Genomic DNA, 57,139 nt, shown 5'->3' with positions numbered 1-57,139 from the left:
CCGAGGCCAAGCAATGGGTAAAGATGGGCCAGCCGTACTTCCAGGTGCGGGATGTACTACGCCGTCATGGCGTGGTCGCGTTCTCGTCCAACTACGCCTTGTACGGCGACATGAGCCAGCGGGTGATGACGGTGATCGAAGGTATGGTCCCAGCTTGCGAGGTGTACTCCATCGACGAAGCCTTCGCCGACCTCAGCGGCGTGCCAGGCGACCTTGAGCAACTGGGCCGGGACATCCGCGAGCGGGTGCTCAAGTACACCGGCATCCCGGTCGGGGTTGGCATCGCCGGCACCAAGACCCTGGCCAAGCTGGCCAATCACGCGGCCAAGCGCTGGACCGCGCAAACCGGCGGCGTCTACGACATGCGCGACCCGGTACGGCGCGACTGGGTGCTGAAAAAGTGCCAGGCCTCAGACGTCTGGGGTATCGGCCCGCGCATGGCGGCGCACCTGACCGCGCTGAACATCCGCAGCGCCTGGGACCTGGCCCAGGCCGACCCGTGGAGCCTGCGCAAGCAGTTCAGCGTGGTAGTTGAAAAAACCGCCCGCGAATTGTCCGGCACGCCCTGCCTGGAACTGCAGGCGCAGGAGCCGCCGCGCCAGGAAATCTGCTGCAGCCGCATGTTCGGCGAGCGGGTCAGCGAGTTGCAACCGATCAGGCAGGCGGTGGCGACCTACGTCATGCGCGCCACCCAGAAACTGCGCGCGCAACGCTCGCTGGCGCGCAAGCTGCGGGTGAGCATCCGCACCGGCATGTTCAACCCCGAAGAAGCCAAGTACGCCAGCGGCGTAGTGGTGCAACTGCCCTACCCCACCGACGACGTACGGCTGCTTACGCGCATGGCGCTGGAGGCCGTAGACACGATCTTTCGTCCAGGCTTTCGCTACAGTAAGGCCGAGGTGTTGTTGATGGACCTGTGCCAACCGGGAGAGTTTTCAGATGACCTGTTCGCCCCCAGACAATCGCCGACTTGTGATCGCCTGATGCAGGTGATGGATGACATAAACGGGCGCTGGGGCGCGGGCACCATGCGCGCGGCCAGTGTGCCAGCGGCACCGGATTGGGAGATGCGCCGCGAGTTGATGAGCCAGAGTTTCACCACCCAATTCAATGCACTCTGGCGTGCCCGATCTTGAACTCAAGCCTTGGGATCGTGGCTGCGCACGCTGAAGGTGACCACGCCCCAGATCGCCAGCTCGTCGCCCTCGAGGATATACCGCGGGGCAAAGCGCGGGTTGTCCGAACGCAGCACCACCTGCCGGCCGACCCTGTGCAGCCGCTTGCACAATGGCTCGCCATTGACGGCGGCGATCACCACATGGCCGTGCTGGGCTTCGATCGAGCGATCGACCAGCACCAGGTCGCCATCGAAGATGCCCGCGTCCTGCATGCTGTCGCCGTCTATTCTCACCAGGTACATATGCGGCGCGCGCAGGTTGAACAGCTCGTCCAGCGAGATCGGCTGCTCCATGTGGTCCGCCGCAGGCGAGGGAAAGCCTGCCGGCACGCTGAACAGATAGCGTGACAGCGCGCCTGCGCTGGCTGCGATGGGGCCAAGGATGGTAGTCATGGGGCACGCCTTGCAATTAAACTGTACGGATATACAGTTAATCGGGCGCCACGGCTTTGGTCAATTTCGGCGTAGGAAATTTCGACAAGTGGGAGACCTGCAATGTGCGGACGCTTTGTTCAGTCGCAAGGCCTGGCCGATTATCTGCGCGAGCTGGACGCCGAGCAGGATGTCATCAGTGGCTACGACAACGTGCCGATCGACCGCTACAACGTCGCCCCGGGCAGCCGTGTACTGATCCTGCACAACGCCGCCGAAGGCCTGCGCATCGACCCGTGTCATTGGGGCTGGGCGCCGTTCTGGGCCACCGGCAAACGCCCAGCGCCGATCAATGCACGGGTCGAGACGGTGACTACCGGCAAGTTCTTTCAACCGCTGTGGCCGCAAGGCCGGGCACTGGTGATGGCCGATGGTTGGTATGAATGGGTGGTCGACCCGGCCGACCCCAAGCGCAAGCAGCCGTATTTCATCCGTTTGAAAAGCCAGGCGCCTATTTTCATGGCAGCGTTGGCGCAGGTGCAAGCCGGGCTTGAGCCGAACGAGGGCGATGGCTTCGTGATCATCACCGCGGCCAGTGATGAGGGCATGCTCGATATCCACGACCGCCGCCCGCTGGTGCTGGCGCCGGAACAGGCACGTGCCTGGCTCGACCCGCAATTGCCCGCTGAGCAGGCTGAACGGCTGGCCCGTGAGCAGTGCTTGCCGGTGGCTGATTTCGAGTGGTTTGCGGTCAGCAAAGACGTAGGCAACATGCGCAATGAAGGTGCCCAGTTGCTGGTGCTGGAAACAGTGCAAGGAACGCTGTTCTAGGCAGAGGCAGCGGCTGGACGCCGCTGCCTGCCTCCTCTGGTCAACCCTCCGCGAGGGCCTCACGCACCAGACCGTCCACACCCTCATCGGGATGTGCCTGCATCCACTCGACGATCTGTTTGCGCATCAGCGGGGTCCAGAAGCTGTGAATATGCTGGCGTACCCCCTGCACCGCCAGCGTCCGGTTGGGCTCGCTGTCAAAGTAATGGGCGATCTGGTTGGCCATTTTGACCAGACTGTCGACACTCATCGGCGTACCTCGGCAGTTTCCTGTTGCTCGCTGTTGCGCCGCTCCTGCAGCAGGCGCCGTTGTTCGTCACTGAACGCCTGATAACGCTGCTGCCATTGCGACGGCTGCGATACACGCACCACCTCCACCGCCGTAACCTTGTACTCGGGGCAGTTGGTGGCCCAGTCGGAGTTGTCGGTGGTGATGACGTTGGCGCCCGACTCGGGGAAGTGGAAGGTGGTGTACACCACCCCCGGCGCAACCCGGGTACTGACCTGAGCACGCAGCACCGTCTGCCCGGCGCGGCTGCCAATACCGACCCAATCGCCCTCGACAATGCCGCGGCTTTCGGCATCGCTTGGGTGAATCTCAAGCCGGTCCTGGGCATGCCAGGCGACGTTTTCGGTACGCCGTGTCTGCGCGCCGACGTTGTACTGGCTGAGGATGCGGCCAGTGGTCAGCAGCAGCGGGTAACGGCTGTTGACCTTCTCGTCGGTAGGCACGTAGCCGGTCAGCATGAAGCGGCCCTTGCCGCGCACGAACTGGTCGATGTGCATGGTCGGCGTGCCGTCTGGCGCCGCTTCGTTGCACGGCCATTGCAGGCTGCCATGGCGCTCCAGTTCGCTGTAGCTGACGCGGTGGAAGCTCGGCGTCAGCCGGGCGATCTCGTCCATGATCTCTGACGGATGACGGTAGTTCATCGGGTAGCCGAGGGCATTGGCCAGGGCCATGGTGCCTTCCCAGTCGGCCTTGCCGGCCAACGGCTGCATGACCTTGCGCACCCGCGAAATACGCCGTTCGGCGTTGGTGAAGGTGCCATCTTTTTCAAGGAACGAACTGCCCGGCAGGAACACGTGAGCAAACTTGGCCGTCTCGTTGAGGAAGATATCCTGCACCACCACGCATTCCATCGCCCGCAGCGCGGCCGTCACGTGCTGGGTGTTGGGATCGCTCTGGGCGATGTCTTCGCCTTGGCAGTACAGCGCCTTGAAGCTGCCATCCAGCGCCGCCTCGAACATGTTGGGGATGCGCAGGCCTGGGTCAGGCTGCAGGGTCACACCCCAGGCCTGCTCGAACTCGGCACGCACGGTGGCATTGGAGATGTGCCGATAACCGGGCAGCTCATGCGGGAACGAGCCCATGTCACACGAGCCCTGGACGTTGTTCTGCCCACGCAGTGGGTTCACCCCTACCCCTTCACGGCCGATGTTGCCAGTGGCCATAGCCAGGTTGGCGATGCCCATCACTGCGGTGCTGCCTTGGCTGTGCTCGGTCACGCCGAGGCCGTAGTAGATGGCCGCGTTGCCAGCGCCGGCATACAGCCGGGCTGCCGCACGGATCTGCTCGGCCGGTACGCCACAGGTCGGGCCAAGGGCTTCGGGGGCGTTCTCCGGCAGGCTGACAAAGTCGCGCCAGCGAGCGAACTCCGGCCCTTCACAGCGGGCATCGATAAAGCCCTGATCAAGTAGCCCTTCGGTAACGATCACATGGGCAAGTGCGTTGAGCATGGCCACGTTGGTGCCGGGGCGCAGTTGCAGGTGCAGCTCGGCGCGGGCATGCGGCGAGTCGACCAGATCGATCCGCCGAGGGTCGATGACGATTAGTTTGGCGCCTTCACGCAGGCGGCGTTTGAGCTGCGAGCCAAACACCGGGTGCGCGTCGGTTGGGTTGGCACCGATCACCAGGATCACGTCGGCCTGCATCACCGAGTCAAAGCTCTGGGTGCCAGCGGATTCGCCCAAGGTCTGTTTGAGGCCATAACCGGTCGGCGAATGGCAGACACGTGCACAGGTGTCGACGTTGTTATTGCCGAACGCCGTGCGCACGAGTTTCTGCACCAGATAGGCTTCTTCGTTGGTGCAGCGGCTGGAGGTGATGCCGCCGATCGAGTCGCGCCCGTACTTGAGCTGAATGCGGCGCAGCTCGCTGGCTGCGTAGGTGACCGCCTCGTCCCAACTGACCTCTTGCCACGGGTCGTCAATGTGCTTGCGAATCATTGGTTTGGTGATGCGGTCCGGGTGGGTCGCGTAACCCCAGGCGAAGCGGCCTTTGACACAGGCATGGCCGTGGTTGGCGCCGCCGTTCTTGTCCGGGACCATGCGCACCAGCTGGTCGCCTTTCATCTCGGCGCGGAATGAGCAGCCCACGCCGCAATAGGCGCAAGTGGTGATCACCGCACGTTCTGGCTGGCCAAGTTCGACCAGGCTTTTTTCAGTCAGGGTTGCGGTTGGGCAGGCCTGCACGCAGGCGCCGCACGACACGCACTCGGAGGTGAGGAAGTCACTACCGCCAGCCGCCGCTACTCGCGAGTCGAAACCGCGACCGGTAATGGTCAGAGCAAAGGTGCCCTGAATGTCTTCACAGGCGCGCACACAGCGGCTGCAGACAATGCACTTGCTCGGTTCGTAATTGAAATATGGGTTGGACAGGTCCTTGGCGTCGGCAAGGTGGTTGGCGCCTTCGTAGCCATAACGCACCTCACGCAGGCCAACCTGGCCGGCCACGGTCTGCAACTCGCAGTTGCCGTTGGCCGAGCAGGTCAGGCAGTCCAGCGGGTGATCGGAGATGTACAGCTCCATCACATTGCGGCGCAGGTCGGCCAGGCGTGGCGTCTGCGTGCGCACCACCATGCCCTCGGTGACCGGTGTGGTGCACGACGCCGGGTAACCGCGCATGCCGTCGACTTCAACCATGCACATGCGGCACGAGCCAAAGGCTTCGAGGGTATCGGTGGCACACAGTTTGGGGATGTTGGTGCCGAGCAACGCGGCGGCGCGCATCACTGAGGTGCCAGCGGGCACGCTGATGGCGCGGCCGTCGATATTCAGGCTGACCTGTACCTGGCTTTCACGCGCGGGGGTGCCGAGGTCGGCATCACTGGCGGGGTCGAAATAATTGATCATTGGGCGGCCTCCGGGCTGGCCAGACCGAAGTCGGCAGGGAAGTGCTTGAGGGCGCTGGCCACGGGATATGAAGTCATCCCGCCCATGGCGCATAGCGAGCCGAATTGCATGGTGTCGCACAGGTCGTGCAGCAGGTTGGCCTGGTCGGCGCGATAGGCCGGGTCGCTGCTGGCGATCAAGCGGTCGACCACCTCCATGCCGCGGGTCGAACCGATTCGGCACGGGGTGCACTTGCCGCAGGATTCTTCAGCGCAGAACTGCAAGGCAAAGCGCGCCATGTTGGCCATGTTCAGGGTGTCATCAGCGACGACCACACCGCCGTGGCCGATCATCGCGCCAAGCGCGGCGAACGCTTCGTAGTCCAGCGGCGTATCGAACTGGCTCGGCGGCACCCAAGCGCCCAATGGCCCGCCGACCTGAGCGGCTTTCAGCGGACGCCCGCTGGCAGTGCCACCGCCGTAGCCTTCGACCAGCTCGCGCAAGGTCAAGCCAAATGCACGTTCGACCAGGCCGCCATAGCGCACATTACCCGCCAGCTGGAACGGCAAGGTGCCCAGCGAACGGCCCATGCCGAAGTCGCGATAGAACTGCGCGCCCTTGGCCATGATGATCGGCACCGAGGCCAGGGTGAGCACGTTGTGCACCAGCGTCGGCTGGCCGAACAGGCCTTCGAGCGCCGGCAGTGGCGGCTTGGCGCGGACGATGCCGCGCTTGCCTTCGAGAGATTCGAGCAGCGCGGTTTCTTCACCGCAGATATACGCGCCAGCGCCGACCCGCACCTCCAGGTCGAACGCCACACCGCTGCCGGTGGTATCCAGATAGCCCGCCTCACGGGCCAGCAACACCGCCTCGTTGAGCGCGTGGACGGCATCCGGATATTCCGAACGCACGTAGATGTAGCCCTTGCTGGCACCCACCGCCAGCCCGGCAATGATCATGCCTTCGATCAGCAGAAACGGATCACCCTCCATCAGCATGCGGTCGGCAAACGTCCCCGAGTCGCCCTCGTCGGCGTTGCATACCACGTACTTCTGCACCGCCGGAGCATCGCGTACCGTGCGCCATTTGATCCCCGCCGGAAACGCCGCGCCGCCCCGCCCGCGCAGGCCAGAATCGAGCACTGCCGCGACCACCTCTGCCTGCTCCAGCAACGCAGCTTTGGCCAGGCCTTCGAAGCCGCCGTGGTTGCGGTAATCGTCCAGCGACAGCGGCCGGGTGATGCCGGCACGGGCGAACAGTAAACGCTGCTGACTGCTCAGATACGGGATCTGCTCGACCAGGCCCAGCGCCAACGGATGCTCAGCCGGCGCCGCCGTCAATGCCTCGAACAGGCCCGCGACATCTTCGGCAGCCACCGGCCCAAAGCCTTGCCGGCCTGATGGAGTTTCCACCTCAAGCAATGGCTCCAGCCAGTACAGCCCGCGCGAGCTGGTGCGGTGAATCTGTACCTCGACCTGCCGCCGTTGCGCCTCGGCGCTGAGCGCGTCGGCCAACTGATCGGCGCCCACTGCACGCGCCACCGAGTCGCAGGGAACAAAGAGCTTCAGCATGGCTTCACCTCCTGCAGGCAGCCGCTTACCAGCGCGCTCAAGCGCTCCGGCGTCAGCCGCGCATGCACCTGGCCATCCAGTTCCAGCGCTGGCGAACAGGCGCAGGCCCCCAGGCAATACACCGGTCGCAGGCTCACTGCGCCGTCGGCACTGGTGCCGTGATCATCCAGCCCCAACTGCTCGCGCAACTGCGCCGCCAGCGTCTCGGCGCCACGGCTCTTGCAGGATTCGGCCCGGCACAGGCGCAGGATATGCCGCGCTGGCGGCGCGGTACGGAAGTCATGGTAGAAGGTGATCACCCCGCGCACCTCAGCCTGGCTGAGATTCAGTGCATGGGCGATATCCGGCACGGCGGCATCGGGGATATACCCAACGCCGGCCTGGATCGCATGCAGGATCGGCAACAGCGCGCCGGGGGTTTCACGGTGGTGATCCAGCACACGCTGGATCACGGGCAGGTCAAGCGTCTCATCAGACATACAGCGGACCTCGGCGTCGCGAGCGCAGGCAATACCTGCGCCCGACGTGTTCTGCTGCGGCGCACCGGCCACGTCACGGTTGCGTGGTCGCCGAGCACCTCCTTGCCCACGGCCGCGCATCTACGTGCACTGGCGTCGAGGGCATCCTGACAGCATGGCACTCCTGCCAGTACAGGGATGTGCGCCAGCGACCAGACGTATCCTGAAACCGACCTTATGACTGACAGCGCAACGCCAGCCCAACACGGTAGGGGTAGGAGCGGCCTCGTGTCGCGAAAGGGGCGCGTAGCGCCCCCAGGCTTTCTCCCTGACAAAAACCTTGAAAGGTTGCCCCGCAAACCGGCTTCACTCAGGCCGCTAAAAGTTTCTTGTTAATGCCCATATGCGCATCGTCCATCAGCGCTTTAGCCATTTCACCAAGAAAGTAGGAGGCCCAAATCAGTGCAGGCTCATTGTCCATAACGCCAATAAACGAGGCCCTACGAGCGCTATCCATCAACACCGATGCCTGCGCCAAGGCGTGGTCACAACAGTTACCCGCCTCTACCCGAAACAGCCGCTTGCCCATAATGGCGCCTTCCAGGCAAGTCGCTGAGCCGACGGTCAGGCCCAGCCTGCCGATGCGGTCTAGCGGTTCTTTGTCCATGTGTAATCCTCCGGCTTGGCTGATTCAGTGCAACGTCGGCTTGCTCGGCTCATCGAAGCGTTGTAGCTGCGTGAGAGCCGTATCCACCAAAGCTCAGGCGGTTTCGAGCTCATGCATGATGGTCAGCATCATGATCGAGCCGGGCGTGCGCGGCAGGAGCAAGGCAGATTGATGGGCCACCGTCAGTGCGCACAGGACGTAATCTGCGGCTTGGATCAGGGTGTCTTCGAGGGCGTTGAGGGAGTTGGGATGGGGTGGGTCGGGGACGATCTTAATCATGTCGACTTCTCCTGCGTGGGGAAAGCCAGACACCTGTCCTTTGCAGAGGATGGGTGGCGGCTACGTACAGGCTGCAAAGCCGGGGCAGAAGAAGGAAACCCGGTAGGTCCGAAAACCTCCCATACGCAGCCACCATAAAGCGCAACCGCCAGCATGAATTCATGCAGACAGCCTGGTGGTGATTCCTTCCTCTCTGGCTCGGGTTTGCAGACCCGTTCGCTGATTTCGCAGCGACAGGGCGAGACTAGGAGGTTGGAGATACCACCGCAATGGCGAAAAAGCGGTAATAGGATGATTCGGAAATGGACTACAGGGAAGAGCGAAAATCTGATTAATTCACGTAGGACGGAGGGACGATATGCAACAAACTAAGACAGGCGTTCATATCGTCGGGGCTGAGATTGAATCAGCCCGCGAGATACACAAGCTTGCGCAATTCCCCAATCACCTCAGGGTCCCGTACCTCATGAACATCCGCCCGAATCCGCGCAATCACTGATTTGAGCAGCTCGGTCTGGCTCATCTGCGTGCGTTGCAGCAATGCGAGAAAATCCTCGGCAATATGCGGATTGATCTTCATCGACAGCCGCCGCGTTGCAGCCGGTGCCGCCAGCGCCCGTTCACGCAGCTGCTCATCCAACGCAAGAACAAACGCCTCATGAGCAGACTGCAGCCCGGCGGCATCGTCAGCCTGCGCCAGCGCCTGAAAGTAGTAGCCCAGGAAGATCTTGCGCAGATTCACCCCCGCATCGCTGCTGACCTCATGCATCGCCGCATCCAGCACATCCAGGTAAAACGCAGGCAAGCGCGCCTCGATAGACTTGAGCTGCTGCTTGCGCGCTTCACGGATAGCCGGCGTGGATTGCGGCGGGATCGCCACGACCGTTTCGCATCCGCTGCAGACACCCACAAGAATGTCTCGCGCCTGACCCTGGCCGTCGCTGAATGGTACGTCGCGGCGCCTGTAAACAAACCCCACCAGAGCTTGGCAGTGCTCGCACAGCGCCCTGCCGGTGTCGCCTTCAAAATGGATCTGCATGATCTGGATACTCACTGATGAACGCTGAGGAACCAGGTGTCTGGCTCGATGAAATAAAACTTGATGTACCAACCGTGCCGCTTCAGCACATGAACCATGATCTCGGGCGCCATGTGGTGCGCGCTGCAGCTGTGGTGAGCGCCGCTGCATGAACGGATCACTTCGATGACTGTACGTGCCGACACTGCACCCATCGCCAGCAGATTCTTGATCGCGATGTCACCCCGGGCCGCATGCAGATAACTGCCTGTCTCGAGCGCCGCAATTACCGCGCGCTTTGCCGCTTTGAAACTGTTGTCCATAGTCATCCTTGACCGATACGAAAATTATCGTACATTCTTGCAGTTTGGTCCAGTCCGCCTGTAGAGCGGAGCGACCAATGGTCGTCCACCGCAAAAACAGATGCGCACACCTTGGAATGACTATGGCAGGCCCGCGTGCCAGAGCCCTTGCCGTACCGTTACCAGCCTTTACCCGAGTTTGCACAATGTGTCCGGCTACTGATCGCCACCGCCCCATTCAGGCGCACCCGGTACCCGCGTGAATCCAGCTGAACTTTCGAAACCACCCTGCCCTCCCATTTTTACGTGTCGGGCAAAAGCATCGACCGAACCATTTCCATCACCTTGATCGAGAGGACCGAGAGACCACCATGAGTAATCAACTGGCAGGTAGAAAGGTACTGTTCATCACCGCAAACACCGGCATTGAACGCGATGAGCTGGTCAAACCGCTGGAAGCGCTGAAGGCTCACGGAGCTGAAGTCACCCACGGGTCGAGCGAAGGCGGCACCACCCAGACGTTCGTTGGCGACACCGAGAAGGATCGCACCGTCGAGTCCCAGACCGCTCTGGCTGGGCTCAAGGCGGCAGACTTTGATGCGCTTGTGATTCCAGGCGGCACGGTCAATGCCGATACGCTGCGATTGGACGAGAACGCTCAGCGCCTGGTGAAGGAGTTCGCCGATGCGGGCAAGGTAATCGCTGCGATCTGCCATGGCCCTTGGGTGTTGATCAATGCCGGGGTTATTCCGGGCAAGACCCTCACCTCGTACCCCAGCGTTAGGCTTGACCTTGAAAATGCCGGGGCTGAAGGTTGGGTAGATGCTGAGGTGAAACAATGCGAGGCCAATGGCTGGACCTTGATTACCTCGCGGACGCCGAAGGACATTCCTGCCTTCAATGACGCTATCGCTGCGGCGATTGAAGGGAAATAAGGTACGCACAGATGGCAGCCCGCGCGGGTTGCCATCAATCCCTGCTCGTTTTCCCGCCATAGACGGCTGATAAAGTCATATGGCACTCGTCCGATCGGATGCATGCTCCAGCGCCCGTTGAACTGCCAAGGGCGCAAATGCCATTTTTCGTAATCACTTCACCTCTAGTCGCCTCGTTCGAGCCCTGTCAGGGTGATCGCGGGCGAAACTGCGGGCTTCTTGGTAGACTACGGCATCCTTCCAGGCTGGTAAGGGCGATGCAGCTAACCGATCCGTCAGCCTTATTATTTGCTCTCATTGTTGCCATCTCGACGGAGCCGGCGCGCCCAGCAGTGGAACCGCTCTCTCCGCTGTCATAACAAGGCGCCTACTCGTAGAAATGGTACGGACATGCGTAGACCAGAATGCCCCTAGAATCAGCCTCAAACCCACAAACCACGCGCTCTGAGCCGTCCCGCAGCTTCAGCGTTGCTCCCATGATGGACTGGACCGACCGCCACTGCCGGTACTTCCTGCGCCTGCTCTCCCAGCACACCCTGCTCTACACCGAAATGGTCACCACCGGCGCTCTGCTGCACAACGACGCCGACCGTTTCCTGCGCCATGACGTCTCCGAGCACCCGCTCGCCCTGCAACTCGGCGGCAGCAACCCCGCCGACCTGGGCGCATGCGCAAAACTCGCGCAGGCAGCAGGCTACGATGAGGTCAACCTCAACGTCGGCTGCCCAAGCGACCGGGTGCAGAACAACATGATCGGCGCCTGCCTGATGGCCCATCCGGCGTTGGTCGCCGATTGCGTCAAGGCAATGCGCGATGCGGTTTCAACGCCGATCACGGTCAAGCACCGGATCGGCATCAACGGCCGCGATAGCTACGCCGAGCTGTGCGACTTCGTTGGCCAGGTGCGTGACGCCGGCTGCCGCAGCTTTACCGTACACGCGCGGATCGCGATTCTCGAGGGCCTCTCGCCCAAGGAAAATCGCGATATCCCGCCGCTGCGCTATGACGTTGCCGCGCAGCTCAAGGCCGACTTCCCCGACCTGGAAATCATCCTCAACGGCGGCATCAAGACGCTGGATGAATGCCGCACTCATCTGCAGACGTTCGATGGCGTGATGCTCGGCCGCGAGGCCTATCACAACCCGTACTTGCTGGCCGAGGTCGACCAACAGTTGTTTGGCAGCACCGCGCCGGTAGTCACCCGCAGCGAGGCGATGGTGCGCCTGCGGCCTTACATCGTCGCGCACATCGAAAGCGGCGGTGCGATGCATCACATCACTCGGCATATCCTCGGCCTCGGCCAGGGCTTCCCAGGGGCGCGGCGGTTCCGGCAGTTGCTGTCGGCAGACATCCACAAGACCGACCAACCGCTGGCGGTGCTGGATCAGGCGGCCGAGCTGCTGCAGGGCCGTTGAGCCGTCAGGCGGGACTGGATGGAACCCTGAGCACGACTACGACTCGAATGTGCAGACTTTCTTCAGCGCTGGGGCTGCGGTTCGCCGTCGGCCCCTGAGCTAACCCGCCGCCCCTCGCGTTTGGCCCTGCCTGATCAAGGTTTCGCGCTATTTCACGAGGGGCATGCTCGGCCTGCCCTGACGCCCCTTGAGCGCTGCTCCGGGCTCGGGTAATGTCGAGCCATTGCACAGGACAGAGCACGCCATGACTTCCAAGCTGGAACAACTCAAGCAGTTCACCACCGTGGTCGCCGACACTGGCGATCTGGATGCCATCACCCGGCTGCAGCCGGAAGATGCCACCACCAACCCTTCGCTATTGCTCAAGGCTGCTGGTATTGCTGGCTATGCCGACTTGCTCAAGCAGGTGAAGGCGGATGCCAAAGGCGATGTTGGCCTTGCCTGTGACAAGTTCTCGGTGGCGGTAGGTAGCGGGATCCTTAAAGTCATCCCGGGGCGGATTTCGACCGAGGTCGACGCGCGCTTGTCGTTTGACGAAGATGCGCTGCTGGCCAAGGCGCGCCAACTGATTGCACTGTATGACGCAGCCGGTGTTGGCCGTGATCGGGTGCTGATCAAACTGGCGTCGACCTGGGAAGGTATCCGTGCTGCCGAGAAGCTGGAGAAGGAAGGCATCCAGACCAACCTGACCCTGCTGTTCTCCTTCGCTCAGGCGCAGGCCTGTGCCGACGCTGGGGTATTCCTGATTTCGCCATTCGTTGGGCGTATCTACGACTGGTACAAGAAGAGCACCGGCAAAGAATATGTCGGCGCTGACGATCCGGGCGTGCAGTCGGTAACCCGTATCTACGACTACTACAAAACCAACGGCTACAACACTGTGGTGATGGGCGCGAGCTTCCGCAATATCGGCCAAATCGAGCATCTGGCCGGCTGCGACCGGCTGACCATCAGCCCTGAGCTGCTGCAGCAGCTGAGCGAAGACCACGGCGAGCTGCCGCGCATCCTCAAGCCTGGCAATGCCGGTGAAGCCAAGCAGCAGCTGAATGAAAGCCAGTTCCGCTGGGCGATGAACGAGGACGCCATGGCCACCGAGAAGCTGGCCGAGGGTATTCGCCAGTTCGCCCGCGATCAGGAGAAGCTGGAAGCGCTGATGGCCGACAAGGCTTGATACAAATCTGCGCGTAAGCAACAGGCGGGAAATGCCGAGCATTTTCCGCCGTTTTTTTGCCTGTGAGATAATCCCCGGCTTGACCGAGCTGTTGAGTTGTCGATGACGCCCTCCCCCGAATCGTTACCCCTTGTCCTCGCTGGCCCGGTACTGCGCCGCCTGGAGCCTCAGCGCCTGGCGATCTGGCTGGTTGGATCGCAACCGCTGCAGCTGGACTTCGTCCTTGAACACCCCGGTGTCACTGCTCAAATTAATTGCCAGACCGTGCCCATCGGCAGGTCGGCTTTTATCCACCTGCTGGATATCCGTTTCGACACCGCGCTGCCGTTTGACGTGACCCTCGAATACGACTTGCTGCTCGATTCGGGCGAAGGCATTGCCAGCTGGGCGCCGCACCTGCTCTACCCCGGCGCCAGCCGACCGAGCCTGGTGCTGCGTGAGCGCATCGACCAACTGCTGCATGGCTCCTGCCGCAAGCCTCATCACCCGGCGGCCGATGGCCTGCTCTGCGCCGACCGTTTGCTGCAAGCGAACCCAAATCCGGAGCAGCGGCCTGCGGTACTGATGATGACCGGCGACCAGGTTTACGCCGACGATGTCGCCGGGCCGATGCTGCGTGCGATTCACAGTTTGATCGAGCGCTTGGGGTTGTTCGAGGAAAGCCTGGAAGGTGCGCTGGTCGCTGACAGCGCCGAGCTCTACGGCCACCCTGCCTGTTATTACCACCGCGCCGATCTGCTGCCCGCACAGGAAGGTAACGAGACCCTGCGTGAGCGCTTCTTTGGCGGCAAGCGCAAGCCGATTTTCTCCTCCAGCAACGCTGACAACCATCTGGTGACCTTCGCCGAGGTGATGGCGATGTACCTGCTGGTGTGGTCACCAACGCCTTGGAGCCTGGTGCAGATGGACATGCCGGCGGGGCTGACCGACAAGCGCCAGGCGCGCTATCAGGAAGAGCTGCCGCTGATCGAGGGCTTTGCCGCAGGGCTCGGTCAGGTCGCTCGGGTCATGGCGCACTTGCCGTGCCTGATGATTTTCGATGACCACGACATCACCGATGACTGGAACCTGTCGGCGCAGTGGGAAGAGACCGCTTATGGCCATCCGTTCTCGCGGCGGATCATCGGCAACGCCCTGCTCGGCTACCTGCTCTGCCAGGGCTGGGGCAACGACCCGGACAGTTGCACGCCACTGCTGGAACAGTACTGCAGCCTGGCCGAGCAACATCTGGCCAAGCAAGCGCAGGATGCACTGATTGGCGAGCTGCTGCGCTTTCAGGGCTGGCAGTTCAGCCTGCCGACCACCCCGCCGCTAGTGGTGCTGGACACCCGCACCCGGCGCTGGCGTAGCGAGAACAGCCTGAGCAAGCCTTCTGGCCTGCTCGACTGGGAAGCGCTGTGCGAGCTGCAGCAGGCATTGCTTGACCACCCTTCGGCGATCATCGTGTCACCGGCGCCGATCTTCGGCGTCAAGCTGATCGAGGCGGTGCAGCGGGTGTTCAGCTGGCTGGGTTATCCGCTGCTGGTCGACGCTGAAAACTGGATGGCGCACCGCGGCGCGGCGCAGGTCATCCTGAATATCTTCCGCCACTCGCGCACCCCGGGGCATTACGTGGTGCTGTCAGGCGACGTGCATTATTCGTTTGTCTATGAAGTGATGATCCGCCATCGCCAGCACAACCCGCACCTGTGGCAGGTCACCAGCAGCGGCATCAAGAACCAGTTTCCGCAGCGTTTGCTGGATGTGCTCGATCGGCTCAACCGCTGGCTGTATTCGCCGCGCTCGCCCCTGAACTGGTTTACCAAACGGCGCCTGATGGAAGTCGCACCACGCCTGCCGAGCCGCAGCAAGGCCGGCGAGCGGGTGTGGAACAGCGCGGGGCTGGGGCAGGTATTTTTCACCGCTGACGGCCAGCCGGAGCGAGTGTTCCAGCTCAATGCGGATGGCTCAGAGGCTAATGAGTTCTTGCGCGATCAGTGAGCGGCTGCGCTGATCAGTTCACCGCAGTCGAGGCTCAGGAGCGCTCGAGCGCGCTGACCAGGTCATGGAAGGCTTCACGATTGGAGTCGTTCAGGCCCATGAGGATGCGGTGTGCCTCAAGCACCTTGGAGCGTACAACCTCTTCGCTCTGGTCTTGCGACGGCAGGTCGGTCAGGCACTCTGGGCAGGGGATCGGCCGACCCACAATGTTGAACACCTGATCGAAGCCCATCGACTGCAGCAAGCGCGAGATATCCGGATTGGTGGTGACCACGGTCGGCAACAGACCCACCTTCTGCCGGGACAGAATGGACAATTTGGCCAACAGCCCAAGGGTGGTGCTGTCGATGCTTTCGGTTTCGGTCAGATCGATGACGATGGCCGAGAAATTCAGCGCAGTGAAGATTTTCTCGATCGTCGCATCCAAAGCCGAACACAAGGTCAGGCGTACTTCACCGACAAACTTCAGTACAAAGGTACCGCTTTGCTCGGCGAACTGGATTCTACCGGTACTCATTGAAGGTTCCTGCTTAACACCAATAGGGCGATATCATCCGGCATCTCCCCAAGCGTAGCCAATCCGAAACGTTGGCGCAGCCCATCCAGGCTACCCCCTGCTGCTTTGACGACCTCCGGCAACGCAGCCTCTTTATCTTTGAGCGTGTTACCGGGCAAAAGGTCCAGAATACCGTCCGACATCAGGCTGAGGCTGAACTGCGCGGGCAACTCGACCACCAGATCCTGATAGGTGGCCTCTTCGAACAACCCCACCGGCAAGCCGCGGCCTTCGAGGTAGCGCGTGTGCTCCGGGGTATACAGCACCGGCATTGGCAGGTGGCCGCCGACGGCGTAGGTCAAAAGGCCGGTGTCTTCATCGATGACGCCACCGACCATGGTCACATGCTTGCCCAGCTTGCAGTTGATCAGGCCACGGTTGATGTGACTGAGCACTTCCGAAGGCTTGAAATCGCGCATCTTGCCGCCACGCTTGAATTCGAACATCAGGCGGGTGGTCATGAATTTCAGCAGTACGGTCACGAACGCCGATGAAGCACCATGGCCGGATACATCGGCCAGGTAGAACGCGATACGCCGCTCATCCACGCGGAAGTAGTCGGCAAAGTCGCCCGACAGGTACAGCGACGGGATGATCTGGTGCTCGAAGGAGAACTCGCCGGCTACCCACGGGCTCTCGGGCAGCATGTTCATCTGCACCTGGCGCCCTGCGGTCTGGTCTTCCTGCAGCAGGTGCAGGCTGGCCTCGAGCTCGCGATTGGCGGTTTCCAGTTTGTCGCGATAGCGCTGGTTTTCGACCAGCAGGCGCGAGCGGTCAAGCGCACGGTGCACCGAGTGCTCCAGCACTGCCAGGTCCTCGAGCGGCTTTATCAGGTAATCATCGGCGCCCAGGCGCAGAGCCTCGACAGCGTCGCTCATGACACCGGCACCCGACACCACGATCACCGGCAACTGCGGGGCCACTTCGCTGATCCGACGGATCAACTCAAGGCCGCCCATCTGCGGCATGCGCAGATCGCAGATCACGAGATCGGGCTGGTGTTGTTCGAAGACCTGAAGCCCCTGCTGGCCATTGCCGGCCTGGAGGACGCTAAAGCCGCTGTCTTCGAGATACGCGGCGAGGCTCGCACGGACCACGTCGTCGTCATCGATAATCAGCAGCGTTGCACTGGTTTTCTGCATGTGGGCGAACGGCGCCGGATTAGGTTTGCGTAGGATCGTCGCAATTGCGCCTATCACTACTGGAATACTGTTTGGCTGCTCTACCTATAGAGTTGTAGGACAAGAACTCTTGTCCGGCAACAGCAGAGGTGCCCTGTCAGGCGCAGACGGTACTCCCATCCGCCGGGGGTTTCAAGCATGCGCGAGTCGGCTTGATTACACAGCGTTTGGCAAATTGCTGGTAGTTATAAGAAATGTGTTTGAGGTAACCCGATGGATGGTTGCAAGGCCCGTTGCGGGCCCAGCTTTGGGGCTGCTTTGCAGCCCCAGCTACCCGGATTCAGAAGTCGTCTTCGACTTCGCCATCCTTGACCTTGAACTCGCGGTTCTGCAGGTAGGCGTTGCGGATGAACACGTACTTGTCGCCACTGATCAGCTTTTCAGCCGAGAGCAGGCTGGCACGGGTGTCAACCAGGTCTACCCCCAGCGTAGTGTTGCGGGTCGGTACATGATCGATGTAGCGGTACGGCTTGGTGTAGCTGTCCGGGTACTTGGCCAGGCCGTCACGCACGGTGCTCGGGCCGAGCAGCGGAATGACCACGTAAGGGCCACTGGCGACGCCCCAGTAACCGAGGGTCTGACCGAAGTCTTCGTCGTTGCGCTGCAGGCCCATGCGGGTACCCACATCGAACAAGCCGCCAACACCGAAGGTGGTGTTGACGATCAAGCGGGCGGTGTCGACGCCAGCAGCGTGGGGCTTGAGCTGCAGAATGTTGTTGGCCAGGTTGGTGACATCGCCGATGTTGCGGAAGACGTTGTGAATGCCGTCTTCGACGAACTGCGGGGTGATCGCCTGGTAGCCTTGGGCCAACGGCTTGAATGCATAGGTGTCGATCGTATCGTTGAACCGGAAGATCGGCCGGTTGACCGCCTCCCAGGGATCTTCTTCGGTAGCTGCCTGCGTAGCAGCCACGGGCGCCAGCAACAGACTGGCGCAGACACAGGCCTGGGTGATTCGCTCGATCACACTGGCGCCGATCCTATGCATAGATGTTTCTCCATCAAGATTCACGGTCGCAGATGCGCGTTTGCTCTGCTGAGTTTGGGCGACAGTATAAAGCGTCGACGGCTGATAAACAGCTTTGCTGAGTATTGCTCAACATTTTGTCAGTAACTGTTGCTACGTCATCTACATGTAACAGTCGCTACTTAGTCTGACTATTTTCAGGGAAGTTGCCATGCACGACGCACCCGCCTTCACCGCTGTGCTTTTCGGGCTGCGTGGCTGCCTGGTGGAAACCGCCAATGACGTGTCTGCGCCAGCGCCTGGCGCGCTGGCCATGCTGGCTGACCTGCACAGCCACCAGGTGCCTTGCATCTGGCTGGATGAGCCCGGCACCGGCGAGTCATTGACCAGAGTGCTGCCGAGTTGGCTGCCGGGGCATTCGACCCCTTCCCTGCCCTGGCCGGCACCGAATGCCTGCTGGCAGGCGCTGATGCAGCTCAACATCGCGAAGCTCGATGGCAGCGTGCTGGTCAGCGGTGATCCGCGCTTGCTTGAATCTGCGCTCAAAGCCGGTTTGTGGACTATCGGCCTGGCGGCATGCAGCCCCCGCTGCGAGGCCTCGGCGAAGCGCTGGCAGGCGATGACCGCCCAAGCCCAGCAAGCGAATCGCGGCAAGGCCACCCTTGAGCTGTTCAAGCTCGGCGCGCATTCGGTGATCGATCATCTGGAAGCGCTACAACCGTGCCTGGCGGATATCGCCCAACGCCGCCGCAAAGGTGAAAAACCCTGATACAGGCGGCTTGACGCGGATCATGCAAAGCCGTGGCGAGTGGATTACGCTTGAGGCATGCGCGAACCTTTGCCCAATGGCCGAGGTCCATGCTTTGCCAAGTCATAGAGGGAGAACACCTGATGCCTGCCCGCGAATTGCAAGAGCAGCTCGATAGCCTGCGCGATCAACTGGATCGCAACCCGCCGCTCACGCTGGAAGAGCGCGACAACCTGCACAGCCTGATGCAACAGATCGAGGCGCAGATCAAACTGGAAGAAGCCACCCAGGACACCAACCTGGTCGACGGCGTCAACCTCGCCGTCGAGCGCTTCGAGGTGGCCCACCCCGACCTCACCGCCACGCTGCGCAACATCGCCAACAGCTTGCACAGCATGGGCATCTGAATCAGGCGGGGCCGACGCGGCACTCAGATGCCCCGTCGGCCAACTATTACTGCCGAACCAGACGCAGGTTTTGCGGGCTGATCGGCCCGTTGCTGCGGTACGGGTTGATATCCAGCCCACCGCGACGCACATACCGCGCGTACACCGTCAGGTGCTCAGGCTGCAGCAAGCGCTTGAGGTCCAGATAGATCCGCTCGACACACTGCTCATGGAAGTCAGCGTGCTGGCGGAAGCTCACCAGATACGTCAGCAAGCTGGCGTGATCCAGCGCCAGGCCCTTGTACTTGACTACCACCGTGCCCCAGTCAGGCTGGCCGGTCACCGGGCAATTGGACTTGAGCAGGTGGCTGTGCACCGTCTCTTCCACTACTTGGGTTGAATCGCACTGCAACAGTTGCGGCTGCGGTTGCTCGTAGTTGCTGATCGCGACATCGAGTTCGTCAATGCACACCCCAGGCAATGCCACTACACCTTCATCCTGCACTTCTGCCAGGCTGCGCACGCGCACCGTCACCGGCGCGCCCGCAGCGGCAGACAAGTCTTTCTCCAGGCAAGCCTGCAGCTCAGCGCTGCTGGCAAAGGCCGTCTGGTTAAGCGAGTTGAGGTACAGCTTGAACGACTTCGATTCGATGATATTCGGTGACTGTGCCGGGATGGCGAACTCACCGATGGCCACCACCGGCTTGCCGGACGGCAACAGCCAGGACAGCTCAAAGCAGTTCCAGTAGTCAACGCCCTGCCACGGCAGGGCGTCGCCACTGACACCAAGCTCGGCCCACTTGGCCAGGCGCGGAATCGGGAACAGCAGCGACGGAGTGTAGGTTGCAATATATTCGCTGGATTTACCCAGCGGAGAGTCTTCGGCAGCGGGATGCATGGTCAGGACCTGGAAAAAACGGATGCGCCCAGTTTACCGGTTTTGCAGCCCGCCTTGGGTCCGAACTCACTCGATGGTCAGCGGCCCGACCATCCCGGCCTGATAATGCCCCGGCACGTTGCAGGCAAACTCGATCGGCGCAGCGCTACGGAAGGTCCAGGTCAGCTCGCCGCGCTGGCCGGGCTGCAGCAGCACGGTGTTGCCGCTGTCGTGGCCGTGTTCACCATGGCCCATCTGGCTGTGATCCATGCCCCCGGTGAACAGTTTGCCCTGCATCGCCACCATTTGTTTCTGATGCTCTGCGTGCATGGCCTTGTCGCCCAGATTGAACTCGTGGGGCAACTGGCCCTGGTTGATCAGCACAAAACGCACGGTCTCGCCGGCCTTGACCTGCAAACTGCTGGGCTCAAAGGCGATGTCCTTGAGCACCACCTCAACCGTGCGAGTGGCCTTGGCCGCTGGCGCTGGCTCACCGAAAGCGAAGCTGGTGTGCTCGGCGTCAGCCCAGCCCGACGTGCTGAACAGCGCGAAGGCAGCAGCGATGAACAGGTGTTTCATATCTACTCCGATAATGACGGCAATGTCGTGCCACTCTGCGCTGGCGCAGCTGGCAACTGGCTGACCGCAAGATTACAACTTTGTCAGCTTGGCTTGAGAGCGGGTTCGTCACGTATCATTTCCACTACTCCCTGACCGACGCAAAAACCTGATGAAACTGCTGATCGTCGAAGACCAGGTCAAGACTGGCCAATACCTGCAACAAGGCCTCACCGAGGCCGGCTTTGCCTGCGAGCTCAGCGCCGACGGCGAAACCGGGCTGCACCTGGCGCTGACCGGCGATCATGCACTGCTGATTCTTGATGTGATGCTGCCAGGCCGCAGCGGTTGGGAGATTCTGCAGGCGGTACGCCAGGCAGGGCTCGCCACCCCAGTATTGTTCCTCACCGCCCGCGACGCCGTGGAGGACCGCGTGCATGGCCTGGAACTGGGCGCAGACGACTATCTGGTCAAGCCGTTCGCCTTCTCCGAGCTGCTGGCCCGCGTGCGCAGCTTGCTGCGCCGAGGCGCCGCCGGGGTGCAGGACACCACCCTGGCCTTGGCGGACCTGCGCCTGGACTTGATCCGCCGCCGCGCCGAGCGTGCCGGCCAACGCGTCGACCTTACCGCCAAGGAGTTCGCCCTGCTGGAATTGCTATTGCGCCGCCAGGGCGAGGTGCTGCCCAAGTCGTTGATTGCCTCGCAGGTATGGGACATGAACTTCGACAGCGACACCAACGTCATCGAAGTGGCCATCCGCAGGCTGCGGCTGAAGATCGACGACGGTCACGCCAGCAAGCTGATACACACGGTGCGTGGCATGGGTTATGTACTCGAAGAGCGCCAGGACTGATGCGCCGAATATCCCTCGGCAGCCGCCTCGCGCTGCTGTTTGCTGCCTGTACCGCGGCGGTTTCGCTTAGCGCCGGCGTGCTCTTCACCCAAGCCAGCGAGCAGCATTTCATCGAGTTGGATGAGCAACTGCTCGACACTCGCCTGACGCAGTTACGCGAGCAACTTACCGGTCTCCAGACACGGCAGCAGGTGGTCGACAGGCTCCCCGAGCTACGGAGCCAATTCAACCTCCAGACCGATGTCGCACTGCGCATCAGCAGCGGCACGGGCCAAGCCTGGTTCGAAAGCCGGCAAGGTTTGCCCGATGCCAACCAGTCTGCACAACTGAAGACACTGCAGGCCGGCGGCGTCGACTATCGCGGCTTGTCGGCGCCATTGATCGAGCATGATCCACAGTCACCGCAACTGACCGTGTTGCTCGACATCACCCATCACCAACATTTCTTGCAGAGCATGCAGCGCTTGATCTGGCTAACGGTGGGCCTGTCGGCACTGGCCACGGCATTGCTCGGCGCCTGGGCGGTACGCCGCGGCTTGCGCCCGTTGCGCCAGATCGGCGCGGTGGCGGCGAGCGTCAACGCTCGTTCGCTGACCACACGCCTGCCAGTGGCGCAGATGCCCGAGGAGTTGGCTCAGCTGGCAGAAAGCATGAATGCCATGCTGCAGCGGCTGGACGATGCGTTTCAACGGCTGTCGGCGTTCTCCGCGGACATCGCCCATGAACTGCGCACGCCGTTGTCGAACCTGCTGACCCACACTCAGGTGACGCTAACCCGCCCACGCAGCCTGGACGAATACCGCGAGGCCTTGCATGGCAACCTGGAGGAGCTGCAATGGATGGCGCAGCTGGTCAACGACATGCTCTACCTGGCCAAGGCTGAGCACGGCCTGCTGGTGCCTGAACAGCAGGTGCTGGACCTTGCCTCGGAAGTGGATGAACTGCTGGAGTATTACGCGCCACTGGCTGAGGACGCTGGAGTGACCCTGCTCCGCGAAGGTGAGCTGGTGATCGAGGGCGATCGGCAGATGTTGCGGCGGGCGTTTTCCAACTTGCTGGAAAATGCGCTGCGGTTTGCTGGAGCAGGTGGAGTGGTGAAGGTGGGTTTACAAGCTGGAGGCCAAGTTACGGTCGCCAATACCGGTGCGGCGATTGAAGCAGCGGCTGCGCAGCGCTTGTTTGATCGATTCTACCGCGGGGATTCGGCACGGGCCGAAGGAGGTGCTGAGCACGCCGGGCTGGGCCTGGCAATTACCCGTTCGATCGTCCTCGCCCATGGTGGCGGGATTCAGGTGGAGTGCGAAGCAGGATGGACGCGGTTTGTGATTGATTTCGGCAAGGGGCCGCACAGCGGCCCCAAAGATACCAGCGCCGGTCTCACTCGTAACGCAACGCCATAGCCGGCTCGATCTGCGAAGCCCGGTAAGCTGGATACACGGTCGCCAGGAAGCTCATCACCAAGCCCGCCGTACAGATCATCAGCACATCCCCCCACTGCAACTGCGAGGGCAAGCTGCTGATGAAATACACATCGGAGGTGAAGATGTGCTGGCCGCTGACCCGCTCCAGCCAGCCAACGATCTGACTCACGTTGATCGCCGCAATTACCCCCAGCACCCCGCCAATCAGCGTGCCGACCACACCGATCAAGCTGCCCTGAACCATGAACGTACCCATGATCTGCATCGGCGTGGCGCCAATGGTGCGCAGGATGGCGATATCCGCGCCCTTGTCGTTCACCACCATCACCAGGGTGGCGATGATATTGAACGCCGCCACCGCGATGATCATCATCAGCAGCAAGCCGATCATGGTCTTTTCCATCTTCATGGCGCTGAACAGGCTGCCCTGGGTGTGCGACCAGTCATCGGCGTGATAGGCATCGCCCAACTGCGCGGCGATGGCCTTGGACACCTGCGGCGCCGCGTACAAGTCCTGCAATTTGAGCCGCACGCCCTGCACGCTGCCCGGCGCCCAGCGCTGCATCTCGGCGGCGTCGGCCACGTTGATATAAGCCTGCGAGCCATCCAGCTCGGCACCCACCTTGAAGATTCCGACCACGGTCAGGCGCTGCATGCGTGGCGTGATACCACCCGGGGCCTTGCTGATTTCCGGCACGATCAAAGTCAGCTTGTCACCGGTGTTGAGCCGGAAGCGCCGCGCCGTCAGCTCGCCGATCACCACCCCGTATTCACCCGGGACCAGATCCTGCAAAGCGCCCTGGACGATATGCTGGCCGACGATCGACACCTTGCCCTCTTCGGCCGGCTCGATCCCGCTGACCTGAATCGGCTGCATCGCACCTTTGTACGAGAGCATGCCTTCCATTTCGGTGACCGGCGCGGCAGCGACCACTGCCGGGTTCTTCAGCGCTGCGTCAGCCACGCTGCGCCAGTCGCTCAGCGGCTGCACGCCAAGGATGCTCGCATGCGGCACCAGGCCAAGAATGCGTGAGCTCATTTCGCGCTGGAAGCCGTTCATCACCGACAGCACCACGATCATGGCCAGCACGCCCAGGGACAAGCCGATCATCGAAGTCATCGAGATGAACGAGATGAAGTGATTGCGGCGCTTGGCACGGGTGTAGCGAGCACCGATGAACAAGGGCAAGGGTCTGAACATGTACGAGAACACCCAATGAACAAAAGTTGCGGGGTGGATCATTCCACCCCGGGCAGTCGACTCAGATCGCCACCAGGTGGCCATCTTCCAGCTTGAGCACGCGATCCATCTGCCGCGCCAGGCTCAGGTCGTGGGTCACCACCAGGAACGCAGTGCGTGATGAGCTGGAAAGCTCTTGCATCAGTTCCTGAATGCCCTGCGCAGTGTGATGGTCGAGGTTGCCGGTCGGCTCATCGAGCATCACCAGCCCCGGCCGATTGACCAGAGCGCGGGCGATCGCCACACGCTGGCGCTCACCACCGGACAGCTCGGCCGGTTTGTGGCTCAGGCGATGGCCGAGGCCAACCCGCTTGAGCAAGGCCTCGGCACGCTCGCGCGCTTCCGGGATCGGCGTGCGCCCGATCAGCAGCGGCATGCACACGTTTTCCAGCGCCGTGAACTCGGCCAGCAGGTGGTGAAACTGATACACGAAGCCCAGCGCTCGGTTGCGCAGCAGGCCACGGGCGCGCTCGCCCAGTGCCGACAACTCTTCGCCAGCCAGCCACACGCTGCCCTGGCTCGGCGTGTCGAGGCCGCCCAGCAAGTTGAGCAAGGTACTCTTGCCGGAACCGGAGCTGCCGACAATCGCCACCCGCTCACCCGGCAGCAGTTCAAGCTGCAGATTGGCCAGCACCTGCACCGACTCCGGGCCCTCGTCGTAGGACTTGCCCAGGTTGCGGCAACTCAGAACGGCTTTATCACTCATGCGCGACTCACTCATAACGTAGCGCCTCTGCAGGCTGGGTGCGCGCCGCACGCCAGGCCGGATACAGGGTGGCGAGGAAACTCAGGATCAATGCCGCGCCGCAGACCATCCACACGTCCTGGGCGATGATCTGCGAAGGCAGGTAGTCGATGAAGTACACATCGGCGTTGAGGAACTTGTGCCCGATCAGCTTCTCGATGCCGGCAATCGCCGCGCTGACATTGAGCGCAGCGAGAATGCCGACTACCGCACCAATCAAGGTGCCGACCACGCCGATCACCGTACCCTGGACCATGAAGATGGCCATGATCTGCCCGGGCGTAGCGCCCAGGGTGCGCAGAATGGCGATGTCGCCGCGCTTGTCATTGACCACCATCACCAGGGTAGAAATGATGTTGAACGCCGCCACCGCCACGATCAGCAGCAGGAGCAGACCAATCATTGCCTTCTCCATGCGGATGGCCTGATACAGGTTGCCGTGGGTGCGGGTCCAGTCACGCGAGTAGAACTCCTGCTCGCCCAACTGCTGGGCGATGCTCCAGGCCACGCGCGGGGCTTCGAACAGGTCGTCGAATTTCAGCCGCAGGCCCTGCACCTGATCCGCTTTCCAGCGGTGCAGGCGCGACAGGTCGGCGATGTTGGTCAAGCCCAGGAAGCCGTCGATCTCGCCCGCACCGACATGAAAGGTGCCGACCACGGTGAAGCGCTTCATGCGCGGGAACATGCCCGCCGGAGTGACGCTGACCTCTGGCGCCACGAAGGTCAGTTTGTCACCGACCTTGACGCCCAGTTTGGCCGCGGCCTTGTCGCCGATCATGATGCCCCACTCGCCGGGCGCCAGCTTGTCGATGCTGCCTTCGCGGATGAAGTTGTCGATGATCGACACCTCCCGCTCACGCGCAGGATCAATACCGTTGAGCAGCACCTTGCTGACCTTGCCATCGAAGGTCAGCAGGCCCTGCATCTGGGTGAAAGGCGCGACCGCCACGACTTGTGGATTCTGCTTTACTTGTTGAGCAAGGGCAGGCCAATCATTGATCGGCTGGCCGCTCTCAAGCGTGGCGTGAGGGATCATGCCAAGCACGCGGGTACGCATCTCGTGGTCAAAGCCATTCATCACCGAGAGCACCACGATCATCACCACCACGCCCAGGGCGAGGCCGATCATCGAGGTCAGGGAAATGAACGAGACGAAATGGTTGCGGCGTTTGGCACGGGTGTAGCGAGTACCAATAAATACGAAAAGAGGTCTGAACATGTCGGGGCTTGTTCGGATGAAAGGGAACGTCCTTGTGGCGAGGCGCCTACGGCGGCTTTACACTCGGACCACCGCCGTAACCTTGGGTTCGCCATGACGACAATAGACGATGAAGATCGCCGCGAATACTACCGCATCGAAGACAGGATCGCACTGGAAATCACCCCGCTGAGCGCGGCTGAGGCCCTGGAGCCAGAACTGTTGCAGGATGATTCGCCGCTGTTCAACCTGCTCAGCGAACTGCATCTGTCCGACTTCGAATCGCAACATCTGCTGCGCCAGTTGAGCGACAAGGACCGCACCCTGGCAGCGTTTTTACGGGCCCAGAACAAACGCCTCGACCTGCTCAGCGCAGTGGTCGCGCACAGCCTGCTTGGCGAGATCGGCGCACCACATCGGGTGATCCTCTCCGAGGGCGGCATCGAGTTCAGCCAGACCAGCGCGATCGCCGCCGGCACCCGAGTCAAGGTCAAGATGGTGTTGATGCCCCGCGCCCATGGTTTGCTGCTGCGCGGCCGGGTTACCCACTGCGACGCCCGCCCCGGCGGCGACTATGAAGTCGGCACCGAATTCACCGACATGACCGACGCCCAGCGCCAGTTGTTGGCGCGGTATATCCTGCAGCGCCAGCAACAGCAACGTCGGCAGGCGCTGGAACAGAACGACCCCGCCTCCTGAGCTCCGCTCTTATTGATTTGAAGGAACGAACGTGACCCTGATCTACGGCCATCGCGGCGCCAAGGGCGAAGCACCTGAAAACACCCTGACCAGCTTCCGTCAGTGCCTGGAGCACGGCGTCAATCGCTGTGAACTGGACCTGCACCTGTCGGCCGACAACCAGCTGATGGTGATCCACGACCCAACGCTCAAGCGCACCACCGGCCGCCGCGGCAAGGTAGTCGAACACAGCGCAGCTGACCTGAACACCTATGACGCCCGTGCCGGCGGCCCCGGCCATGTACAGCCCTGCCCTATTCCACGGCTTGAAGAGCTGTTCGAGAAATGCGCATTCGAGCACTGGCAGCTTGAGGTCAAAAGCGCTTCGCGCACTCGCGCCGCCAGTACCGTGCTGGCCATCCGTGAGCTGGCGCAGCAATATGGCCTGCTCGACAAGGTCACCATCACCTCAAGCTCGCGCGAAGTGCTCAGCGCTGCGGTTGAGCTGGTGCCGGATGTGTCGCGTGGGCTGGTAGCAGAATATGCCTGGCTCGACCCACTGAAGGTCGCGCAGAACTACAACTGCCAGATGCTCGCCCTGAACTGGACGCTATGCACCCCCGAGCGCCTGATCAAGGCACAGCGCCAGGGTTTGCACGTGTCGGTATGGACGGTCAACGAGCCGGCGCTGATGCGCCGACTCGCCGACTTTGGCGCTGACAGCCTGATTACAGACTTTCCCGGTTTGGCCAAGACCACCCTTGGGTAGGATTGAAACCGAGCTCCCCGACCGGCTCAGGCCACCGGTCGGAGCCGCTCAAAAAAGCCGGTTGAGGCCGTCGTAGGCCGCTACGCGATAGGCTTCGGCCATGGTCGGGTAGTTGAAGGTGGTGTTGACGAAGTACTTCAGGGTATTGCGCTCACCCGGCTGATCCATGATCGCCTGGCCGATGTGCACGATCTCCGAAGCCTGGTAACCAAAGCAGTGTACGCCCAGGATCTGCAAGGTCTCGCGATGGAACAGGATCTTCAGCATGCCTTGCGGCTCACCGGCGATCTGCGCACGCGCCATGCTCTTGAAGAATGCCTTGCCGACTTCGTACGGCACCTTGGCCTGGGTCAGTTCCTGCTCGTTCTTGCCGATCGAGCTGATCTCGGGAATGGTGTAGATCCCGGTCGGCACGTCGTTGACGAAGCGCCAGCTGCCATTGTCGACAATGCTGCCCGCTGCCGAGCGGCCCTGGTCGTGGGCGGCACTGGCCAGGCTCGGCCAGCCGATCACGTCACCGGCGCCATAAATGTTCGGCACGGTGCTGCGGTAGGCTTCATCGACTTCGATCTGACCACGGCTGTTGACCTTGATGCCGATGTTTTCCAGGCCCAGCTTGTCGGTGTTGCCGGTACGGCCGTTGCACCAGAGCAAGGCGTCGGCCTTGATCTTCTTGCCCGACTTCAAATGCAGGATCACGCCGTTGTCGAGGCCTTCGACCCGCTCGTAGTCCTCGTTATGACGCACGGTGATGTTGTTGTTGCTGAAGTGGTAGCTCAGTGCCTGGGAGATTTCCGAATCGAGGAAGCTCAGCAGCTGCCCACGGTTGTCGACCAGCTCGACCAGTACACCCAGGCCACTGAAGATCGAGGCGTACTCGCAGCCGATCACGCCAGCGCCGTAGACAATCAGTTTGCGCGGGGTGTGGCTGAGGCTGAGGATGGTGTCGCTGTCATATACACGCGGGTGGTTGAAGTCGATATCAGCCGGGCGGTACGGGCGCGAACCGGTGGCGATGATGATGTGCTTGGCCACCAGCTTTTCGACCACGCCATTGGCGCAGACCACTTCGACCGTTTGCTCGTCGGCAAAGCTGCCGGTACCGACAAATACATCGACGCGGTTACGGGCGTAGTAGCCGGTGCGCGAAGCGACCTGCTTGGAGATCACCTTCTCGGCGCTCTTGAGCACGTCCGGGAACGAGAACCAGCGCGGCTCGCCAATGGCACGGAACATCGGGTTGGTGTTGAACTGCATGATCTGCCGCACCGAGTGACGCAGTGCCTTGGACGGGATGGTGCCCAGGTGGGTGCAGTTGCCGCCAACCTGGCGACGGCTATCGACCATCGCCACCTTGCGCCCTGCTTTGGCGGCGTTCATTGCCGCACCTTCTCCGGCCGGGCCGGAACCCAGCACCACTACGTCGTAGTTGTAGACAGCCATGCGTACTCCTTCAAAACTGGCCCGCCGGCCGGTTGGCCGCGGGGCGCGATCATGTCGCCGCGGCGCCATGGAAAAATTCGGGTGCAGTCTAATCAAGCGTCAACGCCGCGCACATTAACCCTTGGTCGCGTCGTAGGCGAATTTTGCCTTCACTACATATCGTGCAAGGCAAGCCTGCGCTAGCCGGCCATTGCCTTTCAAATGCCGATCAGTTAAGCCAATTGGGGCCGCTCTGCGGCCCTTCGCGGGTGAACCCGCTCCCACAGATAGGCCAATCCTGTGGGAGCGGGCTTGCCCGCGAAGGGCTGCAAAGCAGCCCCAAAATCAGCAATACAACGCTATCGGCGGATCAGCGCGGGAAGGCTGGCGGGTTGACCCCGGCCATGTCTTCCATCACGCGCACTACCTGGCAGCTGTAACCGAATTCGTTGTCGTACCAGACGTACAGGACAACACGGTTTTCGTTGCAGATGGTCGCTTCGGCATCAACCACACCGGCGTGGCGCGAGCCAACGAAGTCGGTCGAAACCACTTCCTGCGAGTTGACGTAGTCGATCTGCTTGTGCAGCTCGGAGTGCATGGCGACCTGGCGCAGGTACTCGTTGATCTCTTCGCGGCTGGTGCCGTTTTCGAGGTTCAGGTTGAGGATGGCCATGGACACGTTCGGCGTCGGTACGCGGATCGCGTTGCCGGTCAGTTTGCCCTTGAGCACAGGCAGCGCCTTGGCAGCAGCGGTGGCGGCACCGGTTTCGGTGATGACCATGTTCAGCGGCGCGGCGCGGCCACGACGGCTGCCCTTGTGGAAGTTGTCGATCAGGTTCTGGTCGTTGGTGAACGAGTGAACGGTTTCGACGTGACCATTGATGATGCCGAACTTGTCGTTGACTGCCTTGAGCACCGGCACGATGGCGTTGGTGGTGCAGGAAGCCGCGGAGATGATCTTGTCATCGGCGCTGATTTCACCGTGGTTGATGCCATGCACGATGTTCTTCAGCGCGCCTTTGCCAGGTGCGGTGAGGATTACGCGGGAAGCGCCTGGGCATGCCAGGTGCTGGCCGAGGCCGTCGGCGTCACGCCATACACCGGTGTTGTCGACGATCAGCGCATCTTTGATGCCGTACTGGGTGTAGTCGACTTCGCTCGGGCTCTTGGCGTAGATAACCTGGATCAGGTTGCCGTTGGCGGTGATGGTGTTGTTGGCTTCGTCGATGGTGATGGTGCCATCGAACGGGCCGTGCACCGAGTCACGACGCAGCAGGCTGGCGCGTTTGACCAGGTCGTTTTCAGCACCCTTGCGGACAACGATGGCGCGCAGACGCAGGCCGTCGCCACCACCGGTTTTCTCGATCAGGATGCGTGCCAGCAGACGGCCGATGCGACCGAAGCCGTACAGCACAACGTCGGTGCCCTTGCGCGCCGAAACGTTTTGCTGACCAACCACGTCGGCCAGTTCTTCGCGGACGAACTGCTCGGCGCTGCGGCCATTGCCTTCAAGCTTGAACTTGTTGGCCAGCTTGCCCAGGTCGACCGAAGCGGCGCCCAGTTTCAGCTCGCTCATCGCCTTGAGCAAAGGGAACGTCTCGTGGACAGACAGTTCGGTCTCGTCGGTCTGACGATGACGCGCAAAGCGGTGCGCCTTGAGGATCGAGATCACCGAACGGTTGATCAGACTACGGCCATAGATCGAGCTCACCACATTGTTGTTGCGGTAGAGCTGACCGATAAGCGGGATCATGGCTTCAGCCAAAGCTTCACGATCAATCCACTCACCAAGACACTGGTCGGGCTTCTGAGTCACGGGAACCTTCCACATGTAGGGGTAGAAAAAAGGGGCTACATTATGACGCCCCACGGCGTATCGAGCAATGAGCGCCTGTCGTTAACGCTGCACACCGCTGCTTGAGCCCTCGCGAGCCTGACAGCTGGCACCGGCGTCGGTACAATCGACCTCTTTGCCGCAACGCTTGGAGTGCATTCTCCCGTGTCAGTTCTGCGCTTACCGCAATTGTCGGCCCAGGCCGGCAAACAAACCTGGGGCAACTTGCCCGGTGCCGCCCTCAGCCTGGCCATCGCCGAGGCCGCCAGTGGCGCCCGGCGCTTCACCCTGCTGCTGACCGCCGACAGCCAGGCCGCCGACCGTCTCGAGCAGGAGCTGCGCTTCTTTGCCCCGGACCTGCCGGTGCTGCCGTTCCCCGACTGGGAAACCCTGCCATACGATCTGTTCTCGCCGCACCAGGACATCATCTCGCAGCGTATCGCCAGCCTGTACCGGCTGCCGGAACTGGACCACGGCATTCTCGTGGTGCCGATCACCACCGCCCTGCACCGCCTGGCGCCAACGCGCTTTCTGCTCGGCAGCAGCCTGGTCCTCGACATCGGCCAGACCATTGATGTCGAGCAGATGCGCAGCCGCCTCGAAGCCAGCGGCTATCGCTGCGTCGACACGGTCTACGAGCATGGCGAATTTGCCGTGCGCGGCGCGCTGATCGACCTGTTCCCGATGGGTAGCAAACTGCCGTTTCGGATCGACCTGTTCGACAACGAAATCGAGACCCTGCGCACCTTCGATCCAGAGACCCAGCGCTCGATCGACAAGGTCGAATCGGTACGCCTGCTGCCGGCACGCGAATTCCCGATGCAGAAGGAAGAAGTCACCCGCTTCAAGGCACGTTTCCGCGAGCGCTTCGACGTGGATTTTCGCCGCAGCGCGATCTTCCAGGACCTCGCCAGCGGGATCATCCCCGCCGGCATCGAGTACTACCTGCCGCTGTTCTTTGAAGAAACCGCGACGCTGTTCGACTACCTTCCGGCTGACACCCAGGTGTTCTCGATGCCCGGCGTCGAGCAGGCTGCCGAGCATTTCTGGAACGACGTGCGCGGGCGCTATGAAGACCGCCGCGGCGACCTGACCCGACCACTGCTGCCGCCGGCTGAACTATTCATGCCAGTGGAAGACTGCTTCGCCCGCCTCAAGCAGTGGCCGCGCGTGGTGGTCAGCAGTGACGACCTCGAACCCGGCGCTGGCCGGCAGAGCTTCCCGGCGCGCGAGCTGCCCAACCTGGCCATCGAAGCCAAGGCCAATCAACCGCTGGCGGCGCTGTCGACGTTTCTTGAGCAGTTCCCGGGCCGGGTGCTGTTCACTGCCGAATCTGCCGGCCGCCGCGAAGTGCTGCTGGAGCTGCTCGAGCGGCTCAAGCTGCGCCCGCAGACCGTTGACGGCTGGACCGATTTCATCACCGGCAAAGAGCGCCTGGCGATCACCATCGCGCCGCTCGACTACGGCCTGCTGCTGGACGACCCGGCACTGGCATTGATCGCCGAAAGCCCGTTGTTCGGCCAGCGCGTGATGCAGCGCCGACGCCGCGAGAAGCGCGGCGAGGCGGCCAACGATGCGGTGATCAAAAACCTCACCGAACTGCGCGAAGGCGCACCGGTGGTGCATATCGATCACGGGGTCGGCCGCTATCTGGGCCTGGCCACACTGGAAATCGACGGCCAGGCCGCCGAATTCCTCACCCTTGAGTACGCCGAGAACGCCAAGCTGTACGTGCCGGTCGCCAACCTGCACCTGATCGCCCGCTACACCGGCAGCGATGACGCCCTGGCGCCGCTGCACCGGCTCGGCTCGGAAACCTGGCAGAAGGCCAAGCGCAAGGCTGCCGAGCAGGTCCGCGACGTGGCTGCCGAACTGCTCGACATCTATGCCCGTCGTGCCGCACGCAAGGGCTATGCCTTTGCCGACCCTGCCGCCGATTACGCCACCTTCAGCGCCGGCTTCCCGTTCGAGGAAACACCCGATCAGCAGAACGCCATCGACGCGGTGCGCGAGGACATGCTCGCTGCCAAGCCGATGGACCGTCTGGTCTGCGGCGACGTCGGCTTCGGCAAGACCGAAGTGGCCATGCGCGCGGCATTCATCGCCGTGCACAGCGGCCGCCAGGTGGCCGTGCTGGTACCGACCACCCTGCTCGCCCAGCAGCACTACAACAGCTTCCGCGACCGCTTTGCCGACTGGCCGGTAACCGTCGAGGTGATGAGCCGCTTCAAGTCGGCCAAGGATATCGCCGCTGCCGCCGCCAATCTGGCCGAGGGCAAGATCGACATCCTGATCGGCACGCACAAGCTGCTGCAGGATGACGTGCGCTTCAAAGACCTCGGTCTGGTAGTGATCGACGAAGAGCACCGCTTTGGCGTGCGGCAAAAAGAGCAGCTCAAGGCCCTGCGCAGCGAAGTCGACATCCTCACCCTGACTGCCACGCCGATCCCGCGCACCCTGAACATGGCCGTGGCCGGCATGCGCGACCTGTCGATCATCGCCACCCCGCCGGCGCGCCGGTTGTCGGTACGCACCTTCGTCATGGAGCAGAACAACAGCACGGTGAAGGAAGCTCTACTGCGCGAACTGCTGCGTGGCGGCCAGGTGTATTACCTGCACAACGACGTCAAGACCATCGAGAAGTGCGCGGCCGACCTCGCCGAACTGGTACCTGAAGCGCGCATCGGCATCGGCCACGGGCAGATGCGCGAGCGCGAGCTGGAACAGGTCATGAGCGACTTCTATCACAAGCGCTTCAACGTGCTGATCGCCTCGACCATCATCGAAACCGGTATCGACGTGCCCAGTGCCAACACCATCGTCATCGAGCGCGCCGACAAGTTTGGCCTGGCCCAGTTGCACCAGCTGCGCGGCCGGGTTGGCCGTAGCCACCACCAGGCCTATGCCTACCTGCTCACCCCTGCCCGGCAGAAGGTCAGCAGCGACGCCGAAAAACGCCTGGAGGCGATTGCCAACACCCAGGACCTCGGTGCCGGCTTCGTGCTGGCCACCAACGACCTGGAAATCCGCGGCGCCGGCGAGTTGCTTGGCGACGGCCAGAGCGGCCAGATACAGGCGGTCGGCTTCACTCTGTACATGGAAATGCTCGAACGCGCAGTCAAGGCGATCCGCAAGGGCAACCAGCCAAACCTGGAACAACCACTTGGCGGCGGCCCGGAAATCAACCTGCGCCTGCCGGCGTTGATCCCCGAAGACTACCTGCCCGATGTGCATGCGCGGCTGATCCTGTACAAGCGCATCGCTTCGGCGGCCGACGAAGAAGGCCTCAAGGACCTGCAGGTCGAGATGATCGACCGCTTCGGCCTGTTGCCGGAGCCGACCAAGAACCTGATCCGCATCACCCTGCTCAAGCTGCAGGCAGAAAAACTCGGCATCAAGAAAGTCGACGGCGGCCCCAACGGCGGCAAGATCGAATTCGAAGCCGAGACCCCGGTCGACCCGCTGACCCTGATCAAGCTGATCCAGGGCCAGCCCAAACGCTACAAGTTCGAAGGCGCTACCCAGTTCCGCTTCCTGGTGCCGATGGAACGCCCGGAAGAACGCTTCAATACAGTGGAGGCGCTGTTCGAGCGCCTCACCCCACAGCCTGCTTGAAGGAAGTTACATGCGTGCCATTCGTTGCCTGACCTTGCTGTTGACGCTGTGTGCGCCGACGGCGTTTGCTGATGGCTTGTATCAGGTGGAAATGCTGCTGGTGCGGCAAAACGATGTACCGGCGGTGACCAGCCAGTTCGCCCCGGAAGACTGGCGCGCCGGCGCGCCGCGCTTGAGCAAGGAAGCCGAACGGCCACCGGTGCTGACCGACGAAGCGACCCGCCTGGAGGCTACGCCGAGCTACACCGTGCTGCTGCACAAGGCCTGGCAGCAACAGCTCGACAGCGAGCCCAGCAGCATTGCTCTGGGCGCTGGCGAGGAGCAGTTCGGTCACTTCCCGATCGAGGGCAACCTGAGCCTGGCCGACGGCCGCTTCATCGCCGTGCAGGCGAGCTTCTGGGTCAACCAGCTCGATGGCAACGGTAACGTGCTGCGCAGCGAGCACTTCCAGCAGAGCAATCGCAACATGAAAAGCGGCCAGCTGACCTTCCTCGACGGTGGCCACCTGGCACTTCTGCTCAAGGTCGCACCCGTCGGCGCGCGCAAACTGCCGGAGATGACTCCGGAGATGATGGAGCAGTGACACCGTGACCTCCGACGCAGTCGCCCTGGTGCGCAGCAACATCAGCTGGAAACGCGCCTTCTCCGCTGCGGTTTTGCAACGCGGCCAGCGCTACGCCGAAGAAGACCGGGTACAGATCCTCGACCATGACGACAGGCGGATCGAAGCCACCTGTCGCGGCAGCGGCAGCGGCATCTATACCCAGCGCATTTTCATCACTGCGGCAGCTGGCCAGTGCCATGTGCGCGGCCACTGTTCATGCCCGGTCAGAGAGAACTGCAAGCACTGTGCTGCGGTGCTGTTCGCCCTGCTCGACAGCAGCGCGCCGGCTGAAAGCGACGCCCTGCCCCATCATTTACAGCACTGGCTGCAAGGGATGCAGCAACCGGCCACAGTCAGCCTCGGCGCAGATGACAAACGCGGGCGGATGGTCTGCTATCAGCTGGTGCTCCATGAAGACCGCAGCTGCAGCCTGCGCGTGCGCAAAGGCACCGACGATGAGCGTGGCCTGCGCTTCAGCCGGGTGCAGTCGCTGTATGACTTTTTGTATGACACGCCACGCTTCGTCACAGCTGAAGACCTACGCATCCTGCGCCAGTTGAATGGACAGAACATCCCTTACGGCCAGGACCGCGGCTACGCACTCAAAGGCCAGGAAGGCGGCGAATTGCTGCAGCGCGCACTGGACACCGGCCGCGTCCTGTACAGCGACGACCGGCCACTGCTGCGCCAGGGCCCGGAGCGCGAGGCCGAGTTCCGCTGGGTGCGCCAGAGCGACGCCACCTATTGCGGCAGCTGGTTCAGCGGCGAGGAGAAGCTGTTCGTGCTGGCACTGGCGCCGCTGTTCTGGCTGGATGTACGCGCCGGTGAAATTGGCCGTGTCAGCCATTCACTCGACCCGCATATAGCCCTGCAACTGTCACTGGCACCACCGGTACCCGAGCATCTGGTAGTGCCGCTGAGTCACAAGCTCAACGCCCTCAACCATCAAGTGCCGACCCCGACCGAGGTCAAGCAGCAGCTGCTCGAAGATATCCAGCCGACCCCGCGCCTGACCCTGGGCAGTCTCGAGTTCAGCGCTTACACGCCCAAGACCGGGCGCATGCAACGGCAGATGCAACACCGCGCCGCGCTGGCGTTCGACTACGACGGCGTGCTGGCAATCGGCAACGACGACAAGCCCCTGACCCGCCTGGTTGGCGCCACCAGCCAGCGCATCCGTCGTCAGCCACAGGCCGAGCAAGCCATGCGCAAGACCCTGCGCGAACTGGGCTTCAAGCTGGCCACCCGGCAAAGCAAAGCGTTGCCCGACAGTGCCGGCGACATGCATCAGCTTGCCGACGACGAAGCGTGGCTGACATTTGCCCGAGACGGTTTGCCGCGCCTGCGTGAGGCCGGCTGGCACATCGATGTGCACCGCGACTTTGCCTTCAACTTGCAGGAGGTCGAAGACTGGTACGCCAGCGTCGACGAAGCGCCGGGGCATGAATGGTTCGACCTTGAGCTAGGCATCGTTGTCGATGGCCAACGTCACAGCCTGCTGCCGATCGTGCTGCAACTGCTGCGCAGCAATCCGGAAATGCTGCGCCCCAGCGAACTGGCCCGGCGCGGTGACGATGAGCACTTGCTGCTGGACCTCAACCGCGGCCGCCTCGATAGCCCGCCGCTGCGCGTTGCCCTGCCCTATGGCCGGATCAAGGTCATGATGGCGACGCTGGGCGAGCTGTATCTGCACGAACACGCAGGCGGCCCGGCGCTGCGCCTGGACCGCGCCGATGCCGCGCGCCTGAGCGACATGGAACACATGCCGCTGCTGTGGGAAGGCGGCGAGCACGTGCGCGGCCTCGGCCGGCGCCTGCGCGATGCACGGGATATCCAGGTCGAGCCGCCGCTCGCGCTCAACGCCACCCTGCGCCCGTATCAGCAGCAGGGCCTGAACTGGCTACAGGCGTTGCGCGAGATCGGCACGGGCGGGATTCTGGGCGACGACATGGGCCTGGGCAAGACTCTGCAGACCCTCGCCCATCTGCTGCTGGAGAAACAACATGGTCGCCTGTTGCAGCCAGCCCTGGCGGTGATGCCGACCAGCTTGATCCCCAACTGGATCGACGAAGCCCAGCGCTTTGCCCCCGACCTGTGCGTGCTGGCCCTGCATGGGCCGGCGCGCAGCAAGCACTTCGCCAGCCTTGACCAATACGACCTGGTCCTGACCACCTACGCGCTGGTGCCGCGCGATATAGAGCAGCTGCGCGGGCAGCACTGGCACACGCTGGTGCTGGATGAAGCGCAGAACATCAAGACCAGTACCAGCAAGGCCGCCGTCGCCGTCGGCGAGCTGCAGGCAGGCCAGCGCCTGTGCCTGACCGGTACGCCGATGGAAAACAACCTCGGCGAGCTGTGGTCGCTGTTTCACTTCCTCATGCCCGGCTGGCTGGGCGACAGCAAACGCTTCAATCAGGAATACCGCACCCCCATCGAGCGCCACGGCGATCAGGACCGCCTGGCCCACCTGGCTGGGCGCATTCGCCCGTTCCTGCTGCGTCGTACCAAAGAGCAGGTGGCCAAGGAGCTGCCAGCCAAGACCGAGATGGTGCACTGGGTCGAGCTCAGCGACGCCCAGCGCGACACCTACGAGGCGGTGCGGGTGGCGATGGACAAGAAGGTCCGCGACGAACTTGCCCGTAACGGCGCAGCGCGCAGCCAGATCGTGATTCTCGACGCCCTGCTGAAGCTGCGCCAGGTGTGCTGCGACCTGCGCCTGGTCAAGAGTGTCGAGAGCAAGGGTAATCAAGCCGACAAGGGCAAGCTGGGCAGCCTGCTGCAGATGCTCGAAGAGTTGCTCAGCGAAGGCCGCCGGGTCCTGTTGTTTTCCCAGTTCACCTCGATGCTGGCACTGATCGAGCAGGAGCTGATCAAGCGCGACATCCGCTACAGCCTGCTGACCGGCGACACTCGAGATCGGCGCGCACCGGTGCAGCAGTTCCAGCAGGGTGACAGCGAAGTGTTCCTGATCAGCCTCAAGGCCGGCGGCACCGGGCTCAACCTGACCGCTGCGGATACGGTGATCCACTATGACCCATGGTGGAACCCGGCAAGCGAAAACCAGGCGACCGACCGTGCCTACCGGATTGGCCAGGACAAACCAGTGTTCGTCTACAAGCTGATCACTCGCGGCACCGTCGAAGAGAAGATTCAGTTGCTGCAGCAAGAGAAGGCAGCACTCGCCGCCGGCCTGCTCGATGGCGGCCAGAGCGGCCAGTGGCGTCTGGGTGATGAAGAGATTGAAGCGCTGTTCGCGCCGCTGCCGGGCAAGCGCAGCCGTTAGGTGAGCCGGGCTGACCTGTCACCTAGGTCAGCTCGGCATTTGTTCAGTCGATCAACTGTGCTTCTTTCAAAGCGCCAAGCGCCTCCAGCCAGCGTGGCTGCTGGCGATAATCGGTGCTGGCAAAACCCTGCCCGCGCATGCCGGCAACCCGTGGCGAAGGCTTGACCTTGAGCCGCTGCGCTGCACTCAAAGCCAGCTCTGCCGCGGCGCGGTCATTACACACCAGGCCCATGTCACAGCCGGCGCTCAAAGCCGCTTCGATCCGGTTGGCGGCATCGCCGACCACATGCGCGCCAGCCATCGACAGGTCGTCACTGAAGATAACCCCGGTAAAGCCCAGCTCGCCACGCAGAATGTCCTGCAACCAGCGACGCGAAAAGCCAGCAGGCTGATTGTCGATCTGCGGGTAGATCACATGCGCGGGCATGACCGCAGCCAACTGACCGCGCAGACGGGTGAACGGCACCAGGTCAGCCTGGCGCAACTGCTCGAGGCTGCGCTCGTCGGTGGGGATGGCCACGTGCGAGTCGGCCTCGGCCCAACCATGCCCGGGGAAGTGTTTGCCGCACGCAGCCATGCCGGCTGAGTTCATGCCGCGGATGAACGCGCCGGCCAGTTGCGTGGCCCGCTCCGGATCGCCTTCGAAGGCGCGGCTGCCAACCACTGCGCTGCGCTGATGATCAAGGTCGAGCACCGGCGCAAAGCTCAGGTCCAGACCGACCGCCAGCACTTCAGTGGCCATCAACCAGCCACATTGCTCGGCCAGGTACTCGGCATTGCGGTTGTCGGCTATCGCGCGCATGGCCGGCAGGCGCACAAAGCCCTGACGCAAGCGCTGCACGCGCCCGCCCTCCTGATCGACAGCCAGAATCAGGTCAGGCCGGATCGCCCGAATCGACGCACACAACTCTCGCACCTGACGCGGGCTGTCGATATTGCGGGCGAAGATGATCAGGCCAGCTACTTCAGGCTGGCGCAGCAACTGCCGGTCCTCGGCAGTCAGCCAGGTACCGGCGATGTCGATCATCAGGGAGCCTTGCAGGCTGGCAGTCATGAAAAGTCCTTCAGGGAATGTCGTGCGGTGAATTATCTGCGAAGCCTGTGCCCGCGCGCCAGTGCCGGCTCAGGCTTTGGCAGGCGTGCCAGCAGGGCTGGTCTTGCTGCGCGGGCGCAGTTGCGCGGCAGCCATGGCCTGGTCGGTGACGCCGCTGTCGGCACGCATACCGGCTGCGAGGAACGGCACCATCAGGCGCATGACCTGCTCGATCGAGGTGTTGATACCGAAGTCGGTTTCGGCGATAGCGCGCAAGGCCTTGATCCCGGACATGCTGAACGCCGCCGCGCCAAGCATGAAGTGCACCCGCCAGAACAGCTCGATCGGCGGGATTCGCGGCGCGGCATCATTGACCAGCAGCATGTAGCGGCGGAACACCTTGCCGTACATGTCTTCAAGGTAGCGGCGCAGGTGGCCCTGGCTCTGGCTGAACGCCAGGCCGAGCAGGCGCATGAAGATCGACAGATCATTATTGCTGCGCGGCTGCACCACCAGCGCTTGCTCAACGAGCATCTCCAGCAGTTCTTCAAGGCTCGGCTTGAGTTCCGGGCGGCCCTGGCGACGCTCGAGTTCACGCTCAAGGCTTGCGCAGAACGGCCCGAGGAAGCGCGAGAAGACCGCCTGGATCAGCGCCTTTTTCGAGCCGAAGTGGTAGTTCACCGCTGCGAGGTTGACGCCAGCCTTGCTGGTGATCAGGCGCAACGAGGTTTCCGCGAACCCCCTTTCCGCGAATAGCTGCTCGGCAGCATCGAGAATGCGTTCAACGGTTTCCGATTGGGCCATGACTACTCGCTACTCCGGGGTGGGGGCCTGACAAACAGTTGTTTGAAACATACGTTTCAGGCTTCTATCTGTCAAGGTTGGCTGACTCACCGGTCGCCATTAAAACACAGCCTCGCGTACAGAGCTTCAGGCCACGCCGTGCGTCAGCCCGAGCATCTTCTGCGGCAAGATGCTTGCAGCCAGCCTTCTACTGTATATAATCCCAGTCACTGTATAAAAAGACAGAGCGATCGCCATGTTGAAACTGACGCCACGCCAAGCCGAAATCCTGGCTTTCATCAAACGCTGCCTCGACGACAACGGCTATCCGCCGACCCGCGCGGAGATCGCCCAGGAGCTGGGCTTCAAGTCGCCCAACGCCGCTGAAGAACACCTCAAGGCCCTGGCGCGCAAAGGCGCCATCGAGATGACCCCGGGCGCATCCCGCGGTATCCGCATCCCTGGCCACGAAGCCAAGGCCGAAGAGAGCGGTTTGCCGATCATTGGCCGCGTCGCTGCCGGTGCGCCGATCCTGGCTGAACAGCATATCGAGCAGTCGTGCAACATCAACCCGACTTTCTTTCACCCGCCCGCTGACTACTTGCTGCGCGTACACGGCATGAGCATGAAGGACGTCGGTATCTTCGACGGCGACCTGCTGGCCGTGCATACCTGCCGCGAAGCACGCAACGGCCAGATCGTGGTCGCGCGCATTGGCGACGAAGTCACCGTCAAGCGCTTCAAGCGTGAAGGCAACAAGGTCTGGTTGATGGCCGAGAACCCCGAATTTGCCCCGATCGAAGTCGACCTCAAGCAACAGGACTTGGTGATCGAGGGCTTGAGCGTCGGCGTCATTCGTCGCTGATCCAGGAGGCGTCATGCAGCAAGCAATCCACGTACCGCAGTCAATTCAGTTGCCATTATTCGAAGCGTTTCTGGCCGAACCGGTGTTGCCTGGCCTCAAGGCCAGCGCCCAGGCACGGCAAAAAAACAGCGACCCCGAGCGGTTCAGCGAACTGTCCCTGCGCGGTACGCCGGGACATTGCCAAAGCCTGCTGGCGCCGGTACTGCGCGACCTGAGCGAAGAAGTGGATGCGCGCTGGCTGACGCTGATCGCCCCGCCGACCAGCCTGACCCAGGCCTGGCTGCGCGATGCCGGGCTCAACCGCGAGCGCATTCTGCTGCTGCACCCCAGCAGCAACAAAAGCGCCTTGCAGCTCACCTGCGAAGCCCTGCGCATGGGCCACAGCCATACCGTAGTCAGCTGGCTGGGTAGCCTCAATGTCACCCTGCGTCAGCAGTTGATCCGCGCCGCCACGGTCGGAAACGCACAAAGCCTGAACATCCGCCTCGGCTGATGTTCAGGCTTCGCCTGTTCTCATCGTGATCGTGCAGGGGTCTGGCACTACTCAGTGCAGAACGCGCGGCCCTTCGTCACGCTCCAACTCGCCTTCCACCAGCTTGCCAGCCATCTGCACGCCGACGCTGAGCATGGCCTTGGCCACTTCGACGTGTTGACCCTGCAAAAACACCTTGGCGTCCTCGGAGAAATCCAGGGTTACCAATGAGCCTTCATCTTCGGCGCGACGCAGCTCGATCCGGCCATCAGGCAACTCTACAATTTCAAGAAAGGACGTCGACATAAAAGGCTGTTCTCCACGAAAGGCCAGCATTGTACCAGCCAAGTGCCTGCTCAGCACTCACTCAACGCATCACGAAAGCGCCTGGCCAGGTCTTTCAAATTGCTCCGCCACTGCTCGAGCTCTGCCCGCGAAAGCGCAGGCTGCTCGGGCTCGTCGAGGTTGATGGCCTGAATCAACGGCTGGGTGACGTCAGTTTTAGCAGTTTTTTTCGCGACAGGTGGTCGGAACAAATCTGCATAAGCGGTCAACATCTGCGCCAGCCAGGTTTGCCTACTGTCTGCCAGTTCGATGAGCTCGGCCAACTCCGGGATGGCCATGCCGGCCAGCACTTCGGCGTCCAGTAGCTGTTCAGCGCGAGCAGCGCCCGCCTGAGGCAGGCGGTAGAAGCCGGCGATTTCGTGACATAACCCAAGCAGCGCACCATACAGATGAAACTGCGCCGCTTCGCGCTCGGCCTGCACCAGCCCCTGGGCGTTCATGGCCTGGCTTTGCTCAGCCTTGGCCATGGACTCAAGCGCGAGGCCGGCGAAGAACAGTTTCTGGTTGGTGCGGGTATAGAGTTCCTGGGCCATGGCGGTTGGCCTCCTGAGGGCAGCGTGGCGATCAGCAAGTTTCAGCTATCGCCGGGCACTCTCGCAAGCACAAAAGCCGCAAGCGCAAAAGCAGCGCGGGGCAAGCCTGCTGCTGCGCCTCACCCTGAGGACACAACAGCGGGCTTGCCCCGCGCAGGTGCTGCGGCGGCGGATCAGCGCTTGTCTTCGACCTTCCAGGCCTTGCCGTCGTAGAACGCCTTCCAACCGGTCGGCTTGCCGTCAACTTCGGACTGCACGTACTGCTCCTTGGTCTTGCGGCTGTAGCGGATCACGGTCGGGCGGCCGTCCGGATCCTTGGCAGGCGCTTCACAGAGGAAGTGGTACTTGGGATCGATCTCATCCTTGTGCGGGATGATTTCTTTCACCAATGGCGCGCGAGTTTCGCGGTTTTTCGGGAACTGGCTGGCCGCCAGGAACAAGCCCGAGGCACCGTCACGCAGCACGTAAGTGTCGTCGACCTTCTCGCACTTGAGCTCCGGCATTTCCACCTTGTCCATCTTCGGTGGCGCTGCTTCGCCGTTCTTGAGCAGCTTGCGAGTATTTTTGCAGGCCGGGTTGGTGCAACCGAAGAACTTGCCGAAACGGCCGGTCTTGAGCTGCATCTCGCTGCCACACTTGTCACACTCAAGGCTCGGGCCTTCGTAGCCCTTGATCCGGTAGCTGCCCTGCTCGATTTCGTAGCCAACGCAATCCGGGTTGTTACCGCAGATGTGCAGCTTGTGCTTCTCGTCCAGCAGGTAGGCGTCCATCGCCGTGGCGCAGATCGGGCAACGGTGCTTGCCGAGCAGCACGCGCGATTCGGACTCCCCCTCGTCGTCGGCCGCAATTTCGTCGCCGGGGACCAGATTGACGGTCGCCTTGCAGCGCTCTTTCGGCGGCAGGGTGTAACCCGAGCAGCCGAGGAACACGCCGGTAGAGGCGGTACGAATCATCATCGGCCGGCCACATTCCTTACAGGCGATGTTGGTCATGGTCGGCTGGTTGGCGCGCATGCCGTTCTCGGCAGACTCAGCGGTTTGCAGCTTTTTGCTGAAATCGCCATAGAACTCGTCGAGTACGTTTTTCCAGTCACGTTCGCCCTGGGCGACGTCGTCGAGGTTCTCTTCCATGCCGGCGGTGAAGCCGTAGTCCATCAGGTCGGAGAAGCTCTCGGACAACCGCTCGGTAACGATGTCGCCCATCTTCTCGGAGTAGAAGCGGCGGTTGTGCAGGGTGACGTAGCCGCGGTCCTGGATGGTGGAAATGATCGCTGCATAGGTCGACGGGCGACCGATACCGCGTTTTTCCATTTCCTTGACCAGGCTGGCTTCGGTGAAGCGTGCCGGCGGTTTGGTGAAGTGCTGGCTTGGATCAAGTTTGATCAACTTGAGCACTTCGCCCTGGCTCATGTCAGGCAGCACGTCATCTTCGCCTGGCTTGCTCTGCTGCGGCAGGACGCGGGTATAACCGTCGAACTTGAGGATGCGGCCCTTGGCGCGCAGCTCGAAGTCACCGGCCTTGACCGTGACGCTGGTCGACAGGTACTGCGCGGGCGGCATCTGGCAGGCCAGGAACTGGCGCCAGATCAGCTCGTACAGGCGCTCGGCATCGCGCTCCATGCCGGTCAGCTTGCTTGGATGGGTCGCCACATCGGACGGACGAATCGCTTCGTGCGCCTCCTGTGCGCCGGCCTTGCTGCCGTAGACGATCGGCGCTTCCGGCAGGTACTGCTTGCCGAACTCGCGCTCGATGTAGCTGCGGGCCATTTCTACGGCATCGGCCGAGAGGTTGGTCGAGTCAGTACGCATGTAAGTGATGTAGCCGGCTTCGTACAGACGCTGGGCCATCATCATGGTCTTCTTCACGCCGTAGCCGAGGCGATTGCTCGCCGCTTGCTGCAGGGTCGAAGTGATGAACGGCGCCGACGGCTTGCTGCTGGTCGGCCGGTCTTCACGCTTGGCGACGGTGTAGCTCGACGACTTGAGCTGATCCAGGGCAGCCATGGCCTGGGCTTCGTTGAGCGGCTTGAAGGCTTCACCCTTCTCGCGCGCTACTTCAAAGCGGACCTTGGCATCCTTGGCGGTGCCGAGATCGGCGTGTACTTCCCAGTACTCTTCAGGGTTGAACGCACGAATCTCGCGCTCACGCTCGACCACCAGCTTGACCGCTACCGACTGCACACGGCCGGCAGACAGGCCACGGGCAATCTTCGACCACAGCAGTGGCGAGACCATATAGCCCACCACGCGGTCGAGGAAGCGCCGCGCCTGCTGGGCGTTGACCCGGTTGATGTCCAGCTCACCTGGCTGCGAGAACGCCTCCTGGATGGCCTTTTTGGTGATCTCGTTGAACACCACGCGCTTGTAGCGGGTGTCATCACCACCGATGGCTTCACGCAGGTGCCAGGCGATTGCCTCCCCTTCGCGGTCCAAGTCGGTCGCGAGATAGATGGTGTCGGCATCTTTGGCCAGGCGGCGCAGCTCTTCGATGACCTTTTCCTTGCCGGGCAAGATCTCGTACTTGGCTTTCCAGCCAGCGTCCGGATCGACACCCATGCGCGAGACCAACTGGCGGCGAGCCTTTTCTTTCGGCGTCAGTACCGGTGCCTCAGCCGCAGCTGCCTTGCCACGTTTGGCCGCCGGCTCCTTATTGGCGCTGGCCGAACCGCTGGTGGGAAGGTCACGGATGTGGCCGATACTCGACTTCACCACGTACTGGTTGCCCAGGTACTTGTTGATGGTCTTGGCCTTGGCCGGGGATTCCACAATGACCAGCGATTTGCCCATGGATCGGTGTATTCCTGAATCTGAAAATTAAAAATCGCGTCAGGTGCCGCACGCGGCACCGCTATATATAGTGGCTACAGGGTCAGGTCAAGCGCGCTCGACTAACCGCTGGCCTGTTCGGACGGGCCAAAAGGCCCCTCCTCGGCCGTGACCAGAGCAAAGCGCGGGACCTGCTCGCCGTCAACTTCGACCGATTCTACAAACATTGCCAGGGGTCGCACCCACAGCCCGTAATCACCATACAGGCATTGGTAGAACACCATCCACTCTTCGCTTTCAGAATGGCGGGCTGCGCCGAACACACGATACTCAGGCCCTTTGTAATGCCGGTACACGCCTGGCTGTATGTGCATGTTGCTGACCCTCGTGATAAATCCTGTAAAAAACAAAAACCGGGGCACATGGCCCCGGCTGCTGTCTTGCGCCGCGATCAGACGCGTTCGAAGACAGTGGTGATGCCTTGGCCCAGGCCGACACACATGGTGGCGATGCCGAGGGTACCGCCATTCTGCTTCATGACGTTGAGCAAGGTGCCGGAAATTCGCGCACCAGAGCAACCAAACGGATGACCCAGGGCAATGGCGCCGCCGTGCAGGTTAACCTTCTCATTCATCTTGTCGAGCACTTTCAAATCTTTCAGCACCGGCAGGGCCTGTGCAGCGAAGGCTTCGTTGAGCTCGATGAAGTCGATATCGGCCATGCTCAGGCCGGCACGCTTGAGCGCTTTCTGCGTCGAAGGCACCGGGCCGTAACCCATGATCGCCGGGTCGACACCGGCCACCGCCATCGAGCGAAGCACCGCCAGCGGCTGGATGCCCAGGTCCATGGCGCGCTGACCGGACATGACGATCATGCACGAAGCGCCATCGGTAATCTGCGACGAGGTACCGGCAGTGACGGTACCACCTTTGGGGTTGAACGCAGGCTTTAGTGAGGCCAGGCCTTCTAGGGTGGTTTCCGGACGAATGGTTTCATCGAAGTCAAAGACCTTGAGGAAGCCGTTCTCGTCATAGCCCTGCATCGGGATGATCTCGTCCTTGAACTTGCCCTCGACCGTGGCCTTGTGCGCCAACTGGTGCGAACGCACAGCGAAAGCATCCTGTTGTTCGCGGCTGATGCCGTGCATTTTGCCGAGCATCTCTGCAGTCAGGCCCATCATCCCGGAGGCCTTGGCAGCGTGCAAGGACATGTGCGGGTTGGGGTCGACACCGTGCATCATGCTGACGTGACCCATGTGTTCGACACCGCCGATGACAAATACGTCACCGTTGCCGGTCATGATCGCCTGGGCAGCCGTGTGCAGTGCGCTCATCGACGAGCCGCACAGGCGGCTGACGGTCTGCGCCGCCGAGGTGTGCGGAATCTGGGTCATCAGCGAGGCCATGCGGGCAATGTTCCAGCCCTGCTCCAGGGTCTGGTTGACGCAGCCCCAGATCACGTCCTCGACTTCTTTCGGGTCGACCTTGTCGTTGCGCTCGAGCAACTTGCTGATCAGGTGCGCCGACATGTCTTCGGCGCGGGTGTTGCGGTGCATGCCACCCTTGGAACGACCCATCGGGGTCCGACCGAAGTCGACAATCACCACGTCTCTTGGATTCAGGCTCATATCAATACTCTCGCTCTAACTCGTTGGGCGCTCAGTTGAAGAAACGCTGGCCGGTCTTGGCCATTTCGCGCAGCTTCGCGGTGGGGTGGTACAGCGGCCCCAGGTCGGCGTACTGGTCAGCCAGGGCGACGAACTCGGCAACCCCGATCGAGTCGATGTAGCGCAATGCACCACCGCGGAAGGGAGGGAAGCCGATGCCGTAGACCAGGCCCATGTCGGCCTCGGCTGCGGTTTCGACAATGCCGTCTTCCAGGCAGCGGACGGTTTCCAGGCACAGCGGGATCATCATCCAGTTGATGATGTCCTCGTCACTGACTTCACGCTGTTCGAAGACAATCGGCTTGAGCACTTCGAGCACGCTCTCGTCGGCAACCTTTTTCGGCTTGCCGCGCTTGTCGGTCTCGTACGCATAGAAACCCTTGCCGTTCTTCTGGCCCAGGCGCTTGGCCTCGTACAAGGCGTCGATGGCGGTGCGGCGATCGTCCTTCATGCGGTCCGGGAAGCCTTCAGCCATGACGTCGCGGCCGTGGTGGCCGGTGTCGATGCCGACCACGTCCATCAGGTAGGCAGGACCCATCGGCCAGCCGAATTTCTCCATCACCTTGTCGATGCGCACGAAGTCGACACCGGCGCTGACCAGGCGAGCAAAGCCGCCGAAATACGGGAACAGTACGCGGTTGACCAAGAAGCCTGGGCAGTCATTGACCACGATCGGGTTCTTGCCCATTTTCTTGGCATAGGCAACGGTGGTGGCCACGGCCACTTCGCTGGACTTCTCGCCACGGATCACTTCCACCAGCGGCATCATGTGCACCGGGTTGAAGAAGTGCATGCCGACGAAGTTCTCCGGACGCTTGAGGGCCTTGGCCAACAAGTTGATGGAGATGGTCGAGGTATTGGAGGCGAGAATCGCGTCCTCTTTGACCTGGCCTTCGACTTCGGCCAGAACGGCTTGCTTGACCTTGGGGTTCTCGACTACAGCTTCGACCACGATGTCGACATTGGCGAAGTCGCCGTAGGACAAGGTCGGGCGAATCGCATTGAGCGCCTCGGCCATTTTCGCCGGGGTCAGACGACCCTTCTCGACACGATTGCCGAGCAGCTTGGAAGCTTCGTTCAGGCCCAGCTGGATGGCATCCTCGCGGATATCCTTCATCAGGATCGGGGTGCCTTTGACCGCCGACTGGTAGGCGATACCACCGCCCATGATGCCAGCGCCGAGTACGGCAGCCTGCTTCACGTCATTGGCGATCTGGTCGTGCGCCTTGGCCTTGCGCTTGAGCTCCTGGTCATTCAGGAACAAGCCGATCAGGCTGGCAGCGACGGGCGTCTTGGCCAGTTTGGCAAAGCCTGCAGCTTCCACTTCCAGCGCTTTGTCACGACCGAAGTTGGCGGCTTTCTGGATGGTCTTGATCGCTTCGACCGGCGCCGGGTAGTTCGGCCCGGCCTGCCCGGCAACAAAACCTTTGGCGGTTTCGAAGGCCATCATCTGCTCGATGGCGTTGAGCTTGAGTTTTTCCAACTTGGGCTGGCGCTTGGCCTTGTAGTCCAGTTCACCGCTGATGGCGCGCTTGATCAGGTCCAGCGCTGCAGCCTGCAGCAGCTCTGGGGTGACCACGGCATCAACGACGCCAACCTTGAGGGCGTCTTCGGCGCGGTTTTCCTTGCCCGAGGCAATCCACTCGATGGCATTGTCCGAGCCGATCAGGCGCGGCAGGCGCACGGTACCGCCAAAGCCTGGGTAGATGCCCAGTTTGACTTCCGGCAGGCCGATCTTGGCGGTGTTGGACATCACCCGGTAATCAGCTGCCAGGCACATTTCCAGGCCGCCACCCAGCGCGATGCCGTTGATCGCGGCAACAGTAGGTACGCCGAGGTCTTCGAAATCACTGAAGATGCGGTTGGCCTCCAGGTTGCCAGCGACCAGCTCGGCCTCGGGCAACTTGAAGTTGTCGACAAACTCGGTGATGTCGGCGCCGACGATGAACACATCCTTGCCACTGCTGACGATGACGCCCTTGACCGAGGCGTCGCTCTTGATGGCGGCCACGGCCTGACGCAGATCGTCCAGGGTCAGGCGGTTGAACTTGTTGACGGACTCACCCTTGAGGTCGAACTTCAGTTCGACGATGCCGCTTTCAAGAGCCTTAACCGTGATGGCTTTACCTTCGTAAATCATCAACTGATCTCCACGATATGGAAGCTAAACTGTACACGCCGGACGCTGGCTAAACCCTGTCACAACAGCGGCTTGGTCAGGCACACCCGTCAGCGCGATAGTCGGGATTGGCATGAACGGCGCAACATACAAACGCTCAATTCATACGCCCGTTTGATTTGGGTACGCACACATTCTCCGAAAAGGTCGGCGTTGTCAAATCCTCCCTGAAGAGGTGAAAACGCGACTTTCCGGTCATTTTGTAGTGACTAGGTATCAACCTTGATGACAGTGATCGCCAGCCATTCATGCCAGCGATAAACCCTTGGCGGGCAACAGAAGCTACGGCAGGCACCCGGCAAAAACTACGCAGCAGGCTATAGTCAGTCTCTCAAGCAAAGTATCCCGGCCTGCCTGGCCTTTCTGCGGCAGCAGAACGCATCGCGGGGCAGACCTGCCGATCCGCCACCTGAGCATGGGTGGCGGATCGGCAGGTGTGCCCCGCGATGTCGTTATGAAGGGTTAAGCGAGGTCTTCGAGGGTTTGCGCAATGTTCTGCAACACAGATTCATCACCGCGCTCGCCCCAGTACAAGGCAACCATTTGCGTGGTGGCTTCAATCATGTAGACATTGCCAGGCAACGCCGCCAAGGCCTTGGCCAGACACGGATCTTCGCAAGGTTCACGCCACTTGTTCCACCACACCCCAGGGCTGACCTGCCAATACGCCCAGCAGTCATCCCGGCCCTTGCGCCGCGGCCGGTGGTACTGCGGGCACGGGCTTGGCGGCTGCTGCTCGAGCCAGTGCGGCCACTGCTGTGGCGCCAGCTGCATGGCCAGACCAATGCGCCTGCCGGCCAGGCGCAGGCTCATCTGCTCGCTCTGTTTACGTGATGGACGCAGCCAGGCAAGTGGGCTGAGAATCAGCGCAAGGATTGACACCACCAGCCATACCGTCATATCTGTAGATCCCATAAAGCGTTGCAAATGAGCTGGTTAGCCAGGTTTCACGGTAAACCGCCACAAAGCAACCATACTTCTACTATCGCGATTGTCAGGAGCACCTCCAATGTCCTACGAACATCTTCTGGTTGCTGTCGACCTCACCGAAGAATGCGATCCGGTGATCAAACGCGCCAAGGCAATCGCTTCGGCGAGCGGCGCCAAGGTATCGCTGGTGCATATCGTCGAACCGATGGCCATGGCCTTTGGCGGCGACGTACCGATGGACCTGTCGCAGCTGCAGCAGCAGCAGTTCGACCAGGCCAAGGAACGCATGGATCGCCTGTTCAACAAGTACCCGGATATCAACCGCGGTGACTCGCACCTGGTCTACGGCCAGCCGCGCCAGGAAATCCACCAGTTGGCCAAGGATCAGAAGTGCGACCTGATCGTGGTCGGCAGCCACGGACGCCACGGCCTGGCACTGCTGCTAGGCTCCACCGCCAACGATGTGCTGCACGGCGCGCCGTGTGATGTGCTGGCAGTACGCCTGCTGAAGAAAGACTGAAAAATGCACTGACGCCATCGCGGGCAACCCCGCGATGGCTGATGGCCGCTTAGCCTTCCAGCTCTGCCCAGCGCTCGACCAGAACATCCAGCTCGCCCTGTAGCTTCTCGAGCTTGGCCAGCACCTCGGACGTCTCGCCGATCGGGCGCTGGTAGAAGTTCGCCGAAGCCACTTCTTCCTGAAGCTTGGCCATGGCTTTCTCGATCACGTCGATCTGCCCTGGCAACGCCTCCAGCTCACGCTGCAGCTTGTAGCTGAGCTTCTTCTTGCTCGTCTCTACCGGTGCAGCAGCAACTGGCGCGGCCACATCGGCAGCCTTTTCGACCACGGCGCTGTTGAGCTCGGACTTGCCACCCTTGCTTTCGGTGACGCCCAGCAGCTTCGGCGAGCCGCCCTGACGGATCCAGTCTTCGTAGCCGCCGACGTATTCCTGAACCTTGCCGCCGCCTTCGAACACCAGGGTACTGGTCACCACGTTATCGAGGAAGGCCCGGTCATGGCTGACCATCAGCACGGTGCCCTTGTAGTTGCACAGGACTTCTTCGAGCAGCTCGAGGGTTTCCACATCGAGGTCGTTGGTCGGTTCGTCCAACACCAGCAGGTTGGCTGGCTTGCTGAACAGCTTGGCCAGCAGCAAACGCGCACGCTCACCTCCGGACAAGGCCTTGACCGGCGTCCGGGCACGCTGCGGGCTGAACAGGAAGTCGCCCAGGTAGCTCAGCACGTGACGGTTCTGGCCGTCGATTTCGATGAAGTCGCGCCCCTCGGCGAGGTTCTCGATCACAGTCTTTTCCAGGTCGAGCTGGTGGCGCATCTGGTCAAAATAGGCCACTTCCAGCTTGGTGCCGCTCTCGACCTTGCCCGACGTCGGCTGCAAGTCACCCAGCATCAGTTTGAGCAGGGTGGTCTTGCCGGTACCGTTGGCGCCGAGCAGGCCAATCCGATCCTGACGCTGCAGGACCATGGAGAAGTCCTTGACCAGCATCGGCCCGTTCGGGTGCGAGAAGCTGACGTTCTCCAGCAGCATCACTTGCTTGCCGGATTTTTCCGCGGTGTCGATCTGGATGTTGGCCTTGCCCTGACGCTCACGGCGCTCACCACGCTCGACGCGCAGCTCCTTGAGCGCACGGACGCGGCCTTCGTTACGGGTGCGGCGGGCCTTGATGCCCTGGCGAATCCACACTTCTTCCTGGGCCAGGCGCTTGTCGAACAGCGCGTTGGCGGTCTCTTCGGCCGACAGCGCGGCCTCCTTGTGCACCAGGAAGCTGGCGTAGTCGCCGTTCCAGTCGATCAGCCCACCGCGGTCCAGTTCAAGGATGCGGTTGGCCAGGTTTTGCAGGAAGGAGCGGTCGTGGGTGATGAACAGCACCGCGCCGCCAAAGCCGCTCAAGGCCTCTTCCAGCCAGGCAATCGCACCGATGTCCAGGTGGTTGGTTGGCTCATCGAGCAGCAGCAGGTCAGGCTCGGAAACCAGCGCCTGGGCCAACAGCACACGGCGACGCCAGCCACCGGAGAGCTCGGCCAGGGTCTTATCGGCAGGTAGTTGCAAGCGGCTCAGGGTGCTGTCGACCACTTGCTGCAAACGCCAGCCATCGCGCGCTTCGAGCTCGTGCTGGACGTGCATGAGCTTGTCCAGATCTTCGTCGTTATGGATGTTCTGGCTCAGGTGGTGATACTGCGCGAGCAGCTCGCCTACGCCGTCCAGGCCAGCCGCGACCACGTCGAACACGGTCCGCTCGTCGGCCACCGGCAGTTCCTGCGGCAGCTCGCCGATTTTCAGCGCGGGTGCGCGCCAGACCGAGCCGTCATCAGGCTTTTGCTCGCCCTTGATCAGGCGCAGCATGCTCGACTTGCCGGTACCGTTGCGGCCGATGATGCACACCCGCTCACCTCGGGCGATCTGCCAGGAAACCTTGTCCAGCAGCGGCATCGCGCCGAATGCAAGGGACACATCGCTTAATTTGAGCAGGGTCATGATCATCTCCAAAAACTGGGCGCGTATTCTACCTGACTTGACCCTCGCCAGCACTACGTCAGCGTGTGTATCAAGGCTTTGCGATATCCGGTCGCCGATAACACCCCGATACAACCGCAGTGCTTTCGCCGGTAGCCGGCAACCGGCTAAGCTAACGCCATACAACAGTGCTGGCACCGCCGTCACTTTCCCATGGTTCAACTGCCCGGACGTATCATGCGCAGCCGCCTGTTACAGATTGCTTCATGCCTGCTGCTGACTGCCGCCACCGCGAGTGCGGCACAGGCCATCGACCTTAGCCAGCAGCGTCAGTACTACGACGAAGCCAAACGCGCCCTGGCCAAGGGCGACAAAGGTCCCTACCTGCGCTACTCGCAGGCCCTCAGTGACTATCCGCTGACCCCGTATCTGGCGTACGACGAACTCACAGCTCGCCTGAAGAGCGCCAGCAACGAAGAGATCGAGGGCTTTCTGGCCCAGCACGGCGACCTGCCGCAAGCCAACTGGATGAAACTGCGCTGGTTGCGCTGGTTGTCCGAGCGCGGCGAGTGGGCCACCTTCGCCAAGTACTACGACCCCAAGCTCAACTTCACCGAGCTGGACTGCATCAACGGCCAATACCAGCTCAGCACCGGCAAACGCGCCGAAGGCTTTGCCAGCGCTGCGAAGCTGTGGAACGTGGGCAAGTCGCAACCTGCTGCGTGTGACACGCTGTTTGCGATGTGGGCGGCCGAAGGTCAGCTCACCGAAGCCAGACGCTGGGAGCGAGCCAAACTGGCAGCACAGGCGCGCAACTACCCATTGGCGAACAATCTGGTCAAGACCCTGACCACCCTCGCCCCCCAGGGCCAATTGCTGATCGATGTGGCGCAGAAGCCCGAGCTGCTCAACCAGCCGTCGCGTTTCACCCCGGTCAACGAGGCAATGTCCGACGTAGTCAGCCTAGGCCTGCGCCGGCTGGCACGCCAGGACCCAGAGCGGGCCATGGCGCTGCTCGATGACTATGCCCAGCGCATGCATTTCTCGCGCGACGAAAAGGTTGCCATCGCCCGCGAGATCGGCCTGACCCTGGCTCGCCGTTACGACCCGCGCGCGCTCGACCTGATGACCCGTTACGATCCGGAGCTGCGGGACAACACCGTCAGCGAATGGCGCCTGCGCCTGCTGCTGCGCCTGGGCCGCTGGGAAGATGCCTACGAGCTGACCAAGCGCCTGCCGCAGGAGTTGGCCGCCAGCAGCCGCTGGCGCTATTGGCAGGCGCGCAGCCTGGAACTGGCGCAGCCGAACAACGCGCAGATCCCGTTGCTGTACAAAGCGGTCGCGCGTGAACGTGACTTCTATGGCTTCCTGGCCGCAGACCGGGTGCAGACGCCCTACCAGCTGAACAACAAACCGCTGATGCTCAGCCCGCAGCTGGTCAACAAGGTGCGCAACACCCCGGGCGTGCGCCGCGCACTGGAATTCCATGCCCGCGGCCAGATCGTCGAGGGCCGCCGCGAGTGGTACCACGTCAGCCGCCACTTCAACCGCGACGAAATGGTCGCCCAGGCCCGGCTGGCCTACGACCTGCGCTGGTACTTCCCGGCGATTCGCACCATCAGCCAGGCGCAGTACTGGGACGACCTGGATATTCGCTTCCCGATGGCGCACCGCGACACCTTGGTGCGCGAAGCCAAGATCCGCGGCCTCCACTCCAGCTGGGTGTTTGCCATCACCCGCCAGGAAAGCGCCTTCATGGAAGACGCCCGCTCGCCGGTGGGCGCCAGCGGCCTGATGCAACTGATGCCAGCCACCGCCAAGGAGACTGCACGCAAGTTCAGCATCCCGTTGGCGTCACCGGCTCAGGTACTCAACCCGGACAAGAACATCCAGCTCGGCGCCGCCTATCTGAGCCAGGTACATGGTCAATTCAACGGCAATCGGGTGCTGGCATCGGCCGCCTACAATGCCGGGCCAGGGCGCGTGAGGCAGTGGCTCAAAGGCGCCAAGCACTTGAGCTTTGATGTCTGGGTCGAGTCGATCCCGTTCGATGAAACCCGCCAGTATGTGCAGAACGTGCTGTCGTACTCGGTGATCTACGGGCAAAAGCTCAATTCACCGCAGCCGCTGGTGGACTGGCACGAGCGTTACTTCGACGACATGTAATCGAGCCACCCAAGCTCAAGCCCGCCGCCATCGGCTGCAGCGGGCTTGAGCTGGCGGCTTACTCCAGCACTTCTACCGGCATGCCCACGGCAATCTCACCCGCCCCATCCACCGCCAGATTCTGCCCGAACAGCACATCGCCATCACGCTCACGAAACGTCTTCAGGGTGACCAGCGGTTCGCGGTCAGCACTGCGCTCGCCCGTGTGCGGGTCAAGGGTAGTGAATATGCAACGAACGCTCGGTTTGAGGATGCGATAAGTCAGCGCACCGATGCGGATCCGCTTCCAGCCGTCTTCGGCAAACGCTGCGCTGCCCTGCACCACCAGATTGGGTCTAAACCGCAGCATCTCCATCGGCCGGCCAACCCGCCGGCTCAGCTCATCCAGTGAACCCTGGCCGATCAGCAGCAATGGAAAGCCATCCGGAAACGCCGCACGGTCGCTGTTCAAGCCATAGCCGCTGGGCAGGTAACGCGCGCGCGGCTCGGGGCAATACACCAGTCGCACCGGCTTGCCGAGCAGTTGGCTCAACCACTGCGCAGCAGCGTCGCCTGCGTCTGGCACGCGCAAGGTGTCGCGCCAGATGGTCACACCGCGCAAGTCTTCGTCGTCCGCTGGCACGGCGACCAGCAGCGGCGCCTGCCCTGGCGTCTCCAGCAGCAGATCGCCACTGGCAGCGACCGTGGCACTGAGCTGACTCAGCAGTGGCCAGGCGCGCTGGGTCAGGAAGCGTCCGTTGTCCTCCTCTACCACCAGCCAGCGGCGGTCGCCTTCCAGGCCGAGCAGACCTACCGGCGAGGCCTGCAGGCTTTGCGCCCGACCCGACTTCACCGGATACCGATACAACTCACTTACAAACATCCCTGCCCGCCTCATGCCAGTGCAAAAACGCCTAGCTTATACCCGGCAGGACGCGCGCAGGTATCAGGCCGGCGCGTGATCAAGCATCAGGCGCTGCCGCACCACCTCTACCAGACGGTCTGGCTGGAATTTGGACAGGAAGTTGTCACAGCCGACTTTTTTCACCATCGACTCGTTGAAGCTACCCGACAACGAGGTATGCAACACTACGTACAGGCCACGCAGACGCGGATCGCTACGGATCTCGGTGGTCAGGCGGTAGCCGTCCATTTCCGGCATTTCAGCGTCGGTGAAAATCATCAGCAGTTTTTCACAGAGGTCTTCACCGGCATCTGCCCAGGCCTTGAGCATGCGCAAGGCCTTCAGGCCATCGCTGGCCACATGCAGTTTGACGCCCAGTTGCGACAAGGTATCGCGCAACTGCGCCAGGGCCACGGTGGAATCGTCCACCAGCAATATTTCGCGGCCACGCGCCTTGGCCAGTACCGGATCGGCAAGCTTGTCGCCGGATACCTTGGCGTTGTATGGCACGATTTCGGCCAGCACCTTCTCGACGTCGATGATCTCGACCAACTGTTCTTCGACCTTGGTGATCGCCGTCAGATAATGCTGGCGACCGGCACTGGTCGGCGGCGGCATGATGGCTTCCCAGTTCATGTTGACGATGCGATCGACACCTCCAACCAGAAACGCCTGCACCGAGCGATTGTACTCGGTGACGATGATGGTGCTGTCCGGACCTGGCTGCAGTGGGCGCATACCAATCGCCTGGGACAGGTCGATCACCGGCAAGGTCTGCCCGCGCAGGTTGACCACCCCACACACATAAGCGTGACGCTGCGGCATCAAGGTCAACTTGGGCAGCTGCAGCACTTCCTGCACCTTGAACACGTTGATGGCGAACAACTGACGGCCCGCCAGACGGAACATCAGGATTTCCAGGCGGTTCTCACCTACCAGTTGCGTACGTTGGTCTACAGTGTCGAGAATGCCAGCCATTGGAAGCCCCCAGGCGCGTATCGGGAAAATGTAATCATCTGCTCTGTATCGGCGGGTCAACCGGCAGCTTGACCCTCGTCAGCAAATCCAGATCAGGCGATTGATATCATTTTACCATCATGCTTTACTGCTTCGACACTTTCAGCAACACCTGTTACGGCGGCGTAACTAGCAACACCCCTCAGGGTTTCCCCTATGCCGCAATCAGGCCTAACCTGATGTTCGCGATATCCATTAGCCATTAATGTGACGCCATTCTCATTGCATGAATGGAGTCAGGCTTTTGCTAGCAATCGTTTCGGTGTTGCCCAGCCCGCTCCAGCCCACCGTGCTGGAGGCTCAGGATGGATAGCTGCGTGCCGCCCGGCGCCGAGCTGCCAGAATTCCTGCGGGATGCACAGCGCTTGTTGAGCCAGGCGCAGGAGTGCCTGCTACACCTGCAACTGATCGACAATGATCCAGATGCCTGCCGGTGCCTCAACGACACCCTTACCAGGCTGGCCAAGCGCGCCGAGCAACTGGGCCTTGACGAGGTCGCCCATTACAGCTCCGCGCTGCACCATCTGCTCGCACCTGCCTGCGGCCAGCGACACCTGCACAGCACAGCACTGCCGGCAGTCGAAGCCTGCCTGAACCTGCTGGACTGGCAACTGGAGCTGATCGATGCCCAAACCGGACAACTGAACCTGGACCGCAGCGAGCAGGCAGTGCTTCTGGATGATCTGGCCAGCGCCCTGAAAGGGTCAGCCAGGTCGCCATCGGAATCACCGCCAAACGTACAGTAAGTTCGGCATTCGTCTGCAACTAACTCAATCACGCTGCATTTATCAGCCAGACACTTG

50 protein-coding genes and 1 pseudogene (1 of these 51 cut by a window edge) are annotated in these 57,139 nt (G+C 62.0%); 20 read left to right on the top strand and 31 right to left on the bottom strand.

From position 1 onward, the window contains the following. Positions 1-1,136 carry the 3' portion of a Y-family DNA polymerase gene (locus tag FW789_RS02125; RefSeq protein WP_207073005.1) on the top strand. Its footprint begins 145 nt before the window's first position, so 1,136 of the gene's 1,281 nt are visible here — the last part of the coding sequence; its start codon lies off the left edge, out of view; the stop codon is at positions 1,134-1,136. A 2-nt stretch (positions 1,137-1,138) separates the two neighbouring features. On the opposite strand, the gene FW789_RS02120 is transcribed toward FW789_RS02125, so the two are convergent. Continuing rightward, positions 1,139-1,570 (bottom strand): LexA family protein, encoded by a 432-nt coding sequence (locus FW789_RS02120; RefSeq protein WP_186699422.1) that lies wholly within the window; start codon positions 1,568-1,570, stop codon positions 1,139-1,141. Positions 1,571-1,672: 102 nt separating this feature from the next. Here FW789_RS02120 and FW789_RS02115 point away from each other — a divergent pair, with 102 nt between their 5' ends. Beyond that, the gene (locus FW789_RS02115; RefSeq protein ID WP_186699424.1) at positions 1,673-2,380 is read left to right on the top strand and encodes an SOS response-associated peptidase family protein; all 708 of its coding nucleotides are present in this window, start codon (positions 1,673-1,675) and stop codon (positions 2,378-2,380) included. 40 nt (positions 2,381-2,420) lie between these two features. Here FW789_RS02115 and FW789_RS02110 read toward each other — a convergent pair whose 3' ends face one another. The 8 genes and pseudogenes from FW789_RS02110 to FW789_RS02075 all read right to left on the bottom strand — a co-directional run bounded on the left by FW789_RS02110 (position 2,421) and on the right by FW789_RS02075 (position 9,807). Further along, the gene (locus tag FW789_RS02110; protein WP_103438003.1) at positions 2,421-2,630 is read right to left on the bottom strand and encodes a formate dehydrogenase subunit delta; all 210 of its coding nucleotides are present in this window, start codon (positions 2,628-2,630) and stop codon (positions 2,421-2,423) included. Continuing rightward, on the bottom strand, positions 2,627-5,512 hold the full coding sequence (gene fdhF / locus FW789_RS02105) for a formate dehydrogenase subunit alpha (RefSeq protein WP_103438004.1): 2,886 nt from the start codon (positions 5,510-5,512) through the stop codon (positions 2,627-2,629). Before fdhF ends, FW789_RS02110 begins: the two co-directional genes overlap by 4 nt. Beyond that, positions 5,509-7,062: a formate dehydrogenase beta subunit gene (locus FW789_RS02100; protein ID WP_446430816.1), complete on the bottom strand. Its 1,554-nt coding sequence runs from the start codon at positions 7,060-7,062 to the stop codon at positions 5,509-5,511. The genes fdhF and FW789_RS02100 overlap by 4 nt, the downstream gene beginning before the upstream one ends. Then, positions 7,056-7,541 carry a formate dehydrogenase subunit gamma gene (locus FW789_RS02095; protein WP_103438819.1) on the bottom strand — a complete coding sequence of 162 codons (486 nt, stop codon included), beginning with the start codon at positions 7,539-7,541 and terminating at the stop codon, positions 7,056-7,058. Before FW789_RS02095 ends, FW789_RS02100 begins: the two co-directional genes overlap by 7 nt. Before the next feature lie 349 nt (positions 7,542-7,890). Continuing rightward, entirely contained in the window at positions 7,891-8,187 is a 297-nt protein-coding gene (locus tag FW789_RS02090; RefSeq protein ID WP_103438006.1) for a DUF3077 domain-containing protein, read from the bottom strand. 96 nt (positions 8,188-8,283) lie between these two features. Next, positions 8,284-8,466: pseudogene (locus tag FW789_RS02085) on the bottom strand (hypothetical protein); the annotation flags it as partial. Between the two features lie 406 nt (positions 8,467-8,872). Beyond that, on the bottom strand, positions 8,873-9,520 hold the full coding sequence (locus FW789_RS02080; RefSeq protein WP_446430815.1) for a hypothetical protein: 648 nt from the start codon (positions 9,518-9,520) through the stop codon (positions 8,873-8,875). Continuing rightward, a complete protein-coding gene (locus FW789_RS02075) occupies positions 9,517-9,807 on the bottom strand; it encodes a hypothetical protein (protein ID WP_446430814.1) in 291 nt (96 codons plus the stop codon). Before FW789_RS02075 ends, FW789_RS02080 begins: the two co-directional genes overlap by 4 nt. A gap of 350 nt (positions 9,808-10,157) precedes the next feature. On the opposite strand from FW789_RS02075, the gene FW789_RS02070 reads away from it, so the two are divergent. The 4 genes from FW789_RS02070 (at position 10,158) to FW789_RS02055 (ending at position 15,287) form a co-directional block, all read left to right on the top strand. Next, positions 10,158-10,721: a type 1 glutamine amidotransferase domain-containing protein gene (locus FW789_RS02070; RefSeq protein WP_340611710.1), complete on the top strand. Its 564-nt coding sequence runs from the start codon at positions 10,158-10,160 to the stop codon at positions 10,719-10,721. 404 nt (positions 10,722-11,125) lie between these two features. Further along, positions 11,126-12,136, top strand: a complete 1,011-nt coding sequence (dusA, locus tag FW789_RS02065; protein WP_446430813.1) for a tRNA dihydrouridine(20/20a) synthase DusA — start codon at positions 11,126-11,128, stop codon at positions 12,134-12,136. A gap of 244 nt (positions 12,137-12,380) precedes the next feature. Then, the gene (gene tal / locus FW789_RS02060) at positions 12,381-13,307 is read left to right on the top strand and encodes a transaldolase (protein ID WP_101321150.1); all 927 of its coding nucleotides are present in this window, start codon (positions 12,381-12,383) and stop codon (positions 13,305-13,307) included. 102 nt (positions 13,308-13,409) lie between these two features. Then, positions 13,410-15,287 (top strand): alkaline phosphatase D family protein, encoded by a 1,878-nt coding sequence (locus tag FW789_RS02055; protein WP_186699532.1) that lies wholly within the window; start codon positions 13,410-13,412, stop codon positions 15,285-15,287. Between the two features lie 34 nt (positions 15,288-15,321). Here FW789_RS02055 and rssC read toward each other — a convergent pair whose 3' ends face one another. The 3 genes from rssC to FW789_RS02040 all read right to left on the bottom strand — a co-directional run bounded on the left by rssC (position 15,322) and on the right by FW789_RS02040 (position 18,012). After that, positions 15,322-15,804, bottom strand: coding sequence for an anti-sigma factor antagonist RssC (rssC, locus tag FW789_RS02050; protein WP_101321154.1), 483 nt, complete (start codon positions 15,802-15,804; stop codon positions 15,322-15,324). Further along, complete coding sequence (gene rssB, locus FW789_RS02045) at positions 15,801-16,985, bottom strand: two-component system response regulator RssB (RefSeq protein WP_186699535.1); 1,185 nt, start codon at positions 16,983-16,985, stop codon at positions 15,801-15,803. The genes rssC and rssB overlap by 4 nt, the downstream gene beginning before the upstream one ends. Positions 16,986-17,304: 319 nt before the next feature. Then, positions 17,305-18,012 (bottom strand): MlaA family lipoprotein, encoded by a 708-nt coding sequence (locus FW789_RS02040; RefSeq protein ID WP_207072996.1) that lies wholly within the window; start codon positions 18,010-18,012, stop codon positions 17,305-17,307. Positions 18,013-18,202: 190 nt separating this feature from the next. Here FW789_RS02040 and FW789_RS02035 point away from each other — a divergent pair, with 190 nt between their 5' ends. Next, positions 18,203-18,760, top strand: coding sequence for a phosphonoacetaldehyde phosphonohydrolase-related protein (locus FW789_RS02035; protein WP_446430812.1), 558 nt, complete (start codon positions 18,203-18,205; stop codon positions 18,758-18,760). A 122-nt stretch (positions 18,761-18,882) separates the two neighbouring features. After that, a complete protein-coding gene (locus tag FW789_RS02030; protein WP_101321164.1) occupies positions 18,883-19,146 on the top strand; it encodes a DUF4404 family protein in 264 nt (87 codons plus the stop codon). Between the two features lie 46 nt (positions 19,147-19,192). On the opposite strand, the gene queF is transcribed toward FW789_RS02030, so the two are convergent. Continuing rightward, positions 19,193-20,023 carry an NADPH-dependent 7-cyano-7-deazaguanine reductase QueF gene (queF, locus tag FW789_RS02025; protein WP_103438015.1) on the bottom strand — a complete coding sequence of 277 codons (831 nt, stop codon included), beginning with the start codon at positions 20,021-20,023 and terminating at the stop codon, positions 19,193-19,195. Positions 20,024-20,089: 66 nt separating this feature from the next. After that, on the bottom strand, positions 20,090-20,581 hold the full coding sequence (locus FW789_RS02020) for a cupredoxin domain-containing protein (protein WP_181107922.1): 492 nt from the start codon (positions 20,579-20,581) through the stop codon (positions 20,090-20,092). A 151-nt stretch (positions 20,582-20,732) separates the two neighbouring features. Between FW789_RS02020 and FW789_RS02015 the strand changes: the two genes are divergently transcribed. Further along, complete coding sequence (locus FW789_RS02015) at positions 20,733-21,413, top strand: heavy metal response regulator transcription factor (RefSeq protein ID WP_103438017.1); 681 nt, start codon at positions 20,733-20,735, stop codon at positions 21,411-21,413. Continuing rightward, positions 21,410-22,813 (top strand): heavy metal sensor histidine kinase, encoded by a 1,404-nt coding sequence (locus FW789_RS02010; RefSeq protein ID WP_446431048.1) that lies wholly within the window; start codon positions 21,410-21,412, stop codon positions 22,811-22,813. Before FW789_RS02015 ends, FW789_RS02010 begins: the two co-directional genes overlap by 4 nt. Here FW789_RS02010 and FW789_RS02005 read toward each other — a convergent pair. From FW789_RS02005 to FW789_RS01995, 3 genes are all read right to left on the bottom strand, one after another. After that, on the bottom strand, positions 22,791-24,035 hold the full coding sequence (locus tag FW789_RS02005) for a lipoprotein-releasing ABC transporter permease subunit (protein ID WP_446430811.1): 1,245 nt from the start codon (positions 24,033-24,035) through the stop codon (positions 22,791-22,793). The genes FW789_RS02010 and FW789_RS02005 overlap by 23 nt on opposite strands. Positions 24,036-24,096: 61 nt before the next feature. Continuing rightward, positions 24,097-24,780, bottom strand: coding sequence for a lipoprotein-releasing ABC transporter ATP-binding protein LolD (gene lolD / locus FW789_RS02000; protein ID WP_178080783.1), 684 nt, complete (start codon positions 24,778-24,780; stop codon positions 24,097-24,099). 7 nt (positions 24,781-24,787) lie between these two features. Next, positions 24,788-26,038, bottom strand: coding sequence for a lipoprotein-releasing ABC transporter permease subunit (locus FW789_RS01995; protein ID WP_101321174.1), 1,251 nt, complete (start codon positions 26,036-26,038; stop codon positions 24,788-24,790). Positions 26,039-26,131: 93 nt separating this feature from the next. Between FW789_RS01995 and FW789_RS01990 the strand changes: the two genes are divergently transcribed. Both FW789_RS01990 and FW789_RS01985 read left to right on the top strand, forming a co-directional pair. Beyond that, entirely contained in the window at positions 26,132-26,716 is a 585-nt protein-coding gene (locus tag FW789_RS01990; protein ID WP_101321176.1) for a PilZ domain-containing protein, read from the top strand. A gap of 31 nt (positions 26,717-26,747) precedes the next feature. Continuing rightward, on the top strand, positions 26,748-27,464 hold the full coding sequence (locus tag FW789_RS01985) for a glycerophosphodiester phosphodiesterase (RefSeq protein WP_103438019.1): 717 nt from the start codon (positions 26,748-26,750) through the stop codon (positions 27,462-27,464). A 48-nt stretch (positions 27,465-27,512) separates the two neighbouring features. Here FW789_RS01985 and sthA read toward each other — a convergent pair whose 3' ends face one another. Together sthA and FW789_RS01975 are read right to left on the bottom strand one after the other, a co-directional pair. Further along, positions 27,513-28,907: a Si-specific NAD(P)(+) transhydrogenase gene (sthA, locus tag FW789_RS01980; RefSeq protein ID WP_101321180.1), complete on the bottom strand. Its 1,395-nt coding sequence runs from the start codon at positions 28,905-28,907 to the stop codon at positions 27,513-27,515. 349 nt (positions 28,908-29,256) lie between these two features. Next, entirely contained in the window at positions 29,257-30,720 is a 1,464-nt protein-coding gene (locus FW789_RS01975; protein WP_186699548.1) for a glyceraldehyde-3-phosphate dehydrogenase, read from the bottom strand. A gap of 168 nt (positions 30,721-30,888) precedes the next feature. Here FW789_RS01975 and mfd point away from each other — a divergent pair, with 168 nt between their 5' ends. Genes mfd through FW789_RS01960 form a run of 3 tightly spaced genes read left to right on the top strand, consistent with a single transcriptional unit; the run spans position 30,889 to position 38,225 of the window. Then, the gene (gene mfd, locus FW789_RS01970) at positions 30,889-34,338 is read left to right on the top strand and encodes a transcription-repair coupling factor (RefSeq protein WP_103438021.1); all 3,450 of its coding nucleotides are present in this window, start codon (positions 30,889-30,891) and stop codon (positions 34,336-34,338) included. A gap of 10 nt (positions 34,339-34,348) precedes the next feature. Then, positions 34,349-34,921 carry a CsiV family protein gene (locus FW789_RS01965; RefSeq protein ID WP_340611847.1) on the top strand — a complete coding sequence of 191 codons (573 nt, stop codon included), beginning with the start codon at positions 34,349-34,351 and terminating at the stop codon, positions 34,919-34,921. A gap of 4 nt (positions 34,922-34,925) precedes the next feature. Further along, positions 34,926-38,225: a DEAD/DEAH box helicase gene (locus FW789_RS01960; protein ID WP_446430810.1), complete on the top strand. Its 3,300-nt coding sequence runs from the start codon at positions 34,926-34,928 to the stop codon at positions 38,223-38,225. 43 nt (positions 38,226-38,268) lie between these two features. Here FW789_RS01960 and nagZ read toward each other — a convergent pair whose 3' ends face one another. Continuing rightward, positions 38,269-39,267, bottom strand: coding sequence for a beta-N-acetylhexosaminidase (gene nagZ, locus FW789_RS01955; RefSeq protein ID WP_178080835.1), 999 nt, complete (start codon positions 39,265-39,267; stop codon positions 38,269-38,271). A gap of 81 nt (positions 39,268-39,348) precedes the next feature. Further along, positions 39,349-40,062: a TetR/AcrR family transcriptional regulator gene (locus FW789_RS01950; protein ID WP_101321193.1), complete on the bottom strand. Its 714-nt coding sequence runs from the start codon at positions 40,060-40,062 to the stop codon at positions 39,349-39,351. 235 nt (positions 40,063-40,297) lie between these two features. On the opposite strand from FW789_RS01950, the gene lexA reads away from it, so the two are divergent. Together lexA and sulA are read left to right on the top strand one after the other, a co-directional pair. Beyond that, entirely contained in the window at positions 40,298-40,906 is a 609-nt protein-coding gene (gene lexA / locus FW789_RS01945) for a transcriptional repressor LexA (protein WP_101321195.1), read from the top strand. A 13-nt stretch (positions 40,907-40,919) separates the two neighbouring features. Beyond that, positions 40,920-41,399 carry an SOS-induced cell division inhibitor SulA gene (gene sulA, locus FW789_RS01940; RefSeq protein WP_103438024.1) on the top strand — a complete coding sequence of 160 codons (480 nt, stop codon included), beginning with the start codon at positions 40,920-40,922 and terminating at the stop codon, positions 41,397-41,399. Positions 41,400-41,450: 51 nt separating this feature from the next. On the opposite strand, the gene FW789_RS01935 is transcribed toward sulA, so the two are convergent. From FW789_RS01935 to FW789_RS01905, 7 genes are all read right to left on the bottom strand, one after another. Beyond that, positions 41,451-41,684, bottom strand: coding sequence for a hypothetical protein (locus FW789_RS01935; RefSeq protein ID WP_101321200.1), 234 nt, complete (start codon positions 41,682-41,684; stop codon positions 41,451-41,453). Positions 41,685-41,734: 50 nt separating this feature from the next. Continuing rightward, positions 41,735-42,256 carry a DUF6586 family protein gene (locus FW789_RS01930; protein ID WP_103438025.1) on the bottom strand — a complete coding sequence of 174 codons (522 nt, stop codon included), beginning with the start codon at positions 42,254-42,256 and terminating at the stop codon, positions 41,735-41,737. Between the two features lie 173 nt (positions 42,257-42,429). Continuing rightward, complete coding sequence (gene topA, locus FW789_RS01925) at positions 42,430-45,042, bottom strand: type I DNA topoisomerase (protein ID WP_186699554.1); 2,613 nt, start codon at positions 45,040-45,042, stop codon at positions 42,430-42,432. A gap of 101 nt (positions 45,043-45,143) precedes the next feature. Continuing rightward, a complete protein-coding gene (locus tag FW789_RS01920; protein ID WP_103438027.1) occupies positions 45,144-45,395 on the bottom strand; it encodes a DUF1653 domain-containing protein in 252 nt (83 codons plus the stop codon). Between the two features lie 77 nt (positions 45,396-45,472). Further along, positions 45,473-46,648, bottom strand: coding sequence for an acetyl-CoA C-acyltransferase FadA (gene fadA, locus FW789_RS01915; protein ID WP_207072989.1), 1,176 nt, complete (start codon positions 46,646-46,648; stop codon positions 45,473-45,475). A 31-nt stretch (positions 46,649-46,679) separates the two neighbouring features. After that, positions 46,680-48,827: a fatty acid oxidation complex subunit alpha FadB gene (gene fadB, locus FW789_RS01910; protein WP_186699556.1), complete on the bottom strand. Its 2,148-nt coding sequence runs from the start codon at positions 48,825-48,827 to the stop codon at positions 46,680-46,682. 501 nt (positions 48,828-49,328) lie between these two features. After that, complete coding sequence (locus FW789_RS01905) at positions 49,329-49,766, bottom strand: hypothetical protein (protein ID WP_186699558.1); 438 nt, start codon at positions 49,764-49,766, stop codon at positions 49,329-49,331. Positions 49,767-49,875: 109 nt separating this feature from the next. Between FW789_RS01905 and FW789_RS01900 the strand changes: the two genes are divergently transcribed. Next, positions 49,876-50,316, top strand: coding sequence for a universal stress protein (locus FW789_RS01900; protein WP_101321214.1), 441 nt, complete (start codon positions 49,876-49,878; stop codon positions 50,314-50,316). A 49-nt stretch (positions 50,317-50,365) separates the two neighbouring features. Here FW789_RS01900 and FW789_RS01895 read toward each other — a convergent pair whose 3' ends face one another. Continuing rightward, on the bottom strand, positions 50,366-52,291 hold the full coding sequence (locus tag FW789_RS01895; protein ID WP_446430809.1) for an ATP-binding cassette domain-containing protein: 1,926 nt from the start codon (positions 52,289-52,291) through the stop codon (positions 50,366-50,368). A 216-nt stretch (positions 52,292-52,507) separates the two neighbouring features. Here FW789_RS01895 and FW789_RS01890 point away from each other — a divergent pair, with 216 nt between their 5' ends. Beyond that, a complete protein-coding gene (locus tag FW789_RS01890; RefSeq protein ID WP_207072987.1) occupies positions 52,508-54,436 on the top strand; it encodes a transglycosylase SLT domain-containing protein in 1,929 nt (642 codons plus the stop codon). A 58-nt stretch (positions 54,437-54,494) separates the two neighbouring features. Here FW789_RS01890 and FW789_RS01885 read toward each other — a convergent pair whose 3' ends face one another. Both FW789_RS01885 and FW789_RS01880 read right to left on the bottom strand, forming a co-directional pair. Further along, positions 54,495-55,298 carry an MOSC domain-containing protein gene (locus FW789_RS01885; protein ID WP_207072986.1) on the bottom strand — a complete coding sequence of 268 codons (804 nt, stop codon included), beginning with the start codon at positions 55,296-55,298 and terminating at the stop codon, positions 54,495-54,497. A gap of 63 nt (positions 55,299-55,361) precedes the next feature. Beyond that, positions 55,362-56,297, bottom strand: a complete 936-nt coding sequence (locus tag FW789_RS01880; protein ID WP_101321223.1) for a chemotaxis protein CheV — start codon at positions 56,295-56,297, stop codon at positions 55,362-55,364. A gap of 344 nt (positions 56,298-56,641) precedes the next feature. On the opposite strand from FW789_RS01880, the gene FW789_RS01875 reads away from it, so the two are divergent. Then, a complete protein-coding gene (locus FW789_RS01875) occupies positions 56,642-57,082 on the top strand; it encodes a histidine kinase (RefSeq protein WP_411564530.1) in 441 nt (146 codons plus the stop codon). The last annotated feature ends 57 nt before the right edge of the window (positions 57,083-57,139 follow it).

Source organism: Pseudomonas sp. 1121_17, from assembly GCF_052850745.1.
This window is presented reverse-complemented; position numbering and strand designations above follow the sequence as displayed.

What these genes read in the sequence shown, in the direction of transcription:
- FW789_RS02120 (WP_186699422.1), bottom strand. Translation starts at nt 1,570, where the DNA reads ATGACTACCATCCTTGGCCCCATCGCAGCCAGCGCAGGCGCGCTGTCA.
- FW789_RS02115 (WP_186699424.1), top strand. Translation starts at nt 1,673, where the DNA reads ATGTGCGGACGCTTTGTTCAGTCGCAAGGCCTGGCCGATTATCTGCGC.
- FW789_RS02110 (WP_103438003.1), bottom strand. Translation starts at nt 2,630, where the DNA reads ATGAGTGTCGACAGTCTGGTCAAAATGGCCAACCAGATCGCCCATTAC.
- fdhF (WP_103438004.1), bottom strand. Translation starts at nt 5,512, where the DNA reads ATGATCAATTATTTCGACCCCGCCAGTGATGCCGACCTCGGCACCCCC.
- FW789_RS02100 (WP_446430816.1), bottom strand. Translation starts at nt 7,062, where the DNA reads ATGCTGAAGCTCTTTGTTCCCTGCGACTCGGTGGCGCGTGCAGTGGGC.
- FW789_RS02095 (WP_103438819.1), bottom strand. Translation starts at nt 7,541, where the DNA reads ATGTCTGATGAGACGCTTGACCTGCCCGTGATCCAGCGTGTGCTGGAT.
- FW789_RS02090 (WP_103438006.1), bottom strand. Translation starts at nt 8,187, where the DNA reads ATGGACAAAGAACCGCTAGACCGCATCGGCAGGCTGGGCCTGACCGTC.
- FW789_RS02075 (WP_446430814.1), bottom strand. Translation starts at nt 9,807, where the DNA reads ATGGACAACAGTTTCAAAGCGGCAAAGCGCGCGGTAATTGCGGCGCTC.
- FW789_RS02070 (WP_340611710.1), top strand. Translation starts at nt 10,158, where the DNA reads ATGAGTAATCAACTGGCAGGTAGAAAGGTACTGTTCATCACCGCAAAC.
- dusA (WP_446430813.1), top strand. Translation starts at nt 11,126, where the DNA reads ATGCCCCTAGAATCAGCCTCAAACCCACAAACCACGCGCTCTGAGCCG.
- tal (WP_101321150.1), top strand. Translation starts at nt 12,381, where the DNA reads ATGACTTCCAAGCTGGAACAACTCAAGCAGTTCACCACCGTGGTCGCC.
- FW789_RS02055 (WP_186699532.1), top strand. Translation starts at nt 13,410, where the DNA reads ATGACGCCCTCCCCCGAATCGTTACCCCTTGTCCTCGCTGGCCCGGTA.
- rssC (WP_101321154.1), bottom strand. Translation starts at nt 15,804, where the DNA reads ATGAGTACCGGTAGAATCCAGTTCGCCGAGCAAAGCGGTACCTTTGTA.
- rssB (WP_186699535.1), bottom strand. Translation starts at nt 16,985, where the DNA reads ATGCAGAAAACCAGTGCAACGCTGCTGATTATCGATGACGACGACGTG.
- FW789_RS02040 (WP_207072996.1), bottom strand. Translation starts at nt 18,012, where the DNA reads ATGCATAGGATCGGCGCCAGTGTGATCGAGCGAATCACCCAGGCCTGT.
- FW789_RS02035 (WP_446430812.1), top strand. Translation starts at nt 18,203, where the DNA reads ATGCACGACGCACCCGCCTTCACCGCTGTGCTTTTCGGGCTGCGTGGC.
- FW789_RS02030 (WP_101321164.1), top strand. Translation starts at nt 18,883, where the DNA reads ATGCCTGCCCGCGAATTGCAAGAGCAGCTCGATAGCCTGCGCGATCAA.
- queF (WP_103438015.1), bottom strand. Translation starts at nt 20,023, where the DNA reads ATGCATCCCGCTGCCGAAGACTCTCCGCTGGGTAAATCCAGCGAATAT.
- FW789_RS02020 (WP_181107922.1), bottom strand. Translation starts at nt 20,581, where the DNA reads ATGAAACACCTGTTCATCGCTGCTGCCTTCGCGCTGTTCAGCACGTCG.
- FW789_RS02015 (WP_103438017.1), top strand. Translation starts at nt 20,733, where the DNA reads ATGAAACTGCTGATCGTCGAAGACCAGGTCAAGACTGGCCAATACCTG.
- FW789_RS02005 (WP_446430811.1), bottom strand. Translation starts at nt 24,035, where the DNA reads ATGTTCAGACCCTTGCCCTTGTTCATCGGTGCTCGCTACACCCGTGCC.
- lolD (WP_178080783.1), bottom strand. Translation starts at nt 24,780, where the DNA reads ATGAGTGATAAAGCCGTTCTGAGTTGCCGCAACCTGGGCAAGTCCTAC.
- FW789_RS01995 (WP_101321174.1), bottom strand. Translation starts at nt 26,038, where the DNA reads ATGTTCAGACCTCTTTTCGTATTTATTGGTACTCGCTACACCCGTGCC.
- FW789_RS01990 (WP_101321176.1), top strand. Translation starts at nt 26,132, where the DNA reads ATGACGACAATAGACGATGAAGATCGCCGCGAATACTACCGCATCGAA.
- sthA (WP_101321180.1), bottom strand. Translation starts at nt 28,907, where the DNA reads ATGGCTGTCTACAACTACGACGTAGTGGTGCTGGGTTCCGGCCCGGCC.
- FW789_RS01975 (WP_186699548.1), bottom strand. Translation starts at nt 30,720, where the DNA reads ATGTGGAAGGTTCCCGTGACTCAGAAGCCCGACCAGTGTCTTGGTGAG.
- FW789_RS01965 (WP_340611847.1), top strand. Translation starts at nt 34,349, where the DNA reads ATGCGTGCCATTCGTTGCCTGACCTTGCTGTTGACGCTGTGTGCGCCG.
- FW789_RS01950 (WP_101321193.1), bottom strand. Translation starts at nt 40,062, where the DNA reads ATGGCCCAATCGGAAACCGTTGAACGCATTCTCGATGCTGCCGAGCAG.
- lexA (WP_101321195.1), top strand. Translation starts at nt 40,298, where the DNA reads ATGTTGAAACTGACGCCACGCCAAGCCGAAATCCTGGCTTTCATCAAA.
- sulA (WP_103438024.1), top strand. Translation starts at nt 40,920, where the DNA reads ATGCAGCAAGCAATCCACGTACCGCAGTCAATTCAGTTGCCATTATTC.
- FW789_RS01935 (WP_101321200.1), bottom strand. Translation starts at nt 41,684, where the DNA reads ATGTCGACGTCCTTTCTTGAAATTGTAGAGTTGCCTGATGGCCGGATC.
- FW789_RS01930 (WP_103438025.1), bottom strand. Translation starts at nt 42,256, where the DNA reads ATGGCCCAGGAACTCTATACCCGCACCAACCAGAAACTGTTCTTCGCC.
- topA (WP_186699554.1), bottom strand. Translation starts at nt 45,042, where the DNA reads ATGGGCAAATCGCTGGTCATTGTGGAATCCCCGGCCAAGGCCAAGACC.
- FW789_RS01920 (WP_103438027.1), bottom strand. Translation starts at nt 45,395, where the DNA reads ATGCACATACAGCCAGGCGTGTACCGGCATTACAAAGGGCCTGAGTAT.
- fadA (WP_207072989.1), bottom strand. Translation starts at nt 46,648, where the DNA reads ATGAGCCTGAATCCAAGAGACGTGGTGATTGTCGACTTCGGTCGGACC.
- fadB (WP_186699556.1), bottom strand. Translation starts at nt 48,827, where the DNA reads ATGATTTACGAAGGTAAAGCCATCACGGTTAAGGCTCTTGAAAGCGGC.
- FW789_RS01905 (WP_186699558.1), bottom strand. Translation starts at nt 49,766, where the DNA reads ATGACGGTATGGCTGGTGGTGTCAATCCTTGCGCTGATTCTCAGCCCA.
- FW789_RS01900 (WP_101321214.1), top strand. Translation starts at nt 49,876, where the DNA reads ATGTCCTACGAACATCTTCTGGTTGCTGTCGACCTCACCGAAGAATGC.
- FW789_RS01895 (WP_446430809.1), bottom strand. Translation starts at nt 52,291, where the DNA reads ATGACCCTGCTCAAATTAAGCGATGTGTCCCTTGCATTCGGCGCGATG.
- FW789_RS01890 (WP_207072987.1), top strand. Translation starts at nt 52,508, where the DNA reads ATGCGCAGCCGCCTGTTACAGATTGCTTCATGCCTGCTGCTGACTGCC.
- FW789_RS01885 (WP_207072986.1), bottom strand. Translation starts at nt 55,298, where the DNA reads ATGTTTGTAAGTGAGTTGTATCGGTATCCGGTGAAGTCGGGTCGGGCG.
- FW789_RS01880 (WP_101321223.1), bottom strand. Translation starts at nt 56,297, where the DNA reads ATGGCTGGCATTCTCGACACTGTAGACCAACGTACGCAACTGGTAGGT.
- FW789_RS01875 (WP_411564530.1), top strand. Translation starts at nt 56,642, where the DNA reads ATGGATAGCTGCGTGCCGCCCGGCGCCGAGCTGCCAGAATTCCTGCGG.